Genomic DNA, 57671 nt, shown 5'->3' with positions numbered 1-57671 from the left:
ACTCCGCACCGGCGGCGAGGAGGTGCGCGTGGGCGCCCTCCGGTCCGAACCGGGCGGCGACGTCCTCGCGAGGGAGGGCGGCGAAGGCGCCGAGGGTGCGGACGCCGAGCCTGCGCAGGAGCGCCACCAGGTCGTCCCCCCGGCGGGGAGCACGGGCAGGGGCAGCGACGGACTCGGTCTCGAGGGCGTCGAGCGGGAGAGGAGCGAGGAAGCCTGCCGCTGCTCCTGGGGGCACGACGGCGACGGGGCAGCCGGAGTGCTTCGCGGCGAGCTCGGAGGCGAAGAGCCCGTCGGCGATCCCGATGCGGGCGTCGGGGAGACCCAGCTCGGCCAGCCGCTGCAGGATCGCCTCGGCCGCGCTCTGCTCGCTCCCGTAGTAGCGGCGCGGACCGCGGGCGCGGATCGCGCACAGACCGGGCCGGATCAGCTGGACGCCCGGGGTGATCTCCTCGAGCGCCTGGATGAGCGGCTCGAACGCCCGGTGGTCGAGCACCGGGTCGTACGGGAGGACGGCGAGACCCGTGCAACGGGACTGCGCCTCGCGCACGCGCATGCCCCGCCGGACCCCCTCCGCCCGAGCAGCGGGGGAGGAGGCGAAGACCAGGCTCTTCTCCGTGAGGGCCAGGGGGTGCCCGGCGCCGAGGCCGGCGTCGGCGGCGGCCGCAAGGAGGGGCCAGTCGGGGCACCAGACGAGGATCGTCCGCCGCAGCTCGGGTGCGCTCGCCATCTCAGACCGCCCGCTCGTGCAGGCGGCCGTGCTCGACCCGGGAGCCGAAGGCGCTCTCGACGCCGGCCATGCTCATCCGCACCGTGCGCACCCGGGTGCCGGCCCGGCCGACCACATCGACCATCGCCTCCCGGGAGCGCAGGTAGCCGTGGCCGTCGCCGAGCCCCTCCCAGCGGCTGCTGCGGATGCTGAGCCGCGCCTCGGCCTGGGGCCACTCGCCGAGGACCACGAGCGCGGCACCCCGCTGGCGCAGTCGTGCTCCCAGACGTGAGACGTCGGTCGAGGAGACGGAGGCGGGCGGACGGGTGAGCACGACGGTCAGCACATCGACCAGAGCGGCGGTGACGGTGAGCCAGTGCTCGGCCGGTGCGGGCACGAGCACCAGGCGCTCGAGGTCGATCCCCATGCCGGCCGCGGCCTCGGCCCCGAACTCCGGGACGCCCACCACGCCGCACCACGAGCCCTCGGCGGACGGGCCGGCCAGCAGCCCCATCGCCAGACTCATCGAGCCCTCCACCGAGTAGGCGGCACCCTGCTTGAGCGAGCCGCCCGGGAGCACGGAGGAGAAGGCCGGCAGGGTGGCGAGGCTCCTGGTCTCGAGAGTGGTCGCCTGCATGTCCCGGATGCGGGACTGCAGCTCCTTCACCGACGCGAGCTGCCGCAGAAGGGGCTCTGCGGCCTCGGCCGTCTCCGCGGAGACGAGGGATGAAGGGGGGCTCATCTGCCCATGTTCGAACATGTGTTCGAGTATGTCAATCGCCACCGACATCCACCGGCGAGCCGCTCGGACCCCTCCGTGACCGCCCGGCAAGGGGCACCGTGAAGGAGGTTCCAGACGTCCCGGGCAGTCTCGCATCCGCCCCCGACATTCCCGTCCGGGGGCGTTCTCCGCCGGGTCTCGGCGAGGGAGGGCCTCCTACCGCGCCTCTAGCATGGAGCCATGTCCGACGCCCTGCCCGACCCCGCCGACTCCGACGCCACCGCCCCGGCCGCGCCGCGCAGAAGGACCCTCGTGGTCAAGATGGGGTCCAGCTCGGTCACCAAGCAGTCGGGTCCGGATCCCGTTCTCCTGGCCAGCGCGCTCGAGAGCGCCTTCGCCGCCCGCGCGCTGGGCTGGGACGTCGTGCTGGTCTCCTCCGGCGCCGTCTCCTCGGGTCGGGCGCTCTTCGCCCGCTCGCAGGAGGAGCCGATCAGCGCCCGCCTGGCGGCAGCGGTGGGCCAGACCGTCCTGATGGGCTTCTACCGCTCGGTGGCCGAGCTCTCGGGCGCCCTGATCGCGCAGATCCTCATCGGCGAGTCCGACCTCGCCTCTCCCCGGCAGATGGCACACGTCGCCGAGGCGATCCGCCACGCCCTCGACGCCGGAGTCGTGCCCGTGGTCAACGGCAACGACACGATCGACTCCGCCGGCTCGGACAACGACGGCGTCGCCGGCGGATTGGCGATGCTCCTCGGCGCGGACCTGCTGCTGCTGCTCACCGACGTCCCCGGCGTCTTCGCCGGCAGCATCGCCGAGGGCGTGCACCTCGAGGAGCTGGGCATCTCGGAGCTGCGCCGCATCGGCGTGCAGAAGGGCGGTACCGGCCGAGGGGGCATCCGCTCCAAGCTGCGGGCCGCCGAGCTCGCCGCGCACAACGGCGTCTCGACCAGGATCGCCGGGGCGCGCACCCCCGAGGTCATCCTGGGCGCCCTGGGAGGGCCGGGCCCGGGCACCCTCGTCCGCGCCGTGCACGCGCATCCGCCCGTGGAGCAGCGCTGGATCTCCGGAGTGGCCACCGGCCGCGGCCGCGTCGAGATCAACCTCGAGGCCGAGCGGAGCATCGGAGCCGGCTCGAGCCTGTTCGCCTCGGGCATCAAGCGCGTCTCCGGCGAGTTCGGCGGCGGCGACGTGATCGAGGTGCGCGCCCTCAGCGGAGAGCTCCTCGCGCGCGGCGTCTCCCGCGTCTCCTCGCGTCTGCTGACCCTGGTCCGCGCACTCCGGGTCGACGAGATCGCTCGCGTCTTCGTGGCGGTCCTCGGGCATGCCGCCACGACGGCGCCGTCGGCGAGTCCGGAGGGGGAGGAGAGGCCGCAGCTGACCCGCGCTCTGGAGTACGCGCGCACTCTCTCCTCCGAGCACGCGCGGGCCGTCGCGATGGAGATCGTCTCCCTCTTCCCTGCCGAGAGCATCTCGGCCCTGCTGGGACAGGGCGCGGGGGAGGGCGAGCTCGTCGAGCGCTACACCCGCCTCGTCCGCACCCTCGCCATCGTGGAGAACGAGAACCTGGCCGTCTTCCGCTCCTGACCGCCGGTGGCGCGCCACGTCTCAGTGCATTTCGCGCCTTCGCGTCATGATCGCCGTTCTCCGGTGTCTTCCTGGTGATGGCGCCGCTCCTGGGCGCCCCCGACGGAACGGATCATCGATGAGCGTCCCCACTTCCACAGCCGGCCACTTCCGCGAGTCCGACATCACGCCCGAGAGCTTCGAGATCGAGCGGCTCGAGCGGCGGCTCGCCCTGCTCGAGGCCTCGATCGCCCAGGGGGAGCGGGCACTGCTGGGCCGGGTCGACCCGAGCACCGGAGATCCCCTCCCAGGCGCCTGCGGGGGGCACCGAGCCCAGCTGGTCAGCAACCTGACGACGGAGCGGGCCCTCGCCGACCGCATCCGGGAGATGCTCGCCGCTCGGAGCTGACGGGGTGCGTACGGCACCATGGGGCCATGGTCACCATCACCGTCGCCGGTCTCGCCCAGCACTTCCACCCCGCCGAGCGGGGCACCGTCCGCCTCGAGATCCGGCGCGAGTCGCGATCCCGACCCCAGGCGCTCGCCGAGGTCACCGCCCTGCACGCGCGGGTCCGTGAGGAGGCGGCCGCCGAGCAGGCGTCCGGCGCCGCCACCTGGTGGTCCTCCGATCAGATCTCGGTCTCCTCGATCCGCCGGTACATCAAGGACTCGGACGTCACGCAGCTGTTCCATGTCGCGGCCGCCGGGGTCCGGGTGAAGTACCGGGACTTCGCGGCTCTCGGGCGCTGGGTCGGCTCGATCTCGGAGGTGCCGGGGATCCAGATCTCGGGGGTCGACTGGGACGTGACGGCGGCGCGACGGGCGGGCATCGAGCGCGAGGTCCGCACCGCTGCCGTGCGCGACGCGCGCGAGCGGGCCGAGGCCTATGCGGCGGCCCTCGGCCTGACCGAGGTGCGGGTGCTGACCCTCTTCGAGCCGGGACTGCGGCCGCACACGCGCATCGAGGGCGGCTCGGCGATGATGAGCCGCGCCAAGGCGTTCTCCTCTCCTGAGGAGCCGTTGGCCCTCAAGCCGGAGGACATCGAGGTCACCGCCTCGGTCTCCGCCGACTTCGAGGCGCACTGACGCGGAGACGCGACCGGGCGACCGGTTCCGCTGCGGACGGAGAGCGCATGCCTGCACCTGCGACCCGCTGATCGTCTGCATGGCGACCCCGAGAGTCGCCCCGAGGCGACCGACCATCGGCTCCACGACGACCCCTCTCCGCCCCGATCAGCGGGCACGCGACCACCATACGTGTATTGAGGACTCCTCGGGAGCGCTGTCGCGGTTCGGCGTCCGCCGTGCACACCCTCCGGGAATAGCGGGGGACCCCCGAGCGCTGAGGCAGGCATGGTCTCGCGCATCGGCTTCCTCTCCTTCGGCCACTACCAGTCCGTCCCCGGGTCTCAGACCCGCTCGGCTCGCGACGTCCTCCTCCAGACGATCGAGCTCGCGGAGGCGGCGGAGGAGATCGGCATCGACGGCGCCTACGTCCGCGTGCACCACTTCGCGCCGCAGCTCGCCTCGCCGTTCCCGCTGCTGGCGGCGATCGCCGCGCGCACCCGCCGCATCGAGATCGGCACCGGGGTCATCGACATGCGCTACGAGAACCCGCTCTACATGGCGGAGGAGGCGGCCGCCACCGACCTGATCTCCGACGGCCGGCTCGAGCTCGGGGTCAGCCGGGGATCGCCCGAGACCGCCCTGCGCGGGTCCGAGGTGTTCGGCTTCGTCCCCCCGGAGGGGATGACCGACGCCGACCTCGCCCGGCAGAAGGTGCGCATCCTCCGGGAGGCGCTCGCCGGGGCGCCGGTCGCGCAGTCCGATCCTGCGATGACGCGCCAGTCGCTCCCGCTCTCGATCGAGCCGCGCTCGCCCGGCCTCGAGGACCGGATCTGGTGGGGTGCCGGCAGCTTCGCGACCGCGCGCTGGGCGGCCGAGCAGGGCATGAACCTGCAGTCGTCGACCCTGCTCCTGGAGGAGGAGGGCGTGCCCTTCGACGAGCTGCAGGCCCGCCAGATCCGCGAGTACCGCGCCGCGTGGAGCGAGGCGGGCTGGGAGCGCACCCCGCGCGTCTCCGTGTCGCGCAGCGTCCTTCCGATCACGACCGATCTCGACCGGCTGTACTTCGGCGGCCGCGGCGAGCAGGACCAGGTCGCCACCCTCGAGGGCGTCCGCGCCCGATTCGGCCGCAGCTACACGGGCGAGCCGGACGCCGTCGCCGCCGAGCTCGCTGCGGACGCCGCCGTGCAGGAGGCGGACACGCTGCTGCTCACCGTTCCCAACCAGCTCGGGGTCGAGTACAACGCGCGGCTCCTGCGCACTGTCGTGGAATCGATCGCTCCGGCTCTCGGCTGGTCGCCGGCGACGGCAGGCGTCTGACGCCGAGGCACGGTCTGTGCAGGAGGGCCCTGCGGTGCAGGAGCGCCCGTCCGCTGCAGAAGCGCCCGTCCGATGCAGCAGACGCCCCGTCTCCTCGTGAGGAGCCGGGGCGTCTGCACTCTCCGCCCACAGCATCCCTCCCGCCGGCGCGAGGAGGGGACGGTGCCGGGAACGACGGAACCCCCCGCCTCTCCGAGGAGAGACGAGGGGTTCCGATCAGTGTGTCCGAGGGGGGACTTGAACCCCCACGCCCTATACGGGCACTAGCACCTCAAGCTAGCGCGTCTGCCATTTCCGCCACCCGGACGAGTGTTTCCTTCGACCTGCGTTTCCGCGGCCGAAGAAGACATTAGCACGGTTCCGGAGCCTCTCACGCCACCTCGCGGCCCACCGGCCTCCGCGCGCCGTCGAGCCCGCGCCGGTACCGTTGCCCGCATGTCCGACAGCATCGACAGCGCGCCCGTGACCGACAGCACCCTCGACGAGACGGCGCTCATCGCGCGCGATCTCATCCGCTTCGACACCAGCAACTACGGCGACGGGAAGGCGGAGCCGGAGCGCCCGGCCGCGGAGTACGTCGCGGCGAAGCTGCGCGACCTCGGCCTCGAGCCGGAGCTGATCGACTCCGACCCGGGACGCACGAGCGTCGTGGCGCGGGTCGCCGGGGAGGACCGCGAGCGCGGCGCCCTCGTCGTCCACGGGCACCTCGACGTGGTGCCCGCCATCGCCGACAACTGGAGCGTCGACCCGTTCGGCGGCGAGATCAAGGACGGCATGCTCTGGGGCCGCGGCGCGGTCGACATGAAGAACATGGACGCGATGATCCTCGCCTCGCTCGGCGACATCCTCCGCGAGGGGCGGCGCCCCTCCCGCGACCTCGTCATCGCCTTCTTCGCCGACGAGGAGGCTGGCGGCGTGCGGGGATCGGGATTCCTGGCCCGTGAGCGGCCCGAGCTGTTCGCCGGAGCGACCGAGGCGATCAGCGAGGTCGGCGGCTACTCGATCGAGCTGGCCGGCAAGCGCGCCTACCTCGTGCAGACGGGCGAGAAGGCGCTGATGTGGCTGACCCTCCGCGCGCACGGCACGGCGGGGCACGGCTCGCAGATCAACTCCGAGAACGCCGTCACCCGGCTGGCGCAGGCGATCGCCCGCATCGGCAGCGAGGAGTGGCCCACGCGCCTCACCGACACCACGCGCGAGCTGCTCGACGAGGTCGCCCGCCTGCTCGGCCACGACCCCCAGCGCAGCACTCCGGAGGAGCTGGCACTCGCCACCGGCACCGCCTCGCGCTTCATCGCCGCGACGCTGCGCACCACCGCCAATCCGTCGATGCTGTCTGCCGGCTACAAGGCCAACGTCATCCCGGACACCGCGGAGGCCACCATCGACGTGCGCGTCCTCCCCGGCGAGGAGGATTCGGTGCTCGAGCGGCTGAAGGTCCTCGCGGGCGAGCACGTCGAGATCCTCGTCCAGCACCGCGACATCGGACTCGAGGTGCCCTTCGCCGGCCCCCTCGTCGAGAGCATGGCCGCCTCGATCCGCCGGTTCGATCCGGGCGCCGAGGTCCTCCCGTACCTGCTCTCCGGAGGCACCGACAACAAGGCGCTCTCGACGCTCGGCATCACCGGATACGGGTTCGCGCCGCTCCAGCTGCCGTCGTCCCTGGACTTCCCGGCGCTGTTCCACGGGGTCGACGAGCGCGTTCCACTGGACGCACTAGTGTTTGGCAGGAAGGTCCTGACCGATCTCCTGCTGAGCTCCTGACGGCGCCGCGGACCGGGTCAGCACCGACCGATCCCGACCGACTGCTGGCCGACGACGCCCCAGCCCTCCTCGAAAGTGACGCATGGGCCTGCTCGACGCGCTGATCCTGGGACTCGTCCAGGGTCTGACCGAATTCCTCCCCATCTCCTCCAGCGCCCACCTCCGGATCGTCAGCGAGCTGCTGCCCGGTCTCGGCGGCCGCGACACCGGAGCCGCGTTCACCGCGATCACGCAGCTGGGCACCGAGACCGCCGTCATCATCTACTTCTGGCGCGACATCGTGCGGATCGTGTCGCACTGGGCGCGCTCCCTCGTCGGCCGGATCCCGCGCTCGGACCCGGACGCCCGCATGGGCTGGCTCATCATCCTGGGCAGCCTTCCGATCATCGTCCTCGGCCTCGTCTTCCAGGACGCGATCGAGACGACCCTCCGCTCTCTGTGGGTGGTGGCCACCACCCTCATCCTCTTCGGCATCCTGCTCGGCATCGCCGACGCGGTCGGCGCGAAGAAGCGCCGCCTGCGCGACCTGGGCGTCCGCGACGGCCTGATCTTCGGAGGCGCGCAGGCACTCGCCCTGATCCCCGGCGTCTCGCGCTCGGGAGGCACCATCACCGCGGGCCTCTTCCTCGGCTACGAGCGCAAGGCGGCGGCGCGCTACTCCTTCCTCCTCGCGATCCCCGCGGTGTTCGGCAGCGGTCTCTACCAGCTGTACAAGAGCATCAGCGACCCGGTCGTGCTCCCGAACCAGGTCCAGGTCGGCGGGCTCGAGACTCTCGTGGCGACCATCGTCGCGTTCGTGGTCGGCTTCGTCGTGATCGCGTTCTTCATGAGCTACATCTCCCGCCGCAGCTTCCTCCCGTTCGTCGTGTACCGCATCGTCCTCGGCGTCGTCCTCATGGTCGCGCTCGCCACCGGCCTGATCGCCGCCTAGATGCGCGCCTGGACCGCCGCCGACGTCCCCGCCCTGCCCGGCCGGGGGAGCGCACCGCGCCTGCACGACACCGCGACCGCCGGCCCCGTCGAGCTCGACGCGCCCAGCGGAGTCGCGAGCCTCTACGTCTGCGGCATCACGCCCTACGACGCCACCCACCTCGGGCACGCGTCGACCTACCTCGCCTTCGACACGGTCCAGCGCGTCTGGCTCGACGCGGGCTACACGGTCGAGTACGCCCAGAACGTGACCGACGTCGACGACCCGCTGCTCGAGCGTGCGACGGCCACCGGTGTCGACTGGCGCGACCTCGCCGAGGAGCAGGTCGAGCTGTTCCGCGGCGACATGGCCGCCCTGCGCGTCCTGCCTCCGCAGCACTACGTCGGAGTCACCGAGACCGTGGATCCCATCGCGGAGGCGGTCGCCCGCCTGGAGCGCGACGGCGTCGCCTACCGCGTCGCTGCTCCGGACGCGGCGGAGGAGGGCGCGAGCGACCTCTACTACGACATCGCCGCGGCCGAGAGCGCCGTCTGGCACCTGGGCAGCGAGAGCCGGCTCGACGCGGAGTCGATGGCCCGCTTCTCGGCGCTGCGCGGGGGCGACCCGGAGCGCGCCGGCAAGCGCGACCCCCTCGATCCGCTGCTCTGGCGGGCCGAGCGCGCCGGCGAGCCCGCCTGGGACGCCGAGGTCGGCCGCGGCCGTCCGGGCTGGCACATCGAGTGCTCGGTGATCGCCCTCGACCGGCTCGGACCCGAGTTCACCCTGCAGGGCGGCGGGAGCGACCTGGTCTTCCCGCACCACGAGTTCAGCGCCGGCCACGCCGCGTCGCTGTCCGGCCGTCCTCTGGCCCGCGCCTACGCGCACGCCGGGATGGTCGCCTACCAGGGCGAGAAGATGAGCAAGTCGCTCGGGAACCTGGTGCTGGTCTCACGTCTGCGGAGCGAGGGCGCGGACCCGCGGGCGATCCGCCTCGCGCTCCTCGCGCACCACTACCGCTCCGACTGGGAGTGGCTGCCCGAGGACCTGCCGTCGGCCGAAGCGCGCCTGGCGCGCTGGGAGGCGGCCCTCGCCGCCGTCGGACCGCGCTCGGCGCTCGAGGTGCTGGCGCAGCTGCGCGAGGCGCTGGCCGACGACCTCGGCACTCCGGCCGCCCTCGCCGTCGTCGACGCCGCACTGACCGAGGGCGTGGACGACCCGTCGCTCCTGCGCGACGCGGTCGACGCCCTGCTCGGGGTGCGCCCGGCCTGAACCTCGTCAGGCTCGAGTCCCGTCAGGCTCGAGTCCCGTCGTGGGCGAGTCCCGTCAGGGCGGCCGGGAGCGGTCCCGTGATCGACGACCGTCTCGGACGAGCGGGCGCCGGCGGAGGCTACGGGCGCCAGGGCTCCTCGCCGGAGCGGCCGTCGCCGCGGCGGCGCAGGTAGCGCTCGAACTCCTGGGCGATCGCCTCGCCGCTCGCCTCGGGCGAGTCGACGGTGTCGCGCGCCTGCTCGAGCTGGGCGATGTACGACGCCATCTCCTCGTCCTCGGCGGCGAGGGCGTCGATGCCGCGCTCCCACTCCTCCGCCTCCTCGACGAGGTCGCCGCGGGGGATCGCCAGGCCGACGACCTCCTCGAGCTTCTCGAGCAGCGCCAGCATCGCCTTGGGCGAGGGCGCGTTGTGCACGTAGTGCGGGACGGAGGCCCAGATCGAGACGGCGGGGATGCCGACCTTCTGTGCGGCCTCGCCGATCACGCTGAGGATGCCGACCGGCCCCTCGTAGCTGGAGCGCTCGAGCTCGAACGAGCTCCGCAGCTCCGCGTTCTCGCTCGAGGCGAAGATGGAGATCGGCCGGGTGTGCGGGACGTCGGCGAGCATCGCGCCGAGGAAGACGACGGCGGAGATGTCTATCGCGAGCATGGCGTCGACGACCTCGGCCGCGAAGCTCTTCCAGCTGCGCGAGGGCTCGGTGCCGATCATGAGGTACAGCGCGCTCTCGGCGTCGACCGAGGTGTCGGCCGGGCCGAAGATCTGGGTGCCGGGCCAGGCGAGGCTGCGGCGGCCGTCCTCGCCGATCGAGAGCATGGGGCGGGTGTACTGGAAGTCGTAGTACTGCTCGGCGTCGACGGCGAAGAGGGGCACGTACTCCCCGGCGTCCTTGACCAGCCGCAGCGCGCCGCTGGCGGCGTCCCCGGCGTCGTTCCAGCCCTCGAAGGCCACGACCAGGACGTTCCCCGTGATCACGTTCATAGGCAGGATCTCCGCGTTCGGCTCGATGTGCGGGGAGCGCACACCGCGCCTGTCCCTCCGTCCAGGATAGGACCGCCCCCGGCCCCGCCCGTCCCGTCCGGCGGGATCGGCCGCGCTGTTCGCTCTCGGCCCGCGGCCGGGGAGGGGCGCGGCCCTGCCGGTACCATGGTCGCTCGTGACTCCCGAGACCTCCGCCCGGCCGCTGTCCTCCGAGCCGCTCGGAGGAGCGTCCGCCCCCGCCGCCGTCCTCTGGGACATGGACGGGACGCTCGTCGACACCGAGCCGTACTGGATGGCGTCGGAGCACGCGCTCGTCTCCTCCTTCGGCGGAGTGTGGACCCACGAGGACGCGATGGGACTCGTCGGCTCGGGCCTGCCCGCCGCCGCCCGCATCCTGCAGGGCAAGGGCGTCGACCTCTCCGTCGACGCGATCATCGACCGGATGACCGACGAGGTCGTCGACCAGCTGGCCGTGAGCATCCCGTGGCGACCGGGCGCGCTCGAGCTGCTGCGCGCGGTGTCCGAGGCGGGAGTGCCGCAGGCGCTGGTCACGATGTCGATCTCGCGGATGGCCGCGGCCGTCGTGGACCGGATCCCGTTCCCCGCCTTCGCCGCCGTCGTCAGCGGCGACATGGTCGAGCGCAGCAAGCCCCACCCCGAGGCGTACCTCCTCGCCGCGAGCACCCTCGGTGTCGACATCACCGCATGCGTCGCGATCGAGGACTCCCTCACGGGCCTCGGCGCGGCCGTCGCCTCCGGAGCCGCGGCGATCGGCGTCCCGCACCAGCTGGAGCTGGATCCCGCCGCCCCCTACGCCCTCTGGCCCACTCTCGCGGGCCGCACCGTCGCGGACCTCGCGACGTTGTCCTCCGAGCACCGCGGCTCCGGCCCGGCCACGACCGAGACGGAGGCCCGCCGATGACCGGTGAGGCACTGCAGCATTCCGGACCCTTCCGCGCGGGGGACCGCGTCCAGCTGACGGGACCCAAGGGGCGGATGAACACCATCACGCTCGTTCCCGGCAAGGTGTTCCACACGCACCGGGGCGGCATCGAGCACGACACGGTGATCGGGCTGCCCGACGGCTCGGTGGTGACCAACACCGTCGGCGTCGAGCACCTCGCGCTGCGCCCTCTCCTCGCCGACTTCGTGATGTCGATGCCCCGCGGCGCGGCGATCGTGTACCCGAAGGACGCGGCCCAGATCCTCGCCCTCGCCGACGTCTTCCCCGGCGCCCGCGTGGTCGAGGCCGGTGTCGGCTCCGGCGCGCTCTCGCTCTGGCTGCTGCGGGCGGTGGGTCCGACCGGCCGGCTGTCGTCGTTCGAGCGGCGCGAGGAGTTCGCGGATGTCGCACGGGCGAACATCGAGACCTTCCTCGGCTACACGCCCGACAACTGGAGCGTCACCGTCGGCGACCTCGTCGAGGCGCTGCCCGGCACGGTCCCGTCCGGCGAGGCCGACCGCGTCGTGCTCGACATGCTCGCGCCCTGGGAGTGCCTCGACGTCGCCGCCGAGGCTCTCACGCCCGGGGGAGTGCTCCTCTGCTACGTGGCCACCGTCACGCAGCTCTCGCGGACGGCGGAGGCGATCCGCGCCTCGGGCCTGTTCACGAACCCGTCGTCGAACGAGACCATGGTCCGCGGCTGGCACGTCGAGGGCCTCGCGGTCCGGCCGGACCACCGGATGATCGGCCACACCGGCTTCCTCATCACCGCTCGCCGGCTCGCTCCGGACACCGTGCTCCCCGAGCTCAAGCGTCGCCCGTCGAAGACGGACTTCAGCGACGAGGACGTGGAGGCCTGGACCCCCGGCGCGCTCGGCGAGCGCGCCGTGAGCCCCAAGAGCCTGCGCAAGCGGGTCCGCGAGTCCGCCACCAGCGCCGAGCTCTCCCGGGCCCGCGGGTTCGGCGAGGAGACCGCGGAGCCCGACGACGAGGGCATCCTCTAAGCTGTTCCCGGCCTCCGGGCCGTCTCCACCCCGGGCGTCACCGCTCCCCTTCACTCGAATCGAGGACCCGTGCGCAGGACCACCGCGCTCATCGCCGGCATCGGCATCGTCGCCGCTCTCACCGGATGCACCGCGTCCTCCTCGCAGGCGGACTGCGACGCTCCGTTCTCCTCCGGCGACTCCTCGGCGGCGGTCAGCGCCACGGGCGACTTCGGAGCGAAGCCGGACGTCAGCGTCCCGACGCCGCTGAAGGCGGACGGCACGCAGGTCAGCACCCTCATCGAGGGCTCGGGCGCACCACTCGAGAAGGGCCAGCTCGTCACCATCGACTACACCCTGGTCAACGGAGCGGACGGCACGGTCCTCGAGACCTCGCCCTACGACGGGTCGAGCACCGCCCGCTTCGGCGTCGGCGGAGCCGGGCTCGTCGGCCTGAACGAGGGCCTCCTCTGCACGCAGGTCGGCTCGCGCGTCGCCATCGCGATCGCCCCCGAGGACGGCTTCGGCCAGTCCTCGTCGCAGCTCGGCATCTCGGAGGACGACACGCTCGTGCTCGTCGCGGACGTCCGTGAGGCCTCGCTGGCCCGCGCGAACGGCGCCGCCCAGCCCGCGCCCGACGGCTTCCCGACGGTGACGCTCGGCGACGACGGACGCCCGGGGCTCGCGAAGCCCTCCGGTGACGCGCCGACCGACCTCCGCATCGCCCAGCTCAAGAAGGGCGACGGCGACGTCGTCGCCGAGGGCGACCAGGTCGTCGTGGCCTACACAGGCTGGCAGTGGAGCGACGGGAAGGTGTTCGACTCCAGCTGGGAGAAGGGCGCTCCCGCCGTCTTCACGGCCGCCGACGGCTCGACCACCCAGGGCGGAGTCATCGCCGGATTCGCCGACGCCCTCATCGGCCAGCCCGTCGGATCCCAGGTCATCGCGGTCATCCCGCCGGACCAGGGCTACGGCGACCAGGGCTCCCCTCAGGGCGGGATCCCCGGCGGCGCGACGCTGATCTTCGTCGCCGACATCCTCGGAAAGGTCTGACCGGGCCCGGCCCTAGACTGGAGGGCGTGCCTTCCGACGCCCCGTCCTCGAGCCGCGTCCCGGCCGAGGAGCGTCTGTTCAACCTCGTGCTCGCGCTCGTCGCGGCCGAGAACGGACTGACGAAGGCCGACGTCCTCTCCACGGTGCAGGGCTACCGGCAGCGGGTGGGCCGGGGCGACCGGACCTCGCTCGAGCGCCAGTTCGAGCGCGACAAGGACGACCTGCGCGAGCTGGGCATCCCGATCGAGACGGTCGACGCCCCGGGCGACCCGGGCAACACCCAGACCGTCCGGTACCGCATCGCGAAGCGCAGCTACGACCTCCCGGCCGACCTGACCTTCGACCCGGAGGAGCTCGCGCTGCTCCGCCTGGCCGGGGCGGTCTGGCGCGAGGGGACGCTCTCGGCGGAGTCGCGGCGCGCGCTGATCAAGCTGCGCTCGATCGGGGTCGAGTCCGTCGACCCCGTCATCGGCATCAGCCCCTCGATCCGGGTTCGCGAGTCCTCGTTCGAGCCGCTCAACGCCGCGCTCGACCGCGGCCAGGTCGTCCGCTTCCCCTATCTGAAGCCCGGCGGCGAGGAGCCGCGCGTGCGCACCGTGCAGCCCCGCGCCCTGGTGAACCACCAGGGGCGCTGGCACCTCCACGGCTGGGACGAGGGCGCCGAGGGCACGCGGACCTTCCTCCTGTCGCGGATCGTCGGGCCGGTCGCGTCCACCGGCCGCACCGCGCCTCTCGTGGAGGGGGACCACGCGGCGACCGCTCTCGCCCAGCTCGACGAGATCCTGCAGCGCAACAGCGCGCTCCTGCGCGTCGCCCCCGACTCCGACGCCGCCCTCCGTCTCGGCGGGCGTGCCGAGGCCGAGGGCGAGGGCCAGGGCCTGCTGCGCCTGCACTACACCGACCCGGACGTGCTCGCGGACGAGCTCGCCGGTCACGGTCCCGAGGTGCGGGTGCTCGAGCCGGAGGAGCTCCGCCGCCGCGTCCTCGACCGCCTCCGCCGCACCCTGGACGACCATGGAGGGGATCCCCGTGGCTAGACCCCGCTCCCTGCAGGCGCGCGACCGCCTGGCCGTCCTCCTCTCCCTCGTTCCCTACCTGCTCGACCGGGGCCGCGTCTCCGTCGCCGAGGTCGCCGCGCACTTCGAGATCCCGGAGGAGGAGGTGCGCCGCGCGGTGCGCCTCATCGCCGTCTCGGGCATCCCCGGCGAGACCGCGCAGTACCAGGCGAACGACCTCTTCGACATCGGCTGGGACGACTTCGAGGAGAACGACCACGTCGTCCTCACCCACCAGGTCGCGATCGACGACTCGCCGAGGTTCTCGGCGCGGGAGGCCGCCGCCCTCATCGCCGGCATGCAGTACCTCGCAGCGCTGCCCGAGAACCAGGGCAACGACCGGATCGCCTCGCTGATGGGGAAGCTCGCACGCGGCGCCTCCTCGGCCCCGAGCGCGGTCGCGGTCTCGCGCGGCACGGGCGCGGACAGCGCTGTGGCGCTCCTGCGGACAGCGATGGGCTCGGCGACGCAGGTCGCTTTCGACTACCGCAGCGCCCGCGGCGAGACCGAGTCCCGGCTCGTCGACCCCTTCGTGCTCGAATCGGTCGATCGGGACTGGTACCTGCGCGGATGGGACCACCTCCGCGAGGGCGTCAGGACGTTCCGGGTCGACAGGATGCGCTCCCTCCGCGACACGGGGACGCCGATCGTCCGGCGCCGCAACGAGGTGACCCTCTCGGAACGGCTCTTCGAGGCCTCCGCCTCCGATCTCGTCGTGGACCTATGCGTCGCCCCCAGCGCCGTCGTGCTGCTGGGCGACTACGCGGCCGACGCCGAGTTCCCCGATCCCGTGCCGGGGGAGGAGGACCACGGTGTCCTCGTCCGTCTCCGCGTCGCCCATCTGGAGGGACTGACGCGCCTGGTGGCGTCGTTGGCGGGTCTCGTCACCGTGGTGGCACCCCCCGAGGCGCGCACCGCGGTCGCGCTCTGGGCGGCCTCCGCGCTCGCCGCGAACGAGGGGGAGCCGTCGTGACCTGGTGGTCGTGGATCCTGATCTGGCTCGGCCTCGCGCTGGGCGCTCTGGCGATGCTGGTCCTCTTCGCCCTCTCCTACTGGCGCAAGGGGAAGGTGCTCCTCGGACAGCTGTCCGAGGTCACCGCGAAACTCGAGACACTGAGTCCTGGAATGACGGACGACCTGCCGCCCCGGCCGTCCTCGTCGCTGTTCGCCGATCGCGACGACGTGAGGCGTGCGCACGAGGGCCGGCGTGACGCACGTCGCGACAGGATCGATCTCCGCCGGTCAGAACGGGTCGAACAGGGTAAGCTCCTCGTACACCGCAACCGACAAGTGAAGTGAGTCTGCAATGTTCGCTGGCCTCCAGGGGTGGCACCTCCTCATCATCCTCGCCGTGATCCTCCTCCTGTTCGGTGCGCCCAAGCTCCCGCAGCTGGCCCGCAGTGTCGGGCAGTCGATGCGGATCTTCAAGAGCGAGGTCAAGACCATGAAGGACGAGGACGGCACCGAGCGCCGTGAGTCGACCGAGGGGACCACCGGCACCGTCGCCGGATCCACCGGCACGACCACCGGCACCGGCACCACCACGCCGCCCGAGTCCCCGCTCAAGTAATGACGTCCGTGGCACCGAAGAAGCCACGGACGAAGCGGACGAAGAACCCCGACGGGCGCATGTCGCTCGGGGCGCACCTCGTCGAGCTTCGCAACAGGCTCTTCAAGTCGGCGATCGCGATCGTCATCGCGTGCGTCGCGGGGTGGTTCGTCTCGGAGTGGGTCTTCGAGGCCCTCAAGGCTCCGATCTCCGAGGTGGCCTCCACCCAGGGCAAGGAGGCGATCCTCAACTTCCCGACGATCGCCGGTGCCTTCGACCTGCGGCTGCAGATCGCCATCACGGTGGGCATCGTCCTGGCAAGCCCGGTCTGGCTGTACCAGATCTGGGCGTTCCTCGTCCCGGGCCTGACCCGCAAGGAGATGCGGTACGGCCTCGGCTTCATCCTCACCGCCATCCCGCTGTTCTTCGCGGGCTGCGCGGCCGGCTGGTTCGTGTTCCCGCACATCGTGGAGCTCCTGACGAGCTTCACCGGCAGCAACGCGGCGAGCTTCCTCGACGCCAAGATCTACTACGAGTTCGTTCTCAAGCTCGTGCTGGTCGTCGGCATCGCCTTCGTGCTGCCCGTCTTCCTGGTGCTCCTCAACTTCCTCGGCATCCTCCCCGGCATGCTGATCCTCAAGTCGTGGCGCATCGCGATCATGGCGATCGTGCTCTTCACGGCGATCGCGACCCCCGCGGCCGACCCGATCTCGATGTTCCTCCTGGCCATCCCGATCATCTTCCTGTTCTTCCTCGCCTGCGGGATCGCGATCCTGCACGACCGGCGCGCCGCCAAGCGCCAGCTGGTGTTCGACGGCAGCCCCTCCGACCTGCCCGCGTGACCGGACCGTCTCCCGCCGAGCGGTTCGCCGCGTTCCGGACGCGCCAGGGCCACGCGAGGGTCGAGGTGTTCCGCTCGACCCTCGCGTTCGACCTCGACCCCTTCCAGTACGAGGCCTGCAGCGCGCTCGACGACGGCCACAGCGTCCTCGTCGCCGCGCCCACCGGCGCCGGCAAGACCGCGGTGGCCGAGTTCGCGATCCACCTGGCCATGCAGGACCCGACGGCCAAGGTCTTCTACACGACGCCGATGAAGGCGCTGAGCAACCAGAAGTTCCAGGAGTTCGTCGAGGACTACGGAGCCTCCGAGGTCGGCCTGCTGACCGGCGACTCGAACGTCAACGCGCGCGCCCGCATCGTCGTGATGACGACCGAGGTGCTGCGCAACATGCTGTACGCCGACTCGGACCTCCTGCGCGACCTCGCCTACGTCGTGATGGACGAGGTGCACTACCTCGCCGACCGCTTCCGCGGCGCCGTCTGGGAGGAGGTCATCATCCACCTCCCGCAGCGCGTGCGGCTGGTCTCGCTCAGCGCGACCGTGTCGAACGCCGAGGAGTTCGGCGACTGGCTCCAGACCGTCCGGGGCGAGACCGAGGTCATCGTCTCCGAGGAGCGGCCCGTCCCGCTCGACCAGCATGTCCTGGTGGGCGGCAAGCTGGTCGATCTCTTCGACTCCTCCGGTCGGGCGGCGACGAACCGGGTGAACCCCGAGCTCGCCCGCATGGCCCAGGGCGGCTCCCGGGTCGAGCGCGGCGGCAGGGGCGGCCGCAACGGCCGAGGCGGTCTCGGCCGCTACCCGGAGCAGCGCACCGAGGAGCTCGTGCTGCGCTCGGAGGTCGTCGAGATCCTCCGCGGCAAGAACCTCCTCCCCGCGATCTTCTTCGTCTTCAGCCGTGCGGGCTGCGACCAGGCCGTGCGCCAGGTGCTGCGGTCGGGCGTGCGCCTCACCGAGCGCCACGAGCGCGACGAGATCCGCGCGATCGTCGAGGAGCGGTGCCGGACGATCCGCGACGAGGACCTCGCGGTGCTCGGCTACTGGGAGTGGCTCGACGGACTCCAGCGGGGCGTCGCCGCGCACCACGCCGGGATGCTCCCCGCCTTCAAGGAGGTCGTCGAGGAGCTGTTCCTGCGCCGGCTCGTGCGCGTGGTCTTCGCGACCGAGACGCTCGCGCTCGGCATCAACATGCCGGCCCGCACGGTCGTCCTCGAGAAGCTCGAGAAGTTCAACGGCGAGGCGCGCGTCCCGATCACACCGGGGGAGTACACCCAGCTCACCGGCCGGGCGGGCCGACGCGGCATCGACGTCGAGGGCCACTCGGTGATCCAGTGGCGCGGCGGGATGGACCCTCAGGCGGTCGCGTCCCTCGCCTCCCGGCGGACCTACCCGCTCAACTCCAGCTTCCGCCCCAGCTACAACATGGCCGCGAACCTGATCGAGCAGTTCGGGCGGGTGCGCACGCGCGAGATCCTCGAGTCGTCGTTCGCGCAGTTCCAGGCCGACCGGTCCGTCGTCGATCTCGCCCGCCGGGTCCGCCAGCAGGAGGAGTCGATGGCGGGCTACGTCACGGCGATGCAGTGCCACCTGGGCGACTTCGAGCAGTACGCGGCGATCCGCCGTGAGATCGGCGACCTCGAGCGCCGGGGCGCGGTGCGCGGCGAGTCGGCCTCCCACGCCGAGCGCGAGAAGCGCCAGGGACAGCTCACGAGCCTGCGGCGTCGGATGAAGGCGCACCCGTGCCACGCCTGCTCCGACCGCGAGCAGCACGCGCGCTGGGCCGAGCGCTGGTGGAAGCTGCGCCGCGAGACCGACGAGATCGAGCGCCAGATCCGCTCGCGCACCGGCGCCGTCGCCCGCATCTTCGACCACATCACGGACGTGCTGCTCGAGCTCGGCTACTTCCGCCGGGACGAGGTCGGCGAGCTCTCGCTGACGCCCAACGGTCGCACGCTCCGCCGGATCTACGGGGAGCGGGACCTGCTCGTCGCCGAGTGCCTCCGGAAGCAGGCGTGGACGGAGCTCGATCCGGCCGGCCTCGCGGCGATGGCGTGCTGCCTGGTCTTCGAGCCGCGACGCGAGGAGGGGACGCTCGGCGAGCAGTTCCTGCCCCGCGGCGCGTTCCCCGAGGCGCTGGAGAGGACCCAGCTTCTGTGGGCCCGGCTCGACGACGTCGAGCGGGAGCACCGCCTGCCGGGCAGCAACCCGATCTCGACGAGCCTGGCGCTGTCGATGAACATGTGGGCCAAGGGCATGCCGCTCGACATGGTGCTCCGCGAGTCCGACATGGCCGCCGGCGACTTCGTGCGCTGGGCGAAGCAGACCATCGACCTCCTCGATCAGCTCTCCGTCGTCGCCGAGGGCAAGGTCGGCCGCGCGGCCCGGACCGCCCTCGACCTGGTCCGCCGCGGCATCGTCGCGTACTCGACGGTCGCATGACGCCGGTCGCTCCTCCGCCCGACGGGCGGACCGTTCCGCTGTGGGTGGCGCTGCCCCTCGCCGCCCTCGGCGGCGCCGTGCTCGACCGCGGCTTCCCCGACTCCGACGTCTGGCCGCTGGCGATCGTGGGCGCCGCGGCGATCCTGTTCGCGCTGGGGGGGCGCGGCTTCTGGAGCGGAAGCCTCGTCGGCCTCGTCGGCGGAGCGGTCTTCTGGGGCGTCCACATCGAGTGGCTGACCCTCTACCTCGGCCCGGTCCCGTGGGCGGCCCTCGCCGGCCTGCAGGCGATCTTCTTCGCGCTCTCCGCGGGGCTGATGGCGGTCGTCTCCACGCGCGGCCACCGCGTCTGGACGGGACCGCTCGGCCGGATGGTCGGCCTCCCCGCCCTCCTGGCGGCGCTCTGGATCGGGCGCGAGTCGATCACCAGCGTCTGGCCCTACGGCGGCTTCGCCTGGGGCCGCCTCGCGATCTCGCAGTCCCTCGGCCCGCTCGCCGGTCTCGCGGCGTGGATCGGCTTCGCCGGCCTCGGCTTCGTGGTGGCGTTCCTCGCGGCCGTGCTCGCGCAGGCCGTCCGCGAGATGTCCGTCCCGGCCTTCTCTCGCGTCAGCGCTCTCGCGGGCTTCGCGATCGTGGCGCTGGTGTTCCCCGCCTGGCCGGCACCGACGGAGGGCACGACCCGGATCGCCGCCGTCCAGGGCGACTCCGATGCGGGCCTGTTCTCGCAGAGCTACCGCGGGCAGATCCTCGAGGACCACACCTCGGCGACGCTGCCGATCCTCGATCAGGACGTCGACATGGTGGTGTGGCCCGAGAACGGCGTCGACATCGATCCGACCCGGAACGCCCAGTCGGCCGCCGTCCTCGACTACCTCAGCCGGACGATGGACGCGCCGTTCGTCGTGGGCACGATCACGAACCCCTCGGACGACGTCTTCTACAACAGCTCGCTGCTCTGGAAGGCGGGGGAGGGGGCGACGCAGGTCTACGACAAGGTGCATCCCGTCCCGTTCGCCGAGTACATGCCGGACCGCGCGTTCTGGCGGATGTTCGCTCCGGACCTGGTCGACCTGGTGAGCCGGGACTACTCGATCGGCACCCGTCCCAACGTCTTCGACGTGAACGGCGTCCTCGCAGGCATCGCGATCTGCTTCGACATCTCGGACGACGCGCTGACGAACGCGATGGTCGACGGGGGAGCCCAGGTCATCCTCGGGCAGACCAACAACGCCGACTTCGGCCGGACGGACGAGAGCGTCCAGCAGCTCGCCATCGCTCGCCTGCGGGCCATCGAGACCGGGCGCAGCGTGGTCAACATCTCGACCGTCGGGACGAGTGCGATCATCGGGCCGGACGGCGCGACGATCGACTCCCTGACATGGTTCGAGCCGGGTGCCATGGTGGACGAGGTCCCCCTCAGCTCCACCACGACCCCGGCTCTGGTGTGGGCGCGAGACCTCGGCTGGTACTTCCTGGCCGCCGGTCTCATCGGCATGGTCTCGTTCGTCCTCAGGACGCGCGAGCCGCGACGCCGTTCCCGCTGACCGGCGCTACGCGCCGATCTTGTGCTCGCCACGCCTGGCGCGCAGATAGGCGAGCCGCTCCTCGAGCAGCTCCTCCAGCTCCGCGCGGGTCCGGCGCTCGAGCAGCATGTCCCAGTGGGTGCGCGGAGCCTTCTGCTCGCCCTTGTCCACGACGACCGGCTTCGAGTCCACCATCAGAGTGGCCTCGTGACCGCAGGAGCGGCACTCCCAGGTCTCCGGTGCTTCCGCATCGGCCGAGAACACCATGTCGGTGTCGTGGCCGCAGTTCGCGCAGTGGTACTCGTACGTCGATCGCGGGGAGAAGACGACGCCTTCTTCGCTCTGCAGGCTCTGGGATCCGAGCCGCATTCCTCGCAAGCTTCGATCTGCCATTGTGTGGTCTCCTCTCGCTGTGCTTCCCCAGTGTCAACGTCGTACCTGGAGGTGGTCTTCCCGTCCCTGCCATTGCCAGAGAATCCTCAGGTCGGAGGCGTATTCCGCGGTTCCTGAGGGCGTGGCTGACGGGCGCTGAGGAAGGCGTCGACGGCCGCTCGGGCGAGGTCGGTGCGGTCGGTCACGAGCCCGTCGATCCCGAGCGCGAGGAGCTGCTCCATCCGCTCCGGATCGTCGATGGTCCAGAGGTGGATCTCGCAGCCGGTCACCCGCAGCCGGGCGAGGATCCGCGGCTCGGCGACGCGGAGGCCGAGCGCGCGCTCGGGCACCTGGAGCGCGTCGATGCCGCGGAGAGCGAGACGCACGGGGAGGGCGGCGCCGAGGTGGGCGGCGACCAGGGCGACGACGAAGCGGACCGCCGACGCCGAGGTCGCGGCGCCGGGAAGACGGCGGAGGGCCGCTGCTCGACGGATCTCGGAGAACGAGGTGATCAGGACGCGCTCCGCGGCGGCGGCGCCGGACACCGCCGCGACGACCGGGTCGATCGCGTCCCGCGACTTCACGTCGATGTTGAAGCGCGCGCGGGGGAGTGCGGCGAGGGCCTGCTCGAGAGAGGCGAGCCGGGCGCCGCCCGCCAGTCGGAGGTCGGCGAGCTCCTCCCACCGGGTGGCGGCGACGACGTGGCGGCGGCCGGAGCGGTCGATCACCTCGGCGTCGTGGACGAGCACGGCGACCCCGTCGAGGGACGCGCGCGCGTCCGTCTCGAGGAGGTCCGCACCCGCGGCGAGGGCGCGCTCGAAGGCGGCGAGCGTGTTGCCCTCGGCCGGCGGGCCGAATCCACGATGCGCGATCACCCGGGGCATCGGCCCGCTCAGGACGAGGGGTGGCTCGGAGGCGCGCATCGCGGACCGGGTCCGCGGCTCAGACGGCCGGCGGCGGGGGAGTGGGCGCGGAGTCCGGGGTTCCGTCGGTCGTCGCGGCCGCCAAGGGGGCGGACGTGTCGGATCCGGGCACGACAGGCGTGGAGCCGACGGACCCGGATGCGGCAGGCGCGGAAGCCGCAGGCGCCGACGTGGGTGCCGCGTCCTGTGGGCGGACCGCCGGGGCGGACTGGCCGCGCTGGCCGAGCGCTCCTCCGATGCCCTTCAGCGCCTCGGTGAGCTCGCTCGGGATGACCCAGAGCTTGTTCGCGCTGCCCTCGGCGATCTTGGGGAGTGTCTGGAGGTACTGGTAGGCGAGGAGCTCGCTGTCGGGGCGGCCCTCGTGGATGGCGTGGAAGACGGTGGTGATCGCCTTGGCCTCACCCTCGGCCCGCAGGACCGCCGCCTTCGCCTGGCCCTCCGCAGCGAGGATCGCGGCCTGGCGCTGACCCTCGGCGTTCAGGATCTGGGACTGCTTGGTGCCCTCGGCGGTGAGGATCACGGCTCGACGGTCGCGCTCGGCGCGCATCTGCTTCTCCATCGAGTCCTGGATGGAGAGGGGCGGGTCGATGGCCTTGAGCTCCACGCGTCCGACGCGGATGCCCCACTTGCCGGTGGCCTCGTCGAGGACGATGCGCAGCTGCCCGTTGATGTTGTCGCGGGAGGTCAGCGCCTCCTCGAGGTTCAGGCCGCCGACGACGTTGCGGAGCGTGGTGGTGGTCAGCTGCTCGACCGCGCCGAGGTAGTTGGCGATCTCGTAGGTCGCCGCGCGGGCGTCCGTCACCTGGAAGTAGACGACCGTGTCGATCGAGACGACGAGGTTGTCCTCCGTGATCACGGGCTGGGGCGGGAACGAGACGACCTGCTCGCGCAGATCGATCAGCGGGCGGACCCGGTCGATGAACGGCACGACGAGATTGAGGCCCGGCAGCAGGGTCTTGTGGTACTTGCCGAGGCGCTCCACGACCCCGGCGGTGGCCTGGGGGATGATGCGGACCGCTCGGAAGAGGACGACCAGGGCGAAGAGGACGACGGCGGCGACGACGACGATGGTCACGACGGAGGACGGTGTCACGGTGTGCTCCTTTCGGCGGGGACGACGATCGCGGTCGCGCCCTCGATGGCGGTGACGACGACTCTCTCGCCGACTCCGAGTGTGCGGTCCTCGACGAGCGGGGACAGGCGGACGGTCCAGGTCTCGCCGTTGGCGAGCTTGACCTGGCCGGCTCCGGGGCCGGCGAGGACGACGCTGCCGGAGAGCCCGAGGAGAGCGTCCGCTCCGCTGGGGGTGGGATCGCCGCCCCGTTTCAGCAGCCGCAGCAGCGGCGGCCGGACGGTGAACAGCAGGAGGGCGGCGAGGACGGCTGCGACGGGGACCTGGACCCAGAAGGGAGCCCCGACCAGCCCGGTCAGCAGTCCGCCGATGCTGCCGACGGCGAGCATCAGGAACGTGAACTCGAGAGTGATCATCTCGACGATCACGAAGATGAGGATCAGCGCGAGCCAGAGGATCCACGCGTACTGGGTGACAGCGTCCATGCTGTGTGCTCCTTCCCCTCGACGAGCATTCCCAGGCTATCAACGCCCCCCGGACGAGGGCTGGGAGAGGGGGTGCGCCGACGGTCTCGAGGCCCTTGGTAGACTCCTCCGTCGGGCCGTGGCCCGTCATCGTGCCCGATCCGGTCTCCGAGCCGGCGTTCTGGAGGAATACCCGTGTCCAATCCCCTCGCCCCCGGCTCCTTCGACGGCAAGCGCGCTCTCGTCACCGGGTCGTCCCGCGGCATCGGCGCCGACACGGTCCGCTACCTGGCCGAGGCCGGAGCCCGCGTCGTCGTCAACTACCGCTCGAAGGCGCCGCGCGCCGACAAGCTCGTCGCGCAGATCGTCGAAGCCGGCGGCACCGCCATCGCCGTCGGCGCCGATCTCACCGACGCCGAGTCGCGCGCCGAGCTCTTCTCGCGCATCGAGAAGGAGTACGGAGGTCTGGACGTGCTCGTCCTGAACGCCTCCGGCGGCATGGAGAGCAACATGGGGGAGGATTACGCGATGGTCCTCAACCGCGACTCGCAGGTCGCCGTGCTCGAGGCGGCGCTGCCGCTGCTCTCCGAGGGATCCCGTGTCGTGTTCGTCACGAGCCACCAGGCGCACTTCATCCGGACCACGCCCACGATGCCCGAGTACGAGCCCGTCGCGCTCTCCAAGCGCGCCGGCGAGGACGCCCTGCGCGAGCGGATCGGTGAGCTCGCCGAGCGCGGGATCGAGTTCGTCGTCGTCTCGGGCGACATGATCGAGGGCACCATCACCGCGACCCTGCTGGAGCGCGCGAACCCGGGCGCGATCAGCTCGCGTCGCGAGTCGGCCGGCAAGCTGTACAACGTGCAGGAGTTCGCGGCCGAGGTCGCTCTGGCGGCCGTCGAGCCGATCCCCGCGGACAACACCCGCCTCGTCGGCGACATCTCCGACTTCGCCTGATCGCCTTCGCGGAATGACCCCGGCGCGCGGGTCTGCGATCCTCGACGGATGACTCCGATGGACGGCAGCGGACCGGCATCGGGGGAGTCCGTCCGCGCCGACGGGTTCCGCACATCGGCAGCGGCGGCCGCCGGGCGGAGCGGCGATCTCGACAGGGACGGCGAGACGAGCATCCTCCTCGACGCCGTCGCGGTGATGGCGAACTGGAGGAGGCGCTCGCCCTTCCGGTGCCGCGCCTTCCGGCGCACGCCCGAGAGGACCGAGACCTACCGACTGGAGGTGCGGCCCGTCGAGGCGTCGTTCTCCTGCGTCGACGAGCGCACCGGGACGGTCGACGCGTACGACGCCCCGACCGGCCGGTACGTCTCCGGGGGCGAGGAGCGTCCGCTGGACCGATGGCAGCTGCTGCCGGAGCCGCTGGCGGCCCGCCTGGCCTTCCCGCTGAACCTGCCGGTCTGGGGACGGCCGAGCGACGGGTACCGGATGACCGGCGCGTCGATCGACGGCGCGCTCACCGTGATCCGTCTTCGACACCAGGCCGACGACGGCGTCCGCGGCACGATGACCGTCGATCCGCGGCTGCGGCTGGTCACGCGATTCGACACTTCGACCGAGACGTGCTGGTACGAGGACGTCGAGGCGTGGGTGGAGCATTCGCCGATCCGCTGATGACGTTCCGGACCGTCGGGCGGCCTCAATCCCGGTCCGTCCGGCCCTTCCGCCGTTATCCGATAATGCACATTATGTCAGTTCGACCGAAGTCCCGTTCTGCAGGGATGGCGATCGGCTCCCCTCAACGCTCCTGCGACAGGACGTCATCGATCGCCGCCGCGCTCCGATGGCAGACCGGGCGCTTCGACGGTGAGGCCTCGGATCACCGCGGCGACGACCATGCGCTGCGTGAGTTCGGCGCTGGTGTCCACGGGCCACTGGCTCACCGACCCGACGTGCGCCGCGACGACCGCCTTCGCCAGGACGGCGGACTCGACGGCGGGGACGCGGCCGTGCACGGCGGCGAGGGCGGCGAAGCGCTCGCCCAGCTCGCGCGAGACGCGGTCGTCGTCGATCATCATCCGCTCGGCGAACTCCGGGTCCGCGGCAGCGCGTGCCAGGAGCACCGACCGCAGGGAGAACCACTCGCGGCTGGACGGGAGCGCGTCGAGGAGGGAGCGGACGGCGCCGTCGAGGGTCGCCGCGCGGTGCTCCTCCTGCAGCTGGACGTCGAGGGCCTCCTGCAGGCTCCCCCACACTCTCGCGGCCTGCTCCTCGTGGAGTGCGAGGAAGAGCTGGTCGACACCGGCGAAGTTCGAGTAGAACGCGCCGCGGGTGAAGCCCGCCTGCGCGCAGATGTCCTCGACGCGCTGGCCGATGGTGCCCGTGCTCTCGAAGAGCTCGGCGGCCGCGGCGAGGAGACGTCGTCGCGTCTCGCTCCTCCGCCGGACCGGAGCCTGCTCACCTGTGACCACGCCCCCAGCCTATTCGGATCCTTGCGCTGAACGGGCCTTTTCAGTACGTTTCGTTTCCAATGCATACCGTATCGAAAACTGGAACGCCCGAACCTCGACGGCGACGGTCCCCGTGGCTGCCGACCGCGACCGTCGTGCTCATCGGGGCGGTCCTCGCCTGGCTGAACCGGGTGGAGTGGTGGGGGTGGCTCGTCGTCGCGGCGGCCGCGGTCCTGATCGCGGCCGTCTCGAGGAGCTGGCGGCACCGGCACTGGATGCTGCGTACGGCGGCCTGGGTCGCGTCCGCAGGGCTCGTCGGAGCCGTCGCGCTCGCCGCGGGTCCTCTCCCGGCGACGCGGACGCTCGCCGGTCCGCACACCGCCCCGGTCACGACCCGGCAGGGCGACGTCGTCGGTGTGCATGACGCCGCGGCCGGGGTCGACGCCTTCGCGGGGATCCCCTACGCCGCTCCCCCGGTCGGCCCGCTGCGTTGGGAGGCGCCCCGCCCGGCCCCGCAGCGGTCGGCGACCCTCGTGGCCGACGACTTCGGCCCCTCCGCCGTTCAGCCGGAGCCGACGTTCCTCTCCCGAGCGGCGACCCGCGTGCTCGACCTGCCGCTGGAGGAGACGCTCCTCGGCGGGTACGCGACGGACGAGGACAGCCTCCGCCTGAACATCTGGACGCCGGCCGGCGGGGCGGGCGACTCCAGCCCGGTCCTCGTCTACCTCCACGGCGGCGCGTTCGTCTCGGGGTCCGGCGCCCTCCCCGCCTACGACGGCGCGGCGCTCGCCTCCCGGGGCGCGGTGGTCGTCACCGTCGCCTACCGTCTGGGCGTCCTCGGTTTCCTCGCCGGTGATGTGCTCGGCGGCGGCACCCCGGGGAATCAGGGACTGCTCGACCAGGTCGCCGCTCTGCAGTGGGTGCAGGACAACATCGCCGCTTTCGGCGGGGACCCGGGGCGGGTGACGGTCGCCGGCCAGTCCGCCGGCTCCGGCAGCGCCTGCATCCTCGGGGCCTCGCCCCTCGCGGCCGGCCTCCTCCACGGGATCATCGGGGAGAGCGGAGGATGCCTGGGGTCGGCGGGAGATCGCGAGGCCGGCGACCTCTACGACGACGCCGCCACCGCACGGGAGGCGGCTGCGCGCCTGAGCGAGGCCCTCGGCGGGGCGAGCCTCGCCGAGATGAGAGCCCTGCCGGCCGAGCGCATCGTCGCGGCCGCCGCGGGCCTCTCGCAGCACTGGTGGCCCTCGATCGACGGCGTCGTCCTCCCCGACACGCCGCTCGCCGTCTACGAGGCCGGTCGGCAGAACGACGTCCCCCTCCTGCTCGGCAGCAACTCCGACGAGACCTCGCTCGATCTGCTGGGAGGCGTCGACCCGGATCCGGACGCCTACGAGCAGGAGGTGCGCCGGGAGCACGGAGACGACGCGGACCGATTCCTCGCGCTGTACCCGGGTGCCGTCGAGGACCAGGTCGTCGACTCCCGGCTGCGCGCCGACAGCGACCGGACGATGACCGCCCCGATGCGGCTCTGGGCGCTGACGGCCGCCCGGACCGGGCGGGCGGGCGTCCACGCCTACATCTTCACGCGCACTCCCCCGGAGAGCGGACTCGAGCGGTTCGGCGCGTACCACGGCGCCGAGGTGATGTACGCGTACGGGAACCTCGGGGCGGACGGCGACGCCGACTACACGGACGTCGACCGCCGGCTCGAGCAGGAGATGACCGCGCGCTGGCTCGCGTTCGTCTCCCACGGCGATCCGGACGCCGCCGGCCGCGAGCGGTGGCCGGCCGTCCAGGAGGATCCGGACAGCGTGCTCGAGTTCGGCGACGTCGTCCGGGTCGCCGGGCGCCCGTCCCCCGACGCGGTCGACTTCTGGCTCGCGGGGACGGGCTGACGCGGGGGCGCTCCTCGCGGCGGAACCCTCCGGTCAGCGGGGAGCCTCCGCTCAGAGCTGCCCGACGAGGTGCGCCTGCCGGCCGTCGCGCGCGAAGACCGGGATGACGGCCAGCGGCGCGTCGGCGACGATCCACTGCCCGCCCTCGTGCTCGGCGCCCGTCGAGAGCTCCGTCCAGCGCGCCCCGGCGGGCAGGTAGACCCGTCGGGAGACGGCTCCGGCGTGCGTGACCGGAGCCACCAGCAGGTCCGAGCCGAAGAGGTACTGGTCGGCCAGATCCCAGGCCTCCGGGTCCCCCGGGAACTCGTGGAACACCGCGCGCAGCACGGGCTGGCCCAGCTCGTGCGCCTCCCGCATCGCCTCGCGCGTGTAGGGGCGCAGGGTCTCGCGCAGATGCAGCAGGCGGGTGAGGATCGGCGTGGCCTCCTCGCCGAAGCTCCACACCTCGTTCGCGGCTCCGGTCGCGGCGCGGCGGGTCCCGTCGGCGGCCGTGACCGGGGCCGACGGCGCGCGGTCGCCGTGGAGGCGCATCACCGGGCTGAACGCGCCGAACTGGAACCAGCGCACGAGGAGCTCACGGAACTCCGGATCCGACGGGTCTCCCCCGGCGAATCCTCCGATGTCGGTCGTGAACCACGGGATCCCCGCGACGCCCATGTGGATGCCGGCCGTGATCTGGTGGCGCAGGTCTGCGAAGGTCGAGTGGATGTCGCCCGACCACACGAGCGCACCGTAGCGCTGGCTGCCCGCCCACGCGGTGCGGACGAGGTTGACGATCGCGGTCTCCCCGCCCTCGCTCTGCCCCTCGAAGAAGCCGCGGGAGAACGCCTGCGGGTAGAGGTTGCCGACCTGGACGGCGGGGCCGGCGGCGTAGCGGTAGTTGTCGAAGTCGTAGACGCCGTACTCGGGCTCGGCCTCGTCGAGCCAGAAGAGCCGGATCCCGTGCTCGCCGTAGTTGCGCCGGCACGCCTCCCAGACGAACCTCCGGGCGGCGGGGCTCGTCGCGTCGTAGAACGCGCTCGGACCCTCGAACTGCATGTGCAGGTCCAGGCCCCGCTCGGCCTTGACGAGGAGGTTCCCCTTCTTCATCGCGATGTAGTTCTCGGACTCGACCGACACCTGCGGCCAGACCGAGACCATCAGCTCGATCCCGAGCTCGCGCAGCTCGGCGACCATGGCGGACGGATCCGGCCAGAACTCCTCCTCGAAGCGGAAGTCGCCCATGTGCGGCCAGTGGAAGAAGTCGGCCACGATCACGTCCATCGGCAGGCCGCGGCGCCGGTGCTCGCGGGCGACCTCGAGCAGCTGCTCCTGGTTCCAGTAGCGCAGCTTGCACTGCCAGAAGCCGAGGCCGTGCTCGGGCATCATCGGGACGTGCCCGGTCGCGTCGGCGTAGGCCCGGGTGATGTCGGCCGGGGTCTCCCCCGCGGTCACCCAGTAGTCGAGCTGCTGGGAGGACTCGGCGGACCACTCCGTGCGGTTGGCTGCGAAAGTCGCGCGGCCGATCGCGGGGTTGTGCCAGAGGAACCCGTAGCCGCGGCTCGACAGCACGAACGGGACGCTCGACTGGGAGTTGCGGTGCGCGAGCTCGAGCGTGCAGCCCTTCAGATCGAGGATGTCCTGCTGGTACTGCCCCATCCCGTACAGCTTCTCGTCGGGGGACGTCTCGAACAGCGCGGTCAGCCGGAAGTCGCCGCCCAGGTGCGGACGCTGCTCGCGGGCGCGCAGCTTGAGCGCTCCCCCGCTCCCGAGCTCTCGGAAGAGCAGCTCCCCCCGACGGTCGTAGAAGGAGAGGGAGCAGGAGAGCTCGTGGTAGCCGGTCTGGTACCCGTAGCCCTCCTGCTGCTCGAGGACGACGGTGATGCCGCCGGCGCGCAGCGTCGCCCGCGGTCCCTCGATCGAGACCTCCGGCGCGTGGCGCTCGGGGGCGATCAGCGCCCAGTCGGTGTCGAGGACCTCCCCGGACCGGCGGGCGCGGACCCGGACGCTGTCCCTCCCCCACGGCTCGACGACGACGGTCTCGCCGTCGCCGCGCCAGACGAGGCGGTCCCCCTCGAGCGCGAACGCGTCGGTGTCCATGTGCTCCTGCTTCCTCGAGTCGGGCACGGCGCTCAGTCCTTGACCGCGCCGGCGGTGACCCCGGCGGCGACGTAGCGCTGGGCCACGATCAGCAGCACGGCGGCCGGGATGGAGGCGATCACGGCGGTCGCCATGATCCCGTTCCAGTTGGTGGTGGTCGATCCGATGTAGCGGTAGAGGCCGAGGGTGAACGGCACGATGCTGTTGCCCGAGGTGAGCGAGTTCGCGTTGAGGAAGTCGGCCCAGGCGAACAGGAACGAGAACAGGCCCGCGGTCACGATCGAGTTCCGGCTCAGCGGGATGACGATCGAGACGAAGGAGCGCCAGTTGCTCGCACCGTCGATCCGCGCGGCCTCGATCAGCTCGTCTGGGATGCCGAGCATGAAGGCCCGGAGGATGATCACCGCGAACGGCACGGAGGCGGTCGCGTCGGCGAGGATCAGGCCCGGATAGGTGTTGAGCAGCCCCAGCGCGTTGTAGATCGCGAACAGCGCGGTGACCAGGACGATCCCGGGGATCATCTGGGCGAGGAGGAACACGAACATCACGACGCCGGTCCCCCGCACCCGGAACTTCGCCATCGCGAAGGCGGCGGGCAGGGCGATCGCCAGCGTCAGGATCACGCAGCCGATCGAGATCACGAGGCTCGTGATGAGGTTCGGCAGCTGCGTCGAGAACGCCTGCACGTACCCGTCGAGCGTCGGGTCGCCGGGGAACAGGCTCGGCGGGGTCTGGATCAGGTTCTGCGGCTTGGTCAGCGAGACGTTGACCATCCAGTAGAGCGGGAAGAGGAGGAAGCCGCAGAGCACGATCGCGATGACCACGTCGATCCCGCGGCGCAGCCCTGTGGTGTGCCGGTTCATCCGAGGTCCTCCTTGCGCTGGGCGCGGATGTAGATCACGCCGAAGACGAGGGCGACGATCACGAGGATCTGGCCGGCCGCCGCTCCGACTCCGAACTGCAGGTCGGTGAAGGACTGCTCGTAGGCCCACGTCGCGAGGGTGTGCGAGCTGTTGGCCGGGCCTCCCTTGGTGAGGATCCAGATGACGTCGAACACCTTGATCGTGTAGACGAGGCCGAGGAGGAGCGTGACGGAGGTCACCGGTCGCAGCAGCGGCCAGGTGATGCTCCAGAAGGACCGCCAGCGCGAGGCGCCGTCCAGTGCCGCGGCCTCGTAGAGGCTCTCGGGGATGCCCTGCAGGCCTCCGTGCAGCAGCACCATGTTGAACGGGATGCCCAGCCAGATGTTGGCGATGATGACCGCCCACAGCGAGACGGACGGATCGGTCAGCCAGCCGACCGGCGTGCCGATCGCGGCGTTCAGGATGCCGAACTGCTGGTCGAAGATCCAGCGCCAGGCCGTCGCCGAGACGATCAGCGGCAGGAGCCACGGCAGCAGGATGAGGGAGCGGAACGTCGCCGAGAGCGGGAACCGGCGGCTGAAGAACAGCGCCAGGGCCATGCCGATCGTGAACTGGCCCACCAGCGAGACCACGGTGAAGACCACGGTGTGCCAGGCGATGCTCGCGAAGATCGGATCGGTGACGACCGTGACGTAGTTGTCGAAGCCGACGAAGGGGGCGATCCCGGTCACGAAGGACGACGGTCCGAAGTCCTGGAGGCTGAGGACGACGCCGCGGATGATCGGGTAGACGAAGAAGACGGCGAGGAAGATCACCACGGGCGCCATGAAGGCGGCTGCGGCGAGGCGGAGGTGGGAGCGGGGTCGGCGGCGGGCGGGCGGCCTGGTGGCCGCCCCGCCCGCGACCGGCGCCGTGAGCACGGCGGGGTCGGTCATGCGGCCGCTACTTCAGGCTCGCCGCGGCGTCGTCGAGGGCCGCCTGCGGCGTCTTCGAGCCGGTCAGCGACTCCTGGATCGCGGTCCAGAGCGCCTTCGAGGTGTCCGGGTAGGCGACGCCGAGGTCGCTGGTGCGTCCCTGCGCGACCGAGATGGCCTCGACCCACGGCTGGAGCGCGGGGTCCTCGGTCGCCTGCTCGGCGGCCGCGTCGGCGTACGGCATGATGTACGACTGGCCGGCCGCCCAGGCCTTCAGGCTGTCGGGCTGGATGACGCACTGCGCGAACTCCGTGGCGAGGGTCTGCTTCGCGGCGTCGGAGGCGACCACCTCGACGAACTCGCCGCCGAGCGGGCTCGGTGCCGCTCCCCCGTCCTTCGCCGGGATCGGCACGACGCCGTAGTCGATGCCCGCCTCGTCGAGGGCGGAGAGCTGCCAGGTGCCGTTGACCATCATCCCGAGCTTGCCCGCGAGGAACTGGTCGCGGACGTCCTGCTGGTTGGCGTTGACGTTCGCCTGGGAGGCCGAGCCGCTCTTCACCAGGTCGGTCCAGAGCGCGAGCGCCGAGACGGCGTCGTCGGAGGAGATGTCCTCGAGGGTCGCACCGGAGCCCCAGAAGAAGGGCAGGAACTGGAAGGTGCCCTCCTCGGTGCCGATCGCGGAGAAGCCGAGCCCGGTGACGTCGCCCGCGGTGAGGGCCTTCGCGGCGGTGGTCAGCTCGTCCCAGGTCGTCGGCGGAGTGACGCCGGCGGCCTCGAAGAGCGCCTTGTTGTAGAAGAGCGCGAGGGTGTTCGAGCCGATCGACGAGCCGTAGGTCTTCCCGTCCAGCTGGCCGGCGGCGAGCACGTTCGGGAGGACGTCGCTGGTGTCGAGCCCGGAGGCGGCGTTGTCGACGAGCAGGCCGGTGTCGGCGAACTTCGCGACGTTGGGGTTGTCGAGGACGACCAGGTTCGGCGTCGTCTTCGACGCGGCCGACTGCAGGAGCTTGGTGGTGAGGTCGGGGTCGGAGGTGCGCTCGAGGGTGATCCCGGTCGAGGCCTCGCAGCCGGCCAGGAGCTGGCCGTAGGGGGAGGACGCGTCGTACTGGGTGAAGCTGTCCCAGAGAGTGAGCGACTTCGACGAGTCGTCGCCCGCTCCCTGTGCGCTGCACGCGCTGAGGGCGACTCCGGCGATGAGGACGAGGGAGGCGGCGCCTGCGGCCCGTCGGATGCTGTTCTTCACGGTATTCCTCTCTGAATACGGTCGGGACGAGCGGAGCGCTCGCGCCGGGAAGACCCTCCGGGGCGCCCGCTGAGGCGGTCCGTCCGGTAGTCGTGGCGAGCCTAACCGAGTCGGAGAACCGGTTCAATAGATTTCGGAGAACCGGTTCACCGATCGCCCGGGGAACGCCCCCGGCGACCCGGTCGACGTCAGCCGCGCGCCCGCCGCCACGAGGGGACGACGCCCCGGCTGGTGCCCGGCGAGAAGGGCGCGGTGGTGCCGAGGTCCACGACCACTGCGGGCAGCAGCTCCGTCACTCCCGGAGTCGCGGTGCCGGCGAGCTCGTCGAGCACCAGGTCGACCGCCCGCGAGACCATCTCGTCGCCGGGCAGGTCCACCACGGTGACCGGCTGGTCGGCGTGCCGCATCACCGCCTCCGGGGCGATGGTCATGATCGAGCAGTCCTCCGGGACGCGCAGGCCCAGGCCACTGAGGCGCTGCAGGAACGGCTCGAGCACGCCCGGCCCGTGAGTGACCACGGCGCTCAGGCCGGGGAGCTGCTCCTGCGCCTGCTCGAACCAGTCGTCGACGTCGTCGGTGCTGGGGATGACGGCGCCCCGCACGCCGCGCAGGCGGCACTGGTCGAGGAAGCCCTCGCGGAACCGCAGGGCGAAGGCGTAGCCGCTCTCGTAGGCGTCGGGGCCCATCCCGAGGACCGCGATCTCGACGTGCCCGAGGTCGGCGAGGTGGTCGACGGCGACCCGCGCCGCGCCGTCGAAGTCGAGGTCGATCGCGCTGAACGGGCTGCCCTCGCCCGGGTAGCCGACCAGCGCGGTCGGCAGGCCGATGCTCGCGAGGACCGGCAGCCGGGGGTCGTCCCGGCGGATGTCCATCACGACGAGCGCATCGGCGAGGACGTCGCGCGCGAGCTCCCCCTCGCCCGTGCCCATCATCAGCAGGTCGAAGCCGCGGGCGCGGGCCGCGTACATCGCCGCCCGCACGAAGCGCATGAAGACGTCGACATCGGTCTGCCGCGACTCCGGATCGACGGAGGCGAAGAAGCCGAGGATGTTCGTGCGCCGCAGCGCCAGGGCCCGCGCCATCGGGTCGGGCCGGTAGCCGAGCCGCTCCACGCTCGCGAGCACGCGCAGGCGGGTCGCCTCCGGGAGCTTCTTGTTGCCGGAGAGCACGTAGGACACCGTGCTGCGGGCCACCCCCGCATCGGCCGCGACGTCGCGAATGGTCACCATGGGCTCAGCGTAGTGAGGGCGCGGCGACGGGAGGGCCCGCCGGCGACCCCCTCGACCGGTGGGCAGCAGCGTGCATACCAGGGCGGTCCGGCCGTCCCGCCGTGGGTGGAGAGCCGTCCGCCGCGAGCCGCGCGACGGCGCCGACGGACGCAGGCCGCGGACGAGCAGTCGGTCACGGTTGCGCGCGGGTCCGACGGGCACGTACGGTCGACCCGTACCTCGTCGCGAGCCGCGACGTCGGTGCGGCCGCTATACCGGCCGATCCAGCGGCTCGCGGTCACGGGGGCTCCCCGCACGGAAGACGGACTCTTGCGCTCCAGCACCGGTACTGCGTCCACGACGCAGCAGCTGCTCTCGCACTGACGTCCCCCGTGCCCGCCCCTCAGGGGCGAGCCGTTGCTCCCTCGGAGTCCGGTGGTCGTCGTGCGCCGACACCGACCCCTGGAGCACCGTGCCCTCCACTTCCCGCACCACCCCGCCCGCCGTCGTCCTCCACGACTGCACGTTCGCCTGGCCCGACGGCTCCGTCGTCCTCGACCGCGTCACCGCTGCGTTCGGACGCGGGCGCACCGGTCTCGTCGGCGCGAACGGCGCCGGCAAGTCGACCCTCGTCCGCCTCGTCACCGGCGGCCTCTCCCCCACCGCCGGGAGCGTCTCGACGACGGGACCCGTCGACCTGCTGCCCCAGCGCCTCCGGCGAGGGCCCGACGACACCGTCGCCGATCTCCTCGGGATCCGGCATCGCCTGGACGCTCTGCACGCGATCCTCCGCGGCGACGCGGATCCGCGGCACTTCGAGGTGCTCGCGGACGACTGGGACCTCGAGGCCCGAGCGCTCGCCGCACTCGGCGACGCCGGTCTCGACCTGGAGGAGGCGGACCTGCTGCGGCCGGTCGCGACCCTCTCCGGAGGGCAGGCCGTCCTCACGGCCGTGACCGGCGTCCGGCTGCGCGGTCGGCCGATCGCCGTGCTCGACGAGCCGACGAACGACCTCGACCGGCGCTCCCGAGGGCTTCTGCTCGACCTGGTCGACCGGTGGCGCGGGACGCTCGTGCTCGTCAGCCACGACCGGGAGCTGCTCGAGCACGTCGACGAGATCGCGGAGCTGCGCGACGGGGCGGTCCGCACCTCCGGCGGGACGTTCTCGGCGTTCGAGGAGCGGCTCGCCCTCGAGCAGGCGGCCGCGGAGCGCGATCTGCGCGACGCCGACCGGCTTCTCCGCGCCGAGCGGCGGCAGCGCATCGAGGCCGAGACGACCATCGCCCGCCGCGCGCGGGCGGGGGCGCGATCGGCGGAGTCGATGCCCGCGATCCTCGCGAACGCGCGGAGAGGACGAGCCGAGGCGACCGCGGGACGGCTGCGCTCCGGGCACGGGGCCGCGGAGGCGCGGGCGCGCGAGCAGGTCGACGCAGCGTCGCGAGCAGTCCGGGACGACGACCGGGTCCGCCTCGACCTGCCGGACCCCGGGGTCGCGGCCGGGCGCCGGCTGGCGGAGGTGACGGTGCGCGGCCGGACGACGGTGCTCCAGGGGCCGGAGCGGATCGCCGTGGTCGGCGCGAACGGGACGGGGAAGACGACCCTGCTCGAGCACCTCGTCGGGGCGCCGGGTGCGCGGGAGCATCCGCTCGCCGGCACCACGGCCCGAGCGCTGACGGAGCGGGTCGGCTGGCTCCCCCAGCGCCGCGAGGGACTCCTCGACGAGGAGGCCACCGTGCGGGAGCACGTCTCCCGGGCCGCGCCGGATCGTCCTGCGGTCGAGCTGCGGAACGCCCTCGCGCGGCTCCTGGTGCGCGGCGACGTGGTCGATCGGAGGATCGCGTCGCTCTCGGGCGGCGAGCGGTTCCGCGTCGCGCTCGCCGGGCTCGTGCTGGCGCAGCCGGCTCCGCAGCTGCTCGTGCTCGACGAGCCGACGAACGACCTCGATCTCGCCACGACCGACCACCTCGTCGACGTTCTCGCCGCCTGGCGGGGCGGCCTGGTCGTCGTCAGCCACGACGAGGCGTTCCTCGACCGGCTCGGACTCCACTCCCGAGTGGTGCTCGACGCGGAGTGACGGCTGGTCCCCCGGCCCCCGGCGGTTCTGGCCTCGACCGGGCCCCTGCCGCCGGGGAGACTGGCCGGGCCCCTCCCGCCCCCAGCGAACGGACCGACGTGCTCACCGGACTCAGCGCCTTCCCCCTCACTCCGCTCCGCGACGACAGCATCGACGAGCGGTCGTTCGCCGCTCTCGTCGAGCGGCTCGCGCGGGCGGGAGTCGACTCGATCGGCGCACTGGGCTCGACCGGCTCGGCTCCGTACCTGGACCGCGGCGAGCGCCGGCGCGCCGCCGAGATCGCCGTCCGCAGCGCCGGCCCGGTGCCGGTCGTGGTCGGGATCGGGGCGCTGCGCACCTCGCAGGTGCTGGCGCTCGCCGAGGACGCGCAGAGCGCCGGAGCGAGCGCGGTGCTCCTGGCGCCGCTCGGCTACCAGCCGCTGACGGACGAGGACGTGCTGGGGCTCTACGAAGACGTGACGGCTCAGCTCTCGGTGCCGCTCGTCGTGTACGACAACCCCGGGACGACGCGCTTCTCCTTCTCCGACGACCTCTACGGGGCCGTCGCCCGGCTGCCGCAGGTCGCCTCCCTCAAGATCCCCGGCGTGCCGGAGGGACCGGGCGCCGCGGCGGCGCGCGTCAGCGAGATCCGGGCGCGGGTGCCGGAGGGGGTCACCGTCGGGGTCTCGGGGGACGCCGCGGGTGCGCGCGGGCTGCTCGGCGGCTGCGACGCCTGGTACTCGGTGATCGGCGGCATCTTCCCGCGGACGGCGCTGTCGATCGCCCGGGCGGCGCAGTCGGGCGATGAGGCGGCCGCGATCGCGGGATCGGCACGCCTGCAGCCCGTCTGGGACCTCTTCGCGGAGCACGGCGGCAGCTACCGCGTGGTCGCAGCGATGGCGGAGCAGCTCGGTCTCGCCGAGGCGCGCTGCCTCCCGCGTCCGGTCCGCGGGCTCGGTGCACGGGCGCGGGCCCGGGTCGCGGAGGTCCTGGCGGAGCTGGGGCCTGTGCTGGAGTGATGCTCGGGCGGGTCGACGGGAGGACGGCTCGGACGGCGTGGTCGTTCCGGACAGCTGGAGGGGCGGGCCGGGGATGTCCCCGACCCGCCCCTCCGGCGGAGCACGCGACCTCAGCAGGCCTTGGACGCGCGGTAGGTGTTGCGTCCCGCCGCCACGAACAGCGCGTCGAGGACTCGGGCCTTGCCCGGCGCCACGGAGTAGCAGCTGCCGTCGAAGTCGGCGATGATGTCGGCCTTGCGCTCGACCGTGCTCGACCCGCAGTTGCGGAAGACGAGAGCGCGCTGGCGCAGGACGCCCTCGGGTCCGAGGGTGGCGCCGGTGGCCACCTCCTGGGCTCCGCAGGCGTAGTTCCCGGCGCTCACGTACTGTCCGTTCGCGACCTCGGCCGCGGAGGCGGGCGTCGCGACAGCGACGACGCCGACGGAGGCGATGGCGCCCGTGAGGGCGAGGGTGGCAAGAGTTCGTCGAAGAGTCATGGTCGTTTCTCCTTCTGCTTCTCGGTCCCTTCACGCTGGCACCGGTCCGCCGACGAGCGCGAGGAACCTGGGAGCCTTCACACCGGGGGGCCAGACCGGTGCGGGGAAGTGCTCCCGAACGGGGCGAAAGGGTCGGAACCGGCGGGGCGGACGATCAGGAACGGGCCTCTCCTTCGCCTCCTGAGCGCCTCGATCCGCCGCCGATGCGGTCGCCGAGCCGCCGACCGTTCCGTCCGTGCGGCGTCGTCCCTCCGCCGTCCCGCGACTGGCGCACATCGACGGGTCGTCCGGCCGGTCCTCCGGCTAGCGTTGCAGGCACACCCCCCGCCGACCCGGACCGCTCCGCCGACCTCGTCGGTTCGCGGTCCCTGCACGAGGAGCCCCCGTGTCCCCCGACGATTCAGCAGTACCCCCCTCTCGAACTCCCGGCCTCCGGCGGCGCCCTCACGGGTGCTCTCGCTCTGGGCGCGGCGACGCTCCCGGCCGCCTCCGCCTCCGCCTCCCCCGTGCCCGGCCTGCCCGGGGAGAGGACCCGCACGATCAACGTGAGGACGAAGAACCGCGGCGTGCTCTACGACGTCCTCACGGTCTCGATCGCGGGCGACCTCGCGCGGATCTTCGTGCCGCAGACGGTGAAGCCGCGGCAGGCCGCGGCGGTACCGGTGATCTGGTTCATCCACTCCGCGCAGGCCGACCACACCTCGCTGTCCAGCGTCTTCGCGTACCCGGCCGAGCTCGCCGTCGAGCGGGGCGCCATTGCGATCTGCCAGACGCTCGGCGGAACGATCTGGACCAACGACACCGCGCAGAAGCACCAGCGGAACGGCTACGCCTACCTCTCCGGCCAGTTCCCGATCGCCGCCAGCTACCTCTGGGCGATGTCGGCCGGCGGCGCGCTCGCCTGCGAGGACTACGGCGCGCGGGTCTTCCCCGGCATCAACGGCGTCTACCTGGTCAACGGCGTCTACGACCTCCGCGACACCCACGACCGCACGACGCGGGGCCGCTTCTCGATCGGCGGTGCCTTCGGCGGCAGCACCGCTCAGATCGACTCCCACAACCCGAAGCGGCTGCCCGCCTCCGCCTGGGCCGGCGCGAACATCCGCGCGGTGGTGTCCGACACGGCCCACCCGGACCCGAGCGTGCCGCCGGCACTGCACGGGCTCGCCCTCGTGAAGAAGGCGACGGCCACGGCCAGGGAGGCGACCGTCCGGACGCACGCGCTCGGCCACAACGCACCGTCGTGGGTGAACCAGGACGGCATCGACGCGATCTTCCGCTGGCACGCCGGGCTGGCCGCCGCGCCGGCGCCGTCGGCGACGCCGACCCCGACGAAGACCCCCGTCGTCCGCCCGTCCACCGCGGGCCGCTGGGACTTCGACCAGGCGGACGCCCCGTACGCGGGAGAGCCGGGGTCCCCGTTCCGACCCCGCTGAGCGGTCCGGACGCGACGGCGTCCCTCGGGATGCGCTGACCGTCACGGGCCCGCGGCGGGAGCGCTCGGCCGCAGTGAGACCGGGCCTACGTCCCCTCCGCGGAGCTCCGCGGCGCCCTCTTCCGGACAGGGCCGCTAGAGGACATTGTCAGCGGCGGGACGGCCGTGCCACGGTTCGAGGACGGCCGATGAGGGCCGTCCCGATCGAAGGCAGCACATGCGCTCCAGCACCGTCCCTCGTCCGCCCGCCGTCCAGGACGGCACGTCGCAGCCGCGGGATCCAGGAGCGGCGCGGCGGCTCCGGCGGGGTCTGCTCGGGTTGACCGCGGCCGTCGCGCTCCTCGTCGGCACCGCCGTTCCTCTCGCGGCGGTCGCCGCTCCGTCCGCCCCTGTCCTCGGGGTGGCGGCCTGGGGAAGCGGCACCGACGGGAAGACCACGGTCCCGGCCGGGGTCGAGGGCGTCCTCTCCCTCGCCGCGGGCCGGACCCACAGCCTCGCCGCGAAAGGCGACGGCGGGGTCGTCGCCTGGGGCCGCGGGTCGTACGGGCAGACCAGCGTCCCCGACGGTCTCACGGGGGTCGTCGCGGTCTCCGCCGGCGACTACAGCAGCCATGCGCTGAAGAGCGACGGGACCGTCGTCTCCTGGGGCTACGACGGCGACGGGCAGGTGTCGAGGAGTGCCGCGCTGACCGGGATCGTCGCGATCTCGTCCTCCCGCGACAACAGCCTCGCGCTCGGCAACGACGGCACCGTCACGTCGTGGGGCAGCAACGGGCTGGGCGAGGGCCTGGTCCCGGCCGGCCTCGGAGGCGTCACGGCCATCGCCGCGGGCCGGCGCCACAGCCTCGCCGTGTCCGGCGGGAGGGTGGTCGCCTGGGGCTGGGACCTCTACGGGCAGACCGACGTCCCCGCGGGGCTCGAGGGCGTGGTGGCCGTCGCGGCGGGAGAGACCCACAGCCTCGCGCTGAAGGAGGACGGCACCGTCGTCGCCTGGGGCGCGAGCTCCGACTCGGTCGTCGTCGACTACGGCCAGACCACGGTGCCGGAAGGCCTGTCCGGGGTCGTGGCGATCGCCGCCGCGTCCGACTACAGCCTCGCGCTGAAGGGCGACGGCACGATCGTCGGCTGGGGCCGGAGCTCGGCCGGGCAGCTGCAGTCCCCCGCCGGCCTCGCCGGCACAACGGCTCTCGCAGCCGGACCCGATCACGTGCTCGCCCGGGGCCCGCGTCCGGTCCTGACGGCGGATGCTCCTCCCGCGTCCGGGCCGCTCGGAGCGGCCGCCTCGTACACCTTCGCGGCCGACCGCCCCGCCTCGTTCGCGATCGCCTCCGGCTCACTCCCCGACGGCCTGACCCTCAGCGAGTCCGGGCTCCTCTCCGGCACGCCGACGACCGCGGGCACGTCCACCTTCGCCGTCTCCGCGCGGAACCCCTTCGGCGCTACCGTCGGGGCCCCGCACACGTTCGCCGTGGCGGAGACGACGGTCGCGCCGACCCTGGCCGGCGACCCGCCCGCCGCGACGGTGGGCACCCCGTACGACTTCGACTACAGCGTGACGGGCACACCGGCGCCGACGGTCTCGCTCGTCTCCGGAACGCTCCCCGCCGGCCTGAGCCTCGATGATCGTGGCGGCCTGACCGGGACGCCGACCGCCGACGGACGCTCCACCTTCACCCTGCGGGCCTCGAACGCTGCGGGGAGCGCGGAGACCACCAGCACCGTCGTCGTCTCCCCCGCCGCCGCTGCACCGGCGATCTCCGGCACCCCCGGGCCGGGCGTCGTCGGCACCCCCTACGACTTCGGCTACACCGTCTCCGGCTTCCCCGCGCCGTCGGTGGCCGTCTCCTCCGGTCCGCTCCCGTCCGGCCTCACCCTGACTCCGGCCGGGCGCCTGACCGGGACTCCGTCCGCGCCGGGCACCTTCACGTTCACGCTGGCGGCCCGCGCCGGCACCGCCTCCGCGGAGACCACCAGCACCGTCACCGTCTCGTCGCCGACGGTCGCGCCGACCCTCTCCGGGACGGTCGCGGCCGGCGTCGTCGGCTCGGCCTACGACTTCCGCTACGCGGTGAGCGGCACGCCCGCTCCGTCGGTCTCCCTGGTCTCCGGCGCACTGCCCGCCGGACTCACCCTCGACGCGACCGGGCGCCTCTCCGGGACGCCGACCACGGCCGGGACCACCACCTTCAGCATCCAGGCCGCGAACTCGGCGGGCACGGCTCGGGCGACGAGCACGCTGACGGTCTCGCCGAAGCAGGTCGCGACGAAGGCCGATCTGCGCGTCGACCTCTCCGGGCCGGCCTCGGCGGTGAAGGGGAGGACGCTCACCTACACCCTCATTACGACGAACGCCGGTCCGGCTGCGTCTGGGTCGGTCTTCTCGCAGGTCGTCCTGCCCGCGGGTGTGCAGTTCGTCTCGGCGACAGGCTCGTACACCAGGGTCGGGAACGTCGTGGTGTTCCAGCGGGCCGGCCTGGCGGACGGGCGGACCGTGTCGGAGAAGATCACGGTGAGGGCGGCCGTCTCGGGCACGGCGACCGCGCTGGCGGCGGCGTTCTCGACGAAGACGCCGGACCCGTCCATCCGCAGCAACGCGGACACGGCGAGCACGACGATCCGCTGACCGCGGGAGCGTGACGGCGGGCGGTCCCTCGCGGGCCGCCCGCCGTTCTCGGTGCGGGAGCGTCGAGGTCCGCCGCGTCCGCGCCTCGTCTTCGACCGCTAGCCGGCCCGAGGGCGGTAGAAGCGCACGACCGGGAGGGCAGCCGTCGGAGCCTCGCGCACGACGATCTCGAGGCGCTGGACCAGGGCCGGGACGGTCGGCGTGGTCTCGAGCCGGCACTCGAGCTCTCCGTCGCGGCCCGGCAGGAGGAAGGCCGCCTGCGCCGCGGAGGCGCTCCAGAGCAGCCGCTCCACCAGCGGCCTCGCGGTCGGGTCCTCGGCGAGCCCGCCGATCTCCGCGATCGCCGTGGCGAGGCGGCGGGCGCGCACGTCGGCCGGCACATCGCTCAGCAGGTTGGGGCTGAACAGGGCGCCGCTGCCCGCCTCCCCCGCCCGGGTGAGGTCTCCCGCGACGATCGCGTCCTCGACGGCGGCGGCCGCGGCGAGGGTCGACGGGAGGAGGGTGATGGTGCGCGCCGGAGGAGCGGTGTCGTCGAGGGCGGCGCGGAGGAGTCCCGTCGCGGCGGCGGCGAGCTTCGCCCCGTTCGCGGTCGCGAAGACCACGGCCCCCAGGCCCGACTCCAGATGCCACCGCATGTTCGACGACCAGCCCGGCAGGCCGCCGGAGTGGTGGGCGATCCCGCCGAAGCGGACGTCGTGCTCGACGACGAGGCCGAACCCGTAGGCGGAGCCGTCGAGCGTGCTCTCGACGGCGCGAGGGCTCAGCGCGGGGACCGGCGTCCAGCCGCGCTGCATCTCGCGGCGGGAGGCGCGGCTCAGCACCGGGTCGTCGTCCGCGCCGTCCTCGCCCTCGAACGCGGAGGAGAGCCAGCCGCTCCAGCGGGCGATGTCGCCGACCGGGCTGAACATGCTCGCGGCGCAGGCGCCCGCTCCGGTGCCGGTCACGGGGCGGGGCACCCAGGTCGCTCCGTCGTCGAAGGTGCTGAAGCCGGCCGCCAGGTCGGTGCCGTCGGGGTAGTCGCCGCTGTCGTAGCGGGTGTCGTGGAGGCCGAGCGGCTCGAGGATCGTCCGCGTCGCGAAGGACGGGAAGTCCTCCCCGGTCACGTTCTCGACGAGCACGCCGAGCAGCCAGAAGCCGATGTTGGAGTACTGGTAGACCTCACCCGGCCGCTCCGTGAAGGTCAGCCCGCGGCCGACGACCTCGAGGAACTCCTCCCGCGTCAGAGCCATGACGTCGTCGGCCCAGCCGTTGTCCTCCGGGAGACCCGAGCAGTTGCTGAGGAGCATCCTGACCGTCACGGGCAGCGGTCGGCCCGCGGAGTCGAGCGGGTCGGTGAACTCCGGCACGTGGTCGGCGACGCGGTCGTCGAGGCGGAGCAGCCCGCGGTCGCGCAGGATCAGCACCGCCGCCGCCTCGAAGCTCTTCGACATGGAGGCGATGCGGTGCACGGTCCCGGGCCCGGGAACGGCCCCGTCGAGGCGGTGCTCGCCGCGGCCGTGGTGGACGAGGAGCCCGCTGCGGTCGAACAGGGCCCAGCTCACCGAGGGGGCCGGCGGCGCCTCCTCGTCGAACCACCGGGCCAGCCGGTCCTGGAGCGGCGGGGAGAGGAGCGTCGGCGGAGGGAGCGTCATGCCCTCATCCTCCCGCACGCGGCACAGGCCGCCGCGGTCCTGCGGGTCACCGCGGGAGGACGCCGTCCGGGCTCAGCCAGTCCGGGCGGCTCCCCTCGACCGCGTCCAGGACGTCCTCCTGCGGGCCGGTCGCCGGTCTCCGCGGCGACGATGATCTGGTCGTCGACGGGAGCGGAGGGGCCCGCCGTGCATCCGGCGAGCATCCCGATCAGCAGCACTCCTCCGGCGACGCGCGCCCGTCCGCTCACCGTCGAGCGTCGCGGCGACGGCCGCTCCGGCGGGCTGACGGGTCCCGGCGAGAGCCCGGAGCGACCGCCGTCACCTGCGAGCCGGACGAGGAACTTCTCAGGTCCTCTTGCGTGTCGCAGGCGCGGAACCTAGTTTTGTCGAACCGGTTCGAAGCACTGTTGCTCCGACCCCGGACCGACGCCCGCCGTCGTCCGGCCGGCTGTCCCCACAGAAAGTGACCAGCGTGACAACGATGTCCTCCCCGAGGCGCGGCACCCGCTCCCTCGCCCTCGCGCTGAGTGCCGCGACACTCGCCGCCCTCGCCGTCGCTCTCCCGAGCGCCGAGTCCGCCTCCGCGGCCGACACCTCCGTCCCCGCCGACGCGCTCATCCTCCAGTACGACTTCGAGCAGGGGCAGGTGTCCGGATCCACGGTCGCCGACCTCTCGTCGAAGAAGCTCGACGGCACCGTCGTCAACAGCGCGAGAGCGACGTACGTCGCGGGTCGGAAGGCCGGTACGACCGCGATCGACCTTCCCGGGGGCGCGGCGGACTCGACCTCCGCGCCGTACCTGACCGTGCCGAACGGGCTCTTCCAGGGCGTGACGCAGACCACCGTCTCCGCCTGGACGAAGTGGTCCGGCACCGGAGGCTTCCAGTGGCTGTGGTGCCTGGGCATCAGCCCCGACGCCGCGTCGGCCTTCGCTCCGTCGTTCGACGGCGGCAGCGCCCGCGCGATCATCAAGCAGCTGAAGGACGGCGGTGAGACCGGGGTCTCCAGCTCCTCGCCGCTGCAGAAGGACCAGTGGGTCAACGTCACCGCGACGATGGACGGCACGACCGTGACCCTGTACCTCAACGGTCTGCAGGTCGCGACGGCTCCCGCCTCCGTCGATCTCGCGAAGCAGCTCTACTCCGCCTCCGCCTCCAAGAGCGGCAACATCGGCCGGGCGCTCTGGAACGTGCACCCCTACTTCGACGGAGCGATCGACGACTTCCGCGTCTACAACCGGGCTCTGACCGCCGCTCAGGTCCGGGGTCTGGCGGGCGACGCCGCGCCGGCCGTCACCGGCGTTCTCTCGACGAGCGTCGCGGTCACCACCGGCATCGGCGTCGCGCCGGCCCTGCCGGGGGTCCCCGCCACCTACTCCGACGGCGTGAACCGCGACGCCCCGGTCACCTGGGAGAGCGTCCCCGCCTCCGCGTACGCGAAGCGCGGCACCTTCACCGTGAAGGGCACCGTCACCGGCCTCGGCACCGCGGTCACGGCGACCGTCACGGTGCGCGCACTCGACGAGATGACCATCGACCTCGGCACGAGCACCGGGGAGTTCATGGGCGGCGCGTCCGGCACCCTCTACGGGGTCTACGGCGAGGGCCTCCCCTCCGACAACCTCCTCGAGGGGATCGACCTGCGCACGGTCTCGACCAAGGCGCAGGACGGGCCGCAGCATCCGGGCGCGGACGCGTTGAGCGTCGCGAAGGCCGTCGCCGACACCTCGGACGGCGACACCTACATCTACATGACGGACATCTACCGCGGCTTCCCCTACGAGTGGCCGGGCAGCACTCCCCAGGAGAAGCTGGCCGACTACCAGGCGAAGATCGCCACGCAGGTCGACCAGGTGCTCGCGCTCCCCGAGGAGTACCAGGACAACATCGTGTTCGTGCCGTTCAACGAGCCCGAGGGCAACATGTTCGGCAACGGGAAGTGGAGCTACGACGGGAAGAGCTGGCTGGAGGACCCGACCGCGTTCTTCGCGGCCTGGGACAGCACCTACGCGCTGATCCGCGACAGGATGCCCGACGCCCGCATCGCCGGACCGAACACCAGCGTCCTCTACGACCAGGTCCGCGGGTTCATGACCCACACGCTCGAGCAGGACACCGTCCCCGACGTGATGACCTGGCACGAGCTGAGCGCCCCAGGTGAGATCCGCACCAACGTCGACCGCTTCCGGGCCTGGGAGGACGAGCTGTACGCGGGCACGTCCTACGCCGGGAAGCACCTGCCGGTGAACCTCAACGAGTACGCCTTCAACTACCACACCTCCGTGCCCGGCCAGATGGTCCAGTGGATCAGCGCGCTCGAGGACAAGAAGGTCGACGGCGACATCGCCTACTGGAACATCGACGGCAACCTCTCCGACTCCGCGGTGCAGGCCAACCGCGCCAACGGCCAGTGGTGGCTCCTCAACGCCTACGCCTCGATGACCGGCGACACCGTCGCGGTCACGCCGCCCAAGCCCGGCCAGAGCTACACCCTCCAGGGCGTCGCGACCCTCGACACCGCGGCCAAGCAGGCGAGAGCCCTCTTCGGAGGCGTCGGCGGCTCGCAGAAGGTCGCGTTCGAGCGCATCCCGGCCGCCACCTTCGGCTCGAAGGTCCACGTGGAGGTCAGCGAGATCCGCTGGACCGGCCAGGTCGGCGACTCGGGAGCCCCGCAGACGGTGAAGGAGTTCGACGCGTCCGTCGTGGACGGCGCCCTCTCGCTGGACTTCGGCGGATCCCTGCCCGCGCTCGACGTCGACTCCGCCTACGAGGTCGTCCTGACCCCGGGCGCCAACGCGTCGTCGCCGTCCGCCTCGCCGGTCGACTTCCGCCAGAAGTACGAGGCCGAGGACGCCCGCTACACCGGATCGCGGAACCTCAACGGACCCGAGGGCTCGCCGACCAACGTCGGTGGCTTCTACACCTCGGGCGGACGCAACGTCGGCGGGATCCGCACCGGCGGCGACCTGAAGCTCGACTTCGCGGTCACCGTCCCGAAGGACGGCGAGTACGACCTCAGCGTCTTCGCCAACTCCCTCAACACCTACGCCGCCAACGCCCAACAGGGTCCGATCAACGCGTTCCTGAGCGTCGACGGCGCTGCGGAGCAGGAGATCCTCCTTCCGCTGGCCTACAAGTTCGTGGTCTGGGACCACGCGGACACCAAGGTGAAGCTGACCGCCGGCACCCACACGATCTCGCTCGCCGCGAAGAACCTCGCCGGCACGAAGTCGACCGTGGGCGACGCGATCGTCGACAAGATCGAGCTCTCCCTCCCCAGCGCGGCCGCCGCGACCTCGATCCACGAGGCCGAGACCGGCACGCTCGACAACGGAGCGACGGCCGACTATTCCCGCGCCGGCGTCTCCGGCTCGGGCACGGCGAAGCTCACCAGCGGCGCCTCCACCACCGTCTGGGGCTACTCCGCGAAGGACGCGCCGTCCTCCGTGACCGTGGACACCCTGGGCGGCGGCACCGGCGACCTCTACGTGAACGATGTGAAGATCGGGCCGGTGGGCGCGAGCTCGACCCGTCAGGTCTTCCTCTCGGGCGGCGTGAACAAGATCGAGGTCGTCGGCACGAGCGGCACGCTCCTCGTCGATCGGATCGTCATCGGAGCGAGCGCGAACCGGCCCGCGACGACGAGCTATGAGGCGGAGGCGGCCACGATCACCGGCCCCGCCACGGTCCGCGACCTGTCCTTCGCGTCGGGCGGCAAGGCCGTCGGGAACATCGGGGGCGGACGCGACGGCGACTCGACCCTGACCTTCGGCGACGTGAAGGCTGAGCAGGACGGGACTTACGCGCTCACGCTGCGCTACTCCAACGAGGAGCAGTCCCCCGCGACGCACTACAACCCCGACCCGCTCGCCCGCCACGCGGACATCACGGTCAACGGAGTGACGCAGCGCGTGCTCTTCCCGCACACGTTCCACCAGAACCAGCTGTGGAACCTGAGCGTGCCGGTCACGCTCAGGAAGGGCTCGAACACCATCGCGATCACCTCGAAGGAGCTCCCGGGCTTCGACGGGACGACCTACCTCTCCGACACCTTCCCCGGCGTCCTGCTCACCTCGCAGTACGCGCCCAACATCGACAGGATCTCGGTCACGCCCTTCGTCGGGCGGACCACGGGCCTGACGGTGAGCGGCACGGCGGCCTCGCGCTGCACCGCGGGGAAGGTCACGATCACGGGGACGGCGACCAACACCAGCGCGGTCGCCGCTGACGTCACGATCGGGTCGGCCTGGGGCACGAAGTCCTTCACCGGGGTCGCTCCCGGCAAGACGGTCTCAGCCGCCTTCAGCACCCGCGCTGCGAGCGTCGGAGCCGGCGCTCTCGACGTGCGGATCGCGGGGACGGTCGACGGCGCTGCGGCGAGCGGATCCACGGCACCGGCCTACGGTGCGGCGCGCTGCGGCTGATCCGTCCAGAACGCCCTGACGCGGCCGGGCACCTCGTGCGCCCGGCCGCGTCGGCGTGTCGTCGGGACCGGACGTTCCCCGACGGGGACGAGCGCGCCGTGGACGAGCAGAGCGCCGGAGCCGCAGCGTCCGGTCCTCGCTCCGGGGACGCGGCGCCCGAGTTGCGTGCGCCGCGCCGCACTGCCACTCTCGACACGGTTCGAGCGGGGGTGGAGATGGCCACGATCGGAGACGTCGCGAAAGCGGCAGGGGTCTCGCGCAGCACGGTGTCGTACGTCCTCTCCGGCAAGCGCAGCATCTCCCCCGAGACGCGCAAGCGCATCGAGGACGCGATCGCCGAGCTCGACTTCACGGTCAACGCCGGAGCACGGGCGCTCGCGACGCGCCGCACCATGGCGCTCGGCCTGCTCGTCCACTTCGACCCGGACGAGTTCGCGCCCGCGATGGTCGAGTACGTGCTCCCCATCACGGCCCGCGCCCGCGAGCTCGGCTACGACGTGCTGCTGGCCACCGAGGCCGACGGGGCGGCTGCCGTCCGCCGGCTCACGCGCTCCGGTCAGGTCGACGGACTGATCCTCCTGAGCGTCGCGGACGACGACGACCGGCTGCCCGTCCTGCGCGCCTCGCGGCGGCCCGGTGCCGCCCTCGGCGTGCCCGCGGACGCCTCCGGGGTGGACGTCTTCGACCTCGACTTCGGCGACGCGGCCCGCCTGCTGATCGAGCACCTGGGCGCCCTCGGGCATCGGAGCATCGGTCTCGTCACCCCTCCTGAGCGCGTCTTCGACCGCGGAGGGACCTACGGGCTCCGGTTCCGCGAGTCGGCTCTCGAGACCGCCGGTCGGCTCGGGATCGAGCTGGTGCTGCGCCCGGCCGCCACCGCCGCCGACGCCGTCGAGCCGATGGTCACGGCGTTCCTCGACGACAACCCCGGTCTCACGGCGCTGGTCGTCCACAGCGACCGGACCATCGCGATGCTTCCCGCGATCCTGGGCCGACGCGCTGTCGCCGTGCCCGGGCAGCTGTCCGTCGTGAGCCTGTACTCGGCCGAGTTCGCCCGCGACTTCTCGCTCCCCTACAGCTACGTCGAGACGGGTGCCGCCGAGCTCGGCGCGCACCTGGTCGACACGCTCGTCGAGCGGATCGAGCAGCCGTCCCGCGGCGAGGAGCCGTCGATCCGCCTCCTGCCCGCGCGTCTCGTCGACCGCGGGAGCGCCCGCGCGGTCTGAGGACCGCTCCGGAGCCCCCGAGGCCCGGTCAGAATCGCGAGGCGACCTCGTAGAGGACCTCGTCGTCGCCCGCGTAGACGCCGTCGCGCCGCGGCCAGTGCGCGATCACGTCCGTGAAGCCGAGCTCCTCCGCCCGGCCGGCCATGTCCTCGAACCGGGCGACGCTCTCGAGGGAGTAGTCGCTCCCGGAGTCGAGCGAGAGGTGGCGCTCGACGGTGCGCGGGTCGCGCCCGGCCGCCTCGAGCGCCGCATCGAGCCGCCGGGAGAGGGACGCGACCGCCCGCCACCACTCCTGGCTCGACACTCCCTCCGGGCCGGTGGTGACCCATCCCTGCCCGCGCTCGGCGACGAGCGCGAGGCCCTTCGGCCCGTTCGCGGCGAGGACGAACGGGACGCGGGGGCGCTGCACGGGCTCGCCCACCATGCGCGCCGAGCGGGCGGTGAACCACTCCCCCTCGAGGTCCGCTCCGCCCGAGCCGGGCTCCTCGAAGCGCAGCAGCGCGTCGAGGGCTGTGACGAACTCGGTGAAGCGCTCGTGCCGCTGCCGGGGCGAGTAGTCGGGCTGCCCGAGCACGCGCGCGTCGAAGCCCGTGCCGCCCGAGCCGACCCCGAGGATGGTCCGACCGCCCGAGATCTCGTCCAGCGTCGCGATCTCCTTCGCGAACGGCACCGGATGGCGGAAGTTCGGGGAGGCCACGAACGTGCCCAGGCGGAGCGTCTCGGTCACCATCGCGGCAGCGGTGAGGGTGGGGACGGTCGCGTGCCACGGCTGGTCGGCGAGGGAGCGCCAGGAGAGGTGGTCGTAGGTCCACGCGTGGTCGAAGCCCAGGCCCTCGGCCGACTGCCACTTCCGGCGGGCCTCGGCCCACGGGTCCTGCGGGAGGATGACGATGCCGTGTCGCATCGTCCGAGTGTACGAGCGCCGTCGGGTCAGAGCGCGGCGGGCGGCACCGGGGGCGGATCGGGCAGCTCGTCCACGACCGAGCGCGGGACCATCAGGGTCGGCATCCGCACGCGCAGGCGCAGCGGTTCCCGCTCCGACGCGCCGAGCAGCTCGCGGGCGGCGCTCCGCACCTGCCGCGCCAGCGCCGGGTGCACGGCCCTCGGATCCTCGAACGCGGCGACCAGCTCGCGCAGCACTCGGGCGGTGCTCCGCGGGTCGCCGTCCTGCCTGGGCATCGGATCGGCCCCTCACTCTCGGCACGGCCGTCAGGGTCCCGGCGGTGCAGCGGATGTCTCGCGCCGACGGTAGGGCCGGGGACGGCGCCGTGGCACTGAGGTTGACAACGGGAGGACCCGGCGGATCGCGGTGCGCGGGGTGCGATCCGGGCGAGGGCGGTCCTGCTGGGGATCGACGGCCACCGCCGGGAGAACCCGCTTCCCACGATCGCGCCCGTCCGGTCGCGGCTGCTCTCGGGGCGTGATCACGACGACGGAGCGGGTGGACGACTGGGTCGAGGGCTGGTGCCGGGCACGCGGCGTGCAGCGCGTCCGCGAGGACGGGGCATGGCTGGTCGATGTCGGAGCGGAGTCGCGCACGCGGGAGCGGATCCTGGTCGATCCGTCGCCCTCCGCGCTGCAGGCGGGCGTCGAGCGGACGGCCGGGCCCCGGGAGTGGCTGACGGTCATCGGCCTGGGCGACGACGCCCGCCTCGCGCCCGCCGCCGGGCTGGAGCTCGTGGCGGGCGACGAGAGCCTGATGGCGGCGCTCCTCGGCCCGGGCCGCACCGCCGAGGGTGCCCTGCTCGCGGGAGCCGTGCTCGAGGCCGCCGACGGAGTGGCGAGCGTCCGGCTGCTGGTCGACGGAGTCGTCGCCGCTCAGGGCACCGCCGCCGTGCACGGGACGGTCGCGGTCCTGGACCGGATCGAGACCGATGCGCGGTTCCGCCGACGCGGGCTGGGACGGCGGGTCGTCGACGCCCTCACCGCCTGGGCCCGGTCCGAGGGTGCACGGAGCGGTCTCCTCGTCGCCAGCACGGACGGCCGCGCCCTCTACCTCACCCTCGGCTGGGAGGTGGTCGCGCCGGTGCGCATCTGGCGCGGGGCCGCACTCCGAGATCCGGGACAGGGCTGCGCGGCCGCCGGGCGATGATCCCCCGCCGTACGGCCCTCCGGGAGCGCACGTCCGCCTGAGTACGGAATCCCGCGCAGCGCATACAGGCGGCGGAGAACGGCGGAGCAGCCGTGAAGCGGCCGCCCGCCGATCTGTATTCAGCCGATAACACCACCCTCGAAAGAGGGACGCCCGCTATCGCTCACACGGCCTTGTCCGAGAAGCGGATCATCCCCTTCTCGGACTCGTGTCACCGCCCTCGGGTCGTCAGCCGAGAGCGCCCTTCTCGGCCGAGTAGAGCTGCTTCACCTGCTCCGCGGTCAGCGCCCGGTCCCACACCCGCAGTCGGGCGAGGGAGCCGGCGAAGCGGTTGATCATCGTGCCGTCCCGGCCGACCGCTCCGACCACGAAGTCGCCCGGAGCCGCGTTGAGGCCGTCGGGGTAGACGTAGGGGTTCTTGGCGTAGGTCGCGCCGAGCTTGTCGGTGTACACCGGGTACGCGGTGGCGGCGCCGTCGAGGTACGAGACCGCGACTGCGCCGTCGTACGTCCCGACGTGCAGCTGCCACACGCCGCGCGTGATCCGGCGGGGCTCCACCGAGTAGTCGCGCGAGTACGGGTAGCCGGGCGTCGGCCCGCCGAGCTTCGAGACGTGCATGCACACGCGCTCCCAGCCGCCGTACTCGGGGAGGTTGTTGAACAGCGCATAGGAGCGCAGCGGCCCGACCGTCGACTCCTCCCAGACGCCCGCGATGCAGGCGCCGTCCGCGTCGGAGTTGAGCACCCACACCGCGATCGTCACCTGGCCGGTCGAGGCGCCCAGGTTGAGCGGGCCGACCTCGTCCTTGGGGACGACCAGGTGGTCCGTCGTCCCGTTGAGGGCGACTCCGGTGCCGAACGGCGTGGCGACGGCGCGGGCGGAGGAGCCCGCGCCCTGCCGGAGCGCCGGAGCGCCCGCGACGGCCGAGGCGAAGGGGTCGGCGCTCTCGGCGAAGGACCACTCCGCGATCGGCGTGGGCACGGTGACCGTGGGGACCGGAGCGGCGTCGCCGACCACGAACGCGTCGAGGATCAGGTTGGTGCCGCTCGAGGCCGGGTTGCGGCCGCTCCCGCGGCGGATGGTCACCGTGTGCGGCCCGGCCGCGAGCTGTCCGCTGCTCCAGACCGTCTGCTTCGACCGCGTCGCGGCGCTGTAGCGGTCGACGGACGCGACCTTGACTCCGTCGAGCTCGACCTCGTTGATGCCGGACGAGCCGGTGAGGCGGCTGATCCAGCTCACGCTGGTACCCGTGAAGGCGAGGGTGGCGGAGGCGCCCGCGGTGGTCGAGTAGGCGATGCTGCCGCCGCTGTCCGTGCTCGCCTTCAACGTCGACCAGGTGCCGGTCGTGACGATCGGGGCGGCGCCGTTCTCGTAGGTGCCCGCTCCGGGCAGCGTCGTCGCCGGCGGAGGCGTCGCGTCGCCGACCACGAAGGAGTCGAGCAGCAGGTTGGTCCCGGTCGAGGCCGGATTGCGGCCGCTCCCCCGGCGGATCGTCAGCGTGTGCGGCCCGGCGGCGAGCTGTCCGCTGCTCCACACCGTCTGCTTCGAGCGGGTGGACGCGCTGTAGCGGTCGACGGAGGCGACCTTCACACCGTCGAGCTCGACGTCGTTGATCCCGGAGGACGACGTGAGTCGGCTGATCCAGGCGATGCTCGTGCCGGTGAAGGCGAGCGTCGCGGAGGCGCCGGAGCTGGTCGAGTAGGCGATGCTCCCGCCGCTGTCCGCGGTGGCCTTCAGCGTCGTCCAGGTGCCGGTGGTGACGATCTGCGCGGCGCCGTTCTCGTAGGTGCCCGCGCCGGGCAGCGTGGACACGGGTGGCGTCTCGGGCTCGGGCTCCGTCTGCGGCACGGGGCCCTCGGTGATCCAGCGCTGGAAGGTGTCGAGCATCTCCTTGTTGGTGAAGCTCGGGACCCTGTGCCCGTCGGTGCCCTCCCCCGGGTGGGTGCGGACCGTCGCCTCCTTCGCCAGGGGCAGGGCCGCGGCGTGGAGGGCGGCGCCGTGCAGGGCGAACGGCACGACCTTGTCGTCGGGCGATCCGGTGATCCTCAGCCGCGCACCGCGCCACACCGACGCGGGCAGCCGCGCCGGGTTGGTGGCGGCGATGGCCGCGGCGTCGGCGTACTCGGGGCCGATCCGGTCCGGTTCGCTCGCCGCCCGCTCCTCCATGTCGTAGGAGCTGTTGCAGAGGTACGCGCCCCGGATGTTCGGCACCATCCGCTTCCCGTAGGCCCAGGTCAGAAGCGGCCCGCCCCCGGAGTCGGAGCGGAGGAGGCTCGCGTCGATCCGCCATACCGACGAGGCCCAGGCGGCGACAGCGGCCTGGATCTCGATCGCCCGCGGGCTCGACCAGATGCTGCCGCCGTAGGTCGGGCAGATGCTGACGATGCCGCGGTCCACGGCGAGGTCGGCCGAGTACGCGAAGGCGCTCGAGAGCGCCGTGTGGGTGCCGTTGCGGGCGTGGTAGTACCAGAGCATCGATGCGCCCCTGGTCTGCGACGGAGGCGTCGCGTGCGGCACGAACAGGCGCGCCCGGTCCCCCGCGACGACGACGTCGATGATCTCGTAGCGCTTCCCGCCCGTCTTCGACGTGGCGGTGGACAGGCGCGAGACCTCGCCGGGCAGTCGGGGCACCGCGGTGAGGTCGCCGGCCGCGAGGGCCGGCGTCGCGAAGGCGATCGCGCCCGCGCCGGCGACGGATCCGGCGAGGATCGTGCGGCGGGAGAGAGCGGAGAGGGCCTTGACGCCCGATCGGGAGCCGGTGCGGGAGGAGTCGGCGGAGTCGCCGACGGCAGTGTCCTGAGGAGTCACGGAAGAGAGAGCCTTTCCGATCGTCACCGTTCCGGGTACACCGATCGAAAGAGGAGGAGAAGGCGTTCAGTGAACGAGCGGCAGCGCTCGCGTTACTGATGCGGATCACCTTCTCCTCGAGAAGGAAAGGGAAGCCGGATCAGGCTAACAGAGGGGATGAGAAGGGGTTCAGTATTTCTACCCACCGTTTCATCGACCGGAGGAGAATGGGCGAGGAATCGCTTATCCGGCCGCTTATCGTCCCTTTTCCGGTGACACGACGCGTGCTGGACACCGCCGTCTGGCAGGATGCCCCCGTGTCGGAGACGGGTCGGCTGCAGCGGGGCGGCGCCCTCCCCGTGCTCCTCGTGTTCCTCCGCCTCGGGCTGACCTCGTTCGGCGGGCCGATCGCGCACCTCGGCTACTTCCGCGAGGAGTTCGTGGTGCGCCGCGGCTGGCTGACCGATCGCGCGTACGCCGACCTCGTCGCGCTGTGCCAGTTCCTCCCCGGACCCGCGTCCAGCCAGGTCGGGATGGCGGTCGGCCTGCAGCGCGCGGGACTCGCCGGACTGGTCGCCGCGTGGTGCGGATTCACGCTCCCCTCGGCGATCGCCCTGGTCCTCGTCGCCGGGCTCGTCGCCGGTGCGGGCGACGTCGCCTCCGCCGGCTGGCTCCTGGGCCTCCAGGCGGCGGCGGCCGCGGTCGTCGCGCAGGCCGTGCTCGGGATGGCGCGCTCGCTCGCACCGGACCGCCGCCGCGCGACGATCGCCGGCGCAGCGGCTGTCGCCGTCCTCCTCGCCCCGGAGCCCGCGCTGCAGGTGGCGGTGATCGCGGCTGCGGGCCTGGCCGGCGTTCTCTGGCTCCGCCGCGAGGAGGGGGCTCCGGACGACGGCCCGGGGTTCGCGGTCCGGATCCCGACGGCGCTCGCGGTCTCGGCCCTCGCCCTCTGGGGGCTCCTCCTGGTCGGCCTCCCCCTGCTCGCCGCGCTCACCGGCGAGGGAGCGGCGGGTCTCGCCTCCGTCTTCTACCGGTCGGGCGCTCTGGTGTTCGGGGGCGGCCACGTCGTGCTGCCTCTGCTGGAGGCGCAGACGGTCGGCGCCGGCACGGTCGGGCAGAGCGAGTTCCTGGCCGGATACGGGGCGGCGCAGGCGGTGCCCGGCCCGCTCTTCACCTTCTCCGCGTTCCTCGGCGCGGTGGGCGCGGGGACGCCGGACGGTGTCGCGGGGGCGGCGATCGCGCTGGTCGCGATCTTCCTGCCGGGCGCTCTGCTCGTGGTCGGCGTGCTCCCGTTCTGGCAGCGGCTGCGGCACCTGCCGGTCGCGCAGAGGGCGCTGGCCGGCGTGAACGCCGGCGTGGTGGGACTGCTCGGCGGCGCCCTCTACGACCCGGTGCTGACCGAGGGCATCGGCTCGACCGGCGCTCTGGCGCTCGCGATCGGCGCCTTCGTGGCGCTGACGCGCTGGACCGTGCCCCCGTGGATCGTCGTCCTCGCCGCCGCGGGCCTCGGCGCCCTGCTCCTCTGACTCCCTCCGGGGACGACGATCCGGACCAGCCCTGGCAGTCTGGACGCATGAGGGCTCGGGGGACGACAGCGGCAGTGGCGACGACGGCAGCGGCGGGGCTCCTGCTGCTGGGCGGGTGCACCGCCGGCGGCGGGGCCGAGGCGGGCGCCACGGCGTCCGCGCCCGCCTCGCGGACGCCGAGACCCGCCATCACCGACCTGATCACTCCGAGCCCGACCCCCTCCGCTCCGGCGACCGCCGAGCCGGTCGGAACCGTCGTCGACGCCGGGCCGGTCGGCGAGGGAGTCCCCGCCACCGTCTCGGGCACCGGCCCGGCCGACGTGTCGTTCCAGCGGCAGGGCGAGTTCGCGGTCGTCCTGAGCCTGGACTGCTCGGCCTGCACCGGCACGGCGATCGTCACCGCCGCGGGCCGGATGACGCCCTTCGGCGAGGCCGCCGCCCCGATGACGGGGTCGTTCCTGACCGGGATCTTCCACGACGACCCCGTCGAGCAGCAGGTGATCGTCCGAGCCGACGGGCCGTGGACGCTCGGCCTGCAGAGCTGGAACGACCTCGCGACGGTGAGCGGTGCGCAGTCCGGCACCGGCCCGGCCGTCCTGTTCTTCTCCGACGACGTCCCGCGCGTGACGGTCGACTACACGCCCGCGGGTCCGGACGACTCGTTCTCCGGCCGCGTGTTCACGACCTCCGATCAGCCGCAGCTGTTCGGCGACTCCGTCGCCTTCTCCGAGGTGTTCGAGGCCGACCTGCCCGGCGTCATGGCCGTCCAGACCGAGGGGACCTGGACCGTCACGCCGACGCCCTGACCCGGGGTCGCGACGCGCCGGCCGCGGAGTCGGGGAACGGGCGCCCCTCGGCCCAGACCCGCTGCACGCGGAGCGACGCGTCGAGCAGGACGACGTCGGCGCGGTACCCGGGGGCCAGCAGGCCGAGGTCGCCCCGGCCGAGCACGCGGGCGGGAACGGCGGTGAGGGCGGCGACGGACGCCTGCAGCCCGAGCCGGCCGGGCCCGACGGCCCGCCGCAGGGCCTCCTCCTGCGTGAGCGTGGATCCGGCGAGCACAGCGGTGCCCGCGAGCCGGGCGACTCCGCCGAGCACCTCGACGTCGAGCGGGCCGAGGCGGTGCACTCCGTCACCCGCCCCGGCCGCCGCCATCGCGTCGGTGACGAGCGCGATCCGCCCGGGAGCCGCCGCGAACGCGAGCCGCACCACCTCGACGTCCACGTGCCGGCCGTCGAGGATCAGCTCGAGCGCGACCCGCTCGTCCCCCAGGGCCACCGGGATCGGGCCCGGGGAGCGGTGGCCGATCCCGGGCATGGCGTTGAACGCGTGCGTGACCAGCCGGGCTCCGCGGTCGAACGCTGCCCGCGCCTGGTCGGCGTCCGCCTCGGTGTGGCCCACCGCGACCACCGTGCCGGCGCCGGCGAGCCGCTCCACCGCGGCGAGGGCTCCCGGCAGTTCGGGCGCGAGCGTGATCTGCGCGAGGCGTCCGCGGGCGGCGTCCAGCAGCCGGCTGACCGCGCCGGAGGAGGGGTGCACGAGAGCCGCGGGGTCGTGCGCTCCCCTGCGCGAGGGCGCGAGGAACGGGCCCTCCAGGTGCGCGCCGAGCACGAGCGGGTCGGCGGCCGCGAGAGCCGAGACCGCGTCCAGAGAGGCCTCCAGCTGCTCCAGCGGTGCCGACACCAGGCTGACCAGCGAGCGCGTGGTGCCGCGGGAGCGGTGCAGCGCGAGGCCCGCGCGGATCGCCTCCGCTCCTCCGTCGAAGCCGTGACCGCCCCCTCCGTGCACGTGGAGGTCGAGGAAGCCCGGGACAGCGGTGAGGCCCCGCGCGTCGTGCAGCTCCGCCCCCTCCGCCTGCGCCTGCCAGCCGGTGCCGGTGCCGGTCGCCGTGATCGCGCCGTCCCGCGCGCGGAGCCAGTGGTCCTCCACCGTCCCGGCCGCGTCGACCTTCCGTGCGCTGTGGATGATCAGCGCGGCGTGCGCCATGCGGTCCCCTCCTGGGTGTCGGTTCCGGATCGTCGGGGACTCCGCCCCTCCCGACGATGGCACAGCCCCTGCCGGTCGAGCCGGTCTGACACCGATCACTGCGCCACCCGAACGCATTCCGCGCCTCCGCGTCACGAACAGGGACCTCGCGCGTCTCCTGTGCATGCCTCCCCTGGACACCCGAACCCCCGCCCCGTGCCCAGCTCGGAGTCGCGTCCGTGCGCGTGCGGCGCGACGTCGCCCGACAGGGCGAGGGCCCAGGGCGCGAGACCCGACGGCGAGGCGATC

At 72.7% G+C, this 57671-nt stretch carries 48 protein-coding genes and 1 tRNA gene (1 of these 49 running past the window's edge); 29 read left to right on the top strand and 20 right to left on the bottom strand.

Features of this window, described 5'->3' with window-relative positions:
- Nucleotides 1-727: the beginning of a DNA polymerase Y family protein gene (locus C5C54_RS04655; RefSeq protein ID WP_104287895.1), read on the bottom strand. The gene continues 872 nt to the left of window position 1, outside the view; only the first 727 of its 1599 coding nucleotides appear in the window; the start codon lies at nt 725-727; its stop codon lies beyond the left edge, outside the window.
- A gap of 1 nt (nt 728) precedes the next feature.
- Nucleotides 729-1448 carry a hypothetical protein gene (locus tag C5C54_RS04650; protein ID WP_104287894.1) on the bottom strand — a complete coding sequence of 240 codons (720 nt, stop codon included), beginning with the start codon at nt 1446-1448 and terminating at the stop codon, nt 729-731.
- Nucleotides 1449-1667: 219 nt separating this feature from the next.
- Here C5C54_RS04650 and proB point away from each other — a divergent pair, with 219 nt between their 5' ends.
- From proB to C5C54_RS04630, 4 genes are all read left to right on the top strand, one after another.
- The gene (gene proB, locus C5C54_RS04645) at nt 1668-3011 is read left to right on the top strand and encodes a glutamate 5-kinase (protein ID WP_104222000.1); all 1344 of its coding nucleotides are present in this window, start codon (nt 1668-1670) and stop codon (nt 3009-3011) included.
- A gap of 118 nt (nt 3012-3129) precedes the next feature.
- Nucleotides 3130-3399: a hypothetical protein gene (locus C5C54_RS04640; RefSeq protein ID WP_104222002.1), complete on the top strand. Its 270-nt coding sequence runs from the start codon at nt 3130-3132 to the stop codon at nt 3397-3399.
- A 26-nt stretch (nt 3400-3425) separates the two neighbouring features.
- Nucleotides 3426-4076 carry an SIMPL domain-containing protein gene (locus C5C54_RS04635; RefSeq protein WP_104225267.1) on the top strand — a complete coding sequence of 217 codons (651 nt, stop codon included), beginning with the start codon at nt 3426-3428 and terminating at the stop codon, nt 4074-4076.
- 267 nt (nt 4077-4343) lie between these two features.
- Nucleotides 4344-5375, top strand: coding sequence for an LLM class flavin-dependent oxidoreductase (locus C5C54_RS04630; protein WP_104246820.1), 1032 nt, complete (start codon nt 4344-4346; stop codon nt 5373-5375).
- A gap of 222 nt (nt 5376-5597) precedes the next feature.
- On the opposite strand, the gene C5C54_RS04625 is transcribed toward C5C54_RS04630, so the two are convergent.
- Nucleotides 5598-5682 (bottom strand) — tRNA-Leu (locus tag C5C54_RS04625).
- Between the two features lie 128 nt (nt 5683-5810).
- Between C5C54_RS04625 and C5C54_RS04620 the strand changes: the two genes are divergently transcribed.
- The 3 genes from C5C54_RS04620 (at nt 5811) to mshC (ending at nt 9318) form a co-directional block, all read left to right on the top strand.
- Nucleotides 5811-7139, top strand: a complete 1329-nt coding sequence (locus C5C54_RS04620) for a M20/M25/M40 family metallo-hydrolase (RefSeq protein WP_181027105.1) — start codon at nt 5811-5813, stop codon at nt 7137-7139.
- Nucleotides 7140-7221: 82 nt separating this feature from the next.
- Entirely contained in the window at nt 7222-8070 is an 849-nt protein-coding gene (locus C5C54_RS04615) for an undecaprenyl-diphosphate phosphatase (RefSeq protein WP_104222008.1), read from the top strand.
- The gene (gene mshC / locus C5C54_RS04610) at nt 8071-9318 is read left to right on the top strand and encodes a cysteine--1-D-myo-inosityl 2-amino-2-deoxy-alpha-D-glucopyranoside ligase (protein ID WP_104225264.1); all 1248 of its coding nucleotides are present in this window, start codon (nt 8071-8073) and stop codon (nt 9316-9318) included.
- Nucleotides 9319-9436: 118 nt separating this feature from the next.
- On the opposite strand, the gene C5C54_RS04605 is transcribed toward mshC, so the two are convergent.
- Nucleotides 9437-10297 carry a proteasome assembly chaperone family protein gene (locus C5C54_RS04605; RefSeq protein WP_104222142.1) on the bottom strand — a complete coding sequence of 287 codons (861 nt, stop codon included), beginning with the start codon at nt 10295-10297 and terminating at the stop codon, nt 9437-9439.
- 175 nt (nt 10298-10472) lie between these two features.
- Between C5C54_RS04605 and C5C54_RS04600 the strand changes: the two genes are divergently transcribed.
- From C5C54_RS04600 to lnt, 10 genes are all read left to right on the top strand, one after another.
- Nucleotides 10473-11219: an HAD family phosphatase gene (locus tag C5C54_RS04600; protein WP_258063225.1), complete on the top strand. Its 747-nt coding sequence runs from the start codon at nt 10473-10475 to the stop codon at nt 11217-11219.
- Nucleotides 11216-12244: a tRNA (adenine-N1)-methyltransferase gene (locus C5C54_RS04595; RefSeq protein WP_104222012.1), complete on the top strand. Its 1029-nt coding sequence runs from the start codon at nt 11216-11218 to the stop codon at nt 12242-12244. The genes C5C54_RS04600 and C5C54_RS04595 overlap by 4 nt, the downstream gene beginning before the upstream one ends.
- 69 nt (nt 12245-12313) lie before the next feature.
- Entirely contained in the window at nt 12314-13276 is a 963-nt protein-coding gene (locus C5C54_RS04590; protein ID WP_104222014.1) for an FKBP-type peptidyl-prolyl cis-trans isomerase, read from the top strand.
- A gap of 26 nt (nt 13277-13302) precedes the next feature.
- A complete protein-coding gene (locus C5C54_RS04585) occupies nt 13303-14313 on the top strand; it encodes a YafY family protein (RefSeq protein WP_104287893.1) in 1011 nt (336 codons plus the stop codon).
- Entirely contained in the window at nt 14306-15304 is a 999-nt protein-coding gene (locus C5C54_RS04580; RefSeq protein WP_258063224.1) for a YafY family protein, read from the top strand. Before C5C54_RS04585 ends, C5C54_RS04580 begins: the two co-directional genes overlap by 8 nt.
- Nucleotides 15301-15630: a hypothetical protein gene (locus tag C5C54_RS04575; protein ID WP_104222020.1), complete on the top strand. Its 330-nt coding sequence runs from the start codon at nt 15301-15303 to the stop codon at nt 15628-15630. Before C5C54_RS04580 ends, C5C54_RS04575 begins: the two co-directional genes overlap by 4 nt.
- A 7-nt stretch (nt 15631-15637) precedes the next feature.
- Nucleotides 15638-15901: a Sec-independent protein translocase subunit TatA gene (gene tatA, locus C5C54_RS04570; RefSeq protein ID WP_104222022.1), complete on the top strand. Its 264-nt coding sequence runs from the start codon at nt 15638-15640 to the stop codon at nt 15899-15901.
- Between the two features lie 8 nt (nt 15902-15909).
- On the top strand, nt 15910-16722 hold the full coding sequence (gene tatC / locus C5C54_RS04565) for a twin-arginine translocase subunit TatC (protein WP_374953280.1): 813 nt from the start codon (nt 15910-15912) through the stop codon (nt 16720-16722).
- On the top strand, nt 16719-19157 hold the full coding sequence (locus C5C54_RS04560) for an RNA helicase (RefSeq protein ID WP_104287892.1): 2439 nt from the start codon (nt 16719-16721) through the stop codon (nt 19155-19157). Before tatC ends, C5C54_RS04560 begins: the two co-directional genes overlap by 4 nt.
- Nucleotides 19154-20698 carry an apolipoprotein N-acyltransferase gene (gene lnt, locus C5C54_RS04555; RefSeq protein ID WP_104287891.1) on the top strand — a complete coding sequence of 515 codons (1545 nt, stop codon included), beginning with the start codon at nt 19154-19156 and terminating at the stop codon, nt 20696-20698. The genes C5C54_RS04560 and lnt overlap by 4 nt, the downstream gene beginning before the upstream one ends.
- A gap of 6 nt (nt 20699-20704) precedes the next feature.
- Here the strand turns inward: lnt and C5C54_RS04550 are convergent, their stop codons facing one another.
- The 4 genes from C5C54_RS04550 to C5C54_RS04535 form a co-directional block, all read right to left on the bottom strand.
- Entirely contained in the window at nt 20705-21070 is a 366-nt protein-coding gene (locus tag C5C54_RS04550) for an RNA polymerase-binding protein RbpA (RefSeq protein WP_068207052.1), read from the bottom strand.
- A gap of 86 nt (nt 21071-21156) precedes the next feature.
- A complete protein-coding gene (locus tag C5C54_RS04545; RefSeq protein ID WP_258063223.1) occupies nt 21157-21933 on the bottom strand; it encodes a glycerophosphodiester phosphodiesterase family protein in 777 nt (258 codons plus the stop codon).
- A gap of 58 nt (nt 21934-21991) precedes the next feature.
- Complete coding sequence (locus C5C54_RS04540; RefSeq protein WP_374953135.1) at nt 21992-23047, bottom strand: SPFH domain-containing protein; 1056 nt, start codon at nt 23045-23047, stop codon at nt 21992-21994.
- A 14-nt stretch (nt 23048-23061) separates the two neighbouring features.
- Nucleotides 23062-23529: an NfeD family protein gene (locus C5C54_RS04535; RefSeq protein ID WP_104246826.1), complete on the bottom strand. Its 468-nt coding sequence runs from the start codon at nt 23527-23529 to the stop codon at nt 23062-23064.
- Nucleotides 23530-23703: 174 nt separating this feature from the next.
- Here C5C54_RS04535 and C5C54_RS04530 point away from each other — a divergent pair, with 174 nt between their 5' ends.
- Nucleotides 23704-24462 carry an SDR family oxidoreductase gene (locus C5C54_RS04530; protein ID WP_104246827.1) on the top strand — a complete coding sequence of 253 codons (759 nt, stop codon included), beginning with the start codon at nt 23704-23706 and terminating at the stop codon, nt 24460-24462.
- Nucleotides 24463-24510: 48 nt separating this feature from the next.
- Nucleotides 24511-25131, top strand: coding sequence for a hypothetical protein (locus tag C5C54_RS04525; protein ID WP_146078791.1), 621 nt, complete (start codon nt 24511-24513; stop codon nt 25129-25131).
- Between the two features lie 146 nt (nt 25132-25277).
- On the opposite strand, the gene C5C54_RS04520 is transcribed toward C5C54_RS04525, so the two are convergent.
- The gene (locus tag C5C54_RS04520) at nt 25278-25928 is read right to left on the bottom strand and encodes a TetR/AcrR family transcriptional regulator (protein WP_104283647.1); all 651 of its coding nucleotides are present in this window, start codon (nt 25926-25928) and stop codon (nt 25278-25280) included.
- Between the two features lie 134 nt (nt 25929-26062).
- On the opposite strand from C5C54_RS04520, the gene C5C54_RS04515 reads away from it, so the two are divergent.
- Nucleotides 26063-27805 carry a carboxylesterase/lipase family protein gene (locus C5C54_RS04515; protein ID WP_219812155.1) on the top strand — a complete coding sequence of 581 codons (1743 nt, stop codon included), beginning with the start codon at nt 26063-26065 and terminating at the stop codon, nt 27803-27805.
- A 51-nt stretch (nt 27806-27856) separates the two neighbouring features.
- On the opposite strand, the gene C5C54_RS04510 is transcribed toward C5C54_RS04515, so the two are convergent.
- From C5C54_RS04510 to C5C54_RS04490, 5 genes are all read right to left on the bottom strand, one after another.
- Nucleotides 27857-29884 (bottom strand): TIM-barrel domain-containing protein, encoded by a 2028-nt coding sequence (locus tag C5C54_RS04510; RefSeq protein ID WP_104246851.1) that lies wholly within the window; start codon nt 29882-29884, stop codon nt 27857-27859.
- Nucleotides 29885-29916: 32 nt separating this feature from the next.
- Nucleotides 29917-30747 carry a carbohydrate ABC transporter permease gene (locus C5C54_RS04505; protein ID WP_104222044.1) on the bottom strand — a complete coding sequence of 277 codons (831 nt, stop codon included), beginning with the start codon at nt 30745-30747 and terminating at the stop codon, nt 29917-29919.
- Nucleotides 30744-31682 carry a carbohydrate ABC transporter permease gene (locus tag C5C54_RS04500; protein ID WP_104225253.1) on the bottom strand — a complete coding sequence of 313 codons (939 nt, stop codon included), beginning with the start codon at nt 31680-31682 and terminating at the stop codon, nt 30744-30746. Before C5C54_RS04500 ends, C5C54_RS04505 begins: the two co-directional genes overlap by 4 nt.
- A gap of 7 nt (nt 31683-31689) precedes the next feature.
- The gene (locus C5C54_RS04495) at nt 31690-32901 is read right to left on the bottom strand and encodes an extracellular solute-binding protein (protein WP_104222048.1); all 1212 of its coding nucleotides are present in this window, start codon (nt 32899-32901) and stop codon (nt 31690-31692) included.
- Between the two features lie 188 nt (nt 32902-33089).
- Entirely contained in the window at nt 33090-34130 is a 1041-nt protein-coding gene (locus C5C54_RS04490) for a LacI family DNA-binding transcriptional regulator (protein WP_104222050.1), read from the bottom strand.
- A 451-nt stretch (nt 34131-34581) separates the two neighbouring features.
- On the opposite strand from C5C54_RS04490, the gene C5C54_RS04485 reads away from it, so the two are divergent.
- Nucleotides 34582-36183: an ABC-F family ATP-binding cassette domain-containing protein gene (locus C5C54_RS04485; protein WP_104287888.1), complete on the top strand. Its 1602-nt coding sequence runs from the start codon at nt 34582-34584 to the stop codon at nt 36181-36183.
- A 98-nt stretch (nt 36184-36281) separates the two neighbouring features.
- Entirely contained in the window at nt 36282-37181 is a 900-nt protein-coding gene (locus C5C54_RS04480) for a dihydrodipicolinate synthase family protein (protein ID WP_104268662.1), read from the top strand.
- A 110-nt stretch (nt 37182-37291) separates the two neighbouring features.
- Here C5C54_RS04480 and C5C54_RS04475 read toward each other — a convergent pair whose 3' ends face one another.
- A complete protein-coding gene (locus tag C5C54_RS04475) occupies nt 37292-37657 on the bottom strand; it encodes a hypothetical protein (protein WP_104222056.1) in 366 nt (121 codons plus the stop codon).
- Nucleotides 37658-38202: 545 nt separating this feature from the next.
- On the opposite strand from C5C54_RS04475, the gene C5C54_RS04470 reads away from it, so the two are divergent.
- Both C5C54_RS04470 and C5C54_RS04465 read left to right on the top strand, forming a co-directional pair.
- Nucleotides 38203-39093: a hypothetical protein gene (locus C5C54_RS04470; RefSeq protein WP_104287887.1), complete on the top strand. Its 891-nt coding sequence runs from the start codon at nt 38203-38205 to the stop codon at nt 39091-39093.
- Between the two features lie 216 nt (nt 39094-39309).
- Complete coding sequence (locus C5C54_RS04465) at nt 39310-41715, top strand: putative Ig domain-containing protein (RefSeq protein WP_104287886.1); 2406 nt, start codon at nt 39310-39312, stop codon at nt 41713-41715.
- A gap of 98 nt (nt 41716-41813) precedes the next feature.
- Here C5C54_RS04465 and C5C54_RS04460 read toward each other — a convergent pair whose 3' ends face one another.
- Nucleotides 41814-43346 carry a serine hydrolase gene (locus C5C54_RS04460; protein ID WP_104287885.1) on the bottom strand — a complete coding sequence of 511 codons (1533 nt, stop codon included), beginning with the start codon at nt 43344-43346 and terminating at the stop codon, nt 41814-41816.
- Between the two features lie 481 nt (nt 43347-43827).
- On the opposite strand from C5C54_RS04460, the gene C5C54_RS04455 reads away from it, so the two are divergent.
- Nucleotides 43828-47769 (top strand): LamG-like jellyroll fold domain-containing protein, encoded by a 3942-nt coding sequence (locus C5C54_RS04455; protein ID WP_104287884.1) that lies wholly within the window; start codon nt 43828-43830, stop codon nt 47767-47769.
- A gap of 215 nt (nt 47770-47984) precedes the next feature.
- Entirely contained in the window at nt 47985-48995 is a 1011-nt protein-coding gene (locus C5C54_RS04450; RefSeq protein WP_104246852.1) for a LacI family DNA-binding transcriptional regulator, read from the top strand.
- A gap of 28 nt (nt 48996-49023) precedes the next feature.
- On the opposite strand, the gene C5C54_RS04445 is transcribed toward C5C54_RS04450, so the two are convergent.
- On the bottom strand, nt 49024-49899 hold the full coding sequence (locus C5C54_RS04445) for an LLM class flavin-dependent oxidoreductase (protein ID WP_104268667.1): 876 nt from the start codon (nt 49897-49899) through the stop codon (nt 49024-49026).
- A 26-nt stretch (nt 49900-49925) separates the two neighbouring features.
- Entirely contained in the window at nt 49926-50174 is a 249-nt protein-coding gene (locus C5C54_RS04440; RefSeq protein ID WP_146078790.1) for a hypothetical protein, read from the bottom strand.
- Between the two features lie 241 nt (nt 50175-50415).
- On the opposite strand from C5C54_RS04440, the gene C5C54_RS18135 reads away from it, so the two are divergent.
- Entirely contained in the window at nt 50416-51087 is a 672-nt protein-coding gene (locus tag C5C54_RS18135; RefSeq protein WP_219812154.1) for a GNAT family N-acetyltransferase, read from the top strand.
- Between the two features lie 228 nt (nt 51088-51315).
- Here the strand turns inward: C5C54_RS18135 and C5C54_RS04430 are convergent, their stop codons facing one another.
- Nucleotides 51316-53895 carry a LamG-like jellyroll fold domain-containing protein gene (locus tag C5C54_RS04430; RefSeq protein WP_104287882.1) on the bottom strand — a complete coding sequence of 860 codons (2580 nt, stop codon included), beginning with the start codon at nt 53893-53895 and terminating at the stop codon, nt 51316-51318.
- A 296-nt stretch (nt 53896-54191) separates the two neighbouring features.
- On the opposite strand from C5C54_RS04430, the gene chrA reads away from it, so the two are divergent.
- Entirely contained in the window at nt 54192-55397 is a 1206-nt protein-coding gene (chrA, locus tag C5C54_RS04425; protein ID WP_258063222.1) for a chromate efflux transporter, read from the top strand.
- Between the two features lie 74 nt (nt 55398-55471).
- Nucleotides 55472-56203: a hypothetical protein gene (locus tag C5C54_RS04420; protein WP_104260710.1), complete on the top strand. Its 732-nt coding sequence runs from the start codon at nt 55472-55474 to the stop codon at nt 56201-56203.
- Here the strand turns inward: C5C54_RS04420 and C5C54_RS04415 are convergent.
- Nucleotides 56187-57383, bottom strand: coding sequence for an N-acetylglucosamine-6-phosphate deacetylase (locus C5C54_RS04415; RefSeq protein ID WP_104287881.1), 1197 nt, complete (start codon nt 57381-57383; stop codon nt 56187-56189). The genes C5C54_RS04420 and C5C54_RS04415 overlap by 17 nt on opposite strands.
- Nucleotides 57384-57671: the final 288 nt, after the last annotated feature.

The sequence above is a fragment of the Rathayibacter sp. AY1F2 genome (genome assembly GCF_002930885.1).
Taxonomy (GTDB): Bacteria; Actinomycetota; Actinomycetes; order Actinomycetales; family Microbacteriaceae; genus Rathayibacter.
The sequence above is the reverse complement of the archived record's forward strand: the minus strand, read 5'-3'. Positions and strand labels throughout refer to the sequence as shown.

What these genes read in the sequence shown, in the direction of transcription:
- C5C54_RS04630 (WP_104246820.1), top strand. Translation starts at nt 4,344, where the DNA reads ATGGTCTCGCGCATCGGCTTCCTCTCCTTCGGCCACTACCAGTCCGTC.
- C5C54_RS04460 (WP_104287885.1), bottom strand. Translation starts at nt 43,346, where the DNA reads ATGACGCTCCCTCCGCCGACGCTCCTCTCCCCGCCGCTCCAGGACCGG.
- C5C54_RS04475 (WP_104222056.1), bottom strand. Translation starts at nt 37,657, where the DNA reads ATGACTCTTCGACGAACTCTTGCCACCCTCGCCCTCACGGGCGCCATC.
- C5C54_RS04635 (WP_104225267.1), top strand. Translation starts at nt 3,426, where the DNA reads ATGGTCACCATCACCGTCGCCGGTCTCGCCCAGCACTTCCACCCCGCC.
- C5C54_RS04440 (WP_146078790.1), bottom strand. Translation starts at nt 50,174, where the DNA reads ATGCCCAGGCAGGACGGCGACCCGCGGAGCACCGCCCGAGTGCTGCGC.
- C5C54_RS04500 (WP_104225253.1), bottom strand. Translation starts at nt 31,682, where the DNA reads ATGACCGACCCCGCCGTGCTCACGGCGCCGGTCGCGGGCGGGGCGGCC.
- C5C54_RS04615 (WP_104222008.1), top strand. Translation starts at nt 7,222, where the DNA reads ATGGGCCTGCTCGACGCGCTGATCCTGGGACTCGTCCAGGGTCTGACC.
- C5C54_RS04415 (WP_104287881.1), bottom strand. Translation starts at nt 57,383, where the DNA reads ATGGCGCACGCCGCGCTGATCATCCACAGCGCACGGAAGGTCGACGCG.
- mshC (WP_104225264.1), top strand. Translation starts at nt 8,071, where the DNA reads ATGCGCGCCTGGACCGCCGCCGACGTCCCCGCCCTGCCCGGCCGGGGG.
- C5C54_RS04550 (WP_068207052.1), bottom strand. Translation starts at nt 21,070, where the DNA reads ATGGCAGATCGAAGCTTGCGAGGAATGCGGCTCGGATCCCAGAGCCTG.
- proB (WP_104222000.1), top strand. Translation starts at nt 1,668, where the DNA reads ATGTCCGACGCCCTGCCCGACCCCGCCGACTCCGACGCCACCGCCCCG.
- C5C54_RS04620 (WP_181027105.1), top strand. Translation starts at nt 5,811, where the DNA reads ATGTCCGACAGCATCGACAGCGCGCCCGTGACCGACAGCACCCTCGAC.
- lnt (WP_104287891.1), top strand. Translation starts at nt 19,154, where the DNA reads ATGACGCCGGTCGCTCCTCCGCCCGACGGGCGGACCGTTCCGCTGTGG.
- C5C54_RS04490 (WP_104222050.1), bottom strand. Translation starts at nt 34,130, where the DNA reads ATGGTGACCATTCGCGACGTCGCGGCCGATGCGGGGGTGGCCCGCAGC.
- C5C54_RS04525 (WP_146078791.1), top strand. Translation starts at nt 24,511, where the DNA reads ATGACTCCGATGGACGGCAGCGGACCGGCATCGGGGGAGTCCGTCCGC.
- C5C54_RS04640 (WP_104222002.1), top strand. Translation starts at nt 3,130, where the DNA reads ATGAGCGTCCCCACTTCCACAGCCGGCCACTTCCGCGAGTCCGACATC.
- C5C54_RS04465 (WP_104287886.1), top strand. Translation starts at nt 39,310, where the DNA reads ATGCGCTCCAGCACCGTCCCTCGTCCGCCCGCCGTCCAGGACGGCACG.
- C5C54_RS04535 (WP_104246826.1), bottom strand. Translation starts at nt 23,529, where the DNA reads ATGGACGCTGTCACCCAGTACGCGTGGATCCTCTGGCTCGCGCTGATC.
- C5C54_RS04545 (WP_258063223.1), bottom strand. Translation starts at nt 21,933, where the DNA reads ATGCCCCGGGTGATCGCGCATCGTGGATTCGGCCCGCCGGCCGAGGGC.
- C5C54_RS04455 (WP_104287884.1), top strand. Translation starts at nt 43,828, where the DNA reads ATGTCCTCCCCGAGGCGCGGCACCCGCTCCCTCGCCCTCGCGCTGAGT.
- C5C54_RS04595 (WP_104222012.1), top strand. Translation starts at nt 11,216, where the DNA reads ATGACCGGTGAGGCACTGCAGCATTCCGGACCCTTCCGCGCGGGGGAC.
- C5C54_RS04445 (WP_104268667.1), bottom strand. Translation starts at nt 49,899, where the DNA reads ATGCGACACGGCATCGTCATCCTCCCGCAGGACCCGTGGGCCGAGGCC.
- C5C54_RS04510 (WP_104246851.1), bottom strand. Translation starts at nt 29,884, where the DNA reads ATGGACACCGACGCGTTCGCGCTCGAGGGGGACCGCCTCGTCTGGCGC.
- C5C54_RS04605 (WP_104222142.1), bottom strand. Translation starts at nt 10,297, where the DNA reads ATGAACGTGATCACGGGGAACGTCCTGGTCGTGGCCTTCGAGGGCTGG.
- tatA (WP_104222022.1), top strand. Translation starts at nt 15,638, where the DNA reads ATGTTCGCTGGCCTCCAGGGGTGGCACCTCCTCATCATCCTCGCCGTG.
- C5C54_RS04505 (WP_104222044.1), bottom strand. Translation starts at nt 30,747, where the DNA reads ATGAACCGGCACACCACAGGGCTGCGCCGCGGGATCGACGTGGTCATC.
- C5C54_RS04450 (WP_104246852.1), top strand. Translation starts at nt 47,985, where the DNA reads ATGGCCACGATCGGAGACGTCGCGAAAGCGGCAGGGGTCTCGCGCAGC.
- C5C54_RS04650 (WP_104287894.1), bottom strand. Translation starts at nt 1,448, where the DNA reads ATGAGCCCCCCTTCATCCCTCGTCTCCGCGGAGACGGCCGAGGCCGCA.